At 72.9% G+C, this 54,147-nt stretch carries 49 protein-coding genes and 1 riboswitch; of the genes, 25 read left to right on the plus strand and 24 right to left on the minus strand.

Annotated features, from left to right (window positions below; translation table 11 throughout):
- Positions 1 to 136: 136 nt before the first annotated feature.
- From ACUY4T_RS13695 to ACUY4T_RS13710, 4 genes are read right to left on the minus strand one after another with little or no spacing between them, the layout of a single operon-like run.
- A complete protein-coding gene (locus tag ACUY4T_RS13695) occupies positions 137 to 1,144 on the minus strand; it encodes a DUF8320 family protein (protein ID WP_446019520.1) in 1,008 nt (335 codons plus the stop codon).
- Positions 1,141 to 2,376 (minus strand): sensor histidine kinase, encoded by a 1,236-nt coding sequence (locus ACUY4T_RS13700; RefSeq protein WP_446019521.1) that lies wholly within the window; start codon positions 2,374 to 2,376, stop codon positions 1,141 to 1,143. The genes ACUY4T_RS13695 and ACUY4T_RS13700 overlap by 4 nt, the downstream gene beginning before the upstream one ends.
- Positions 2,363 to 3,055, minus strand: a complete 693-nt coding sequence (locus ACUY4T_RS13705) for a response regulator transcription factor (protein ID WP_446019568.1) — start codon at positions 3,053 to 3,055, stop codon at positions 2,363 to 2,365. Before ACUY4T_RS13705 ends, ACUY4T_RS13700 begins: the two co-directional genes overlap by 14 nt.
- 35 nt (positions 3,056 to 3,090) lie before the next feature.
- Complete coding sequence (locus ACUY4T_RS13710; protein WP_446019522.1) at positions 3,091 to 4,470, minus strand: class I SAM-dependent RNA methyltransferase; 1,380 nt, start codon at positions 4,468 to 4,470, stop codon at positions 3,091 to 3,093.
- A 38-nt stretch (positions 4,471 to 4,508) separates the two neighbouring features.
- Here ACUY4T_RS13710 and ACUY4T_RS13715 point away from each other — a divergent pair, with 38 nt between their 5' ends.
- Together ACUY4T_RS13715 and ACUY4T_RS13720 are read left to right on the plus strand one after the other, a co-directional pair.
- Positions 4,509 to 5,147 (plus strand): Maf family protein, encoded by a 639-nt coding sequence (locus ACUY4T_RS13715; protein ID WP_446019523.1) that lies wholly within the window; start codon positions 4,509 to 4,511, stop codon positions 5,145 to 5,147.
- Positions 5,148 to 5,304: 157 nt separating this feature from the next.
- Positions 5,305 to 7,077 carry an acetyl/propionyl/methylcrotonyl-CoA carboxylase subunit alpha gene (locus ACUY4T_RS13720; protein WP_446019524.1) on the plus strand — a complete coding sequence of 591 codons (1,773 nt, stop codon included), beginning with the start codon at positions 5,305 to 5,307 and terminating at the stop codon, positions 7,075 to 7,077.
- A gap of 308 nt (positions 7,078 to 7,385) precedes the next feature.
- Here the strand turns inward: ACUY4T_RS13720 and ACUY4T_RS13725 are convergent, their stop codons facing one another.
- Positions 7,386 to 8,273: a PDDEXK-like endonuclease domain-containing protein gene (locus ACUY4T_RS13725; RefSeq protein WP_446019525.1), complete on the minus strand. Its 888-nt coding sequence runs from the start codon at positions 8,271 to 8,273 to the stop codon at positions 7,386 to 7,388.
- Positions 8,274 to 8,522: 249 nt separating this feature from the next.
- Positions 8,523 to 9,953, minus strand: a complete 1,431-nt coding sequence (locus ACUY4T_RS13730; protein WP_446019526.1) for an NAD(P)H-quinone dehydrogenase — start codon at positions 9,951 to 9,953, stop codon at positions 8,523 to 8,525.
- Between the two features lie 125 nt (positions 9,954 to 10,078).
- Between ACUY4T_RS13730 and ACUY4T_RS13735 the strand changes: the two genes are divergently transcribed.
- Positions 10,079 to 10,906: a purine-nucleoside phosphorylase gene (locus ACUY4T_RS13735; protein WP_446019527.1), complete on the plus strand. Its 828-nt coding sequence runs from the start codon at positions 10,079 to 10,081 to the stop codon at positions 10,904 to 10,906.
- Between the two features lie 63 nt (positions 10,907 to 10,969).
- Complete coding sequence (locus ACUY4T_RS13740; RefSeq protein WP_446019528.1) at positions 10,970 to 12,658, plus strand: phospho-sugar mutase; 1,689 nt, start codon at positions 10,970 to 10,972, stop codon at positions 12,656 to 12,658.
- A gap of 60 nt (positions 12,659 to 12,718) precedes the next feature.
- Here the strand turns inward: ACUY4T_RS13740 and ACUY4T_RS13745 are convergent, their stop codons facing one another.
- The 11 genes from ACUY4T_RS13745 to ACUY4T_RS13795 form a co-directional block, all read right to left on the minus strand.
- A complete protein-coding gene (locus ACUY4T_RS13745) occupies positions 12,719 to 13,003 on the minus strand; it encodes a PTS sugar transporter subunit IIB (protein ID WP_446019529.1) in 285 nt (94 codons plus the stop codon).
- Positions 13,000 to 13,488 carry a PTS sugar transporter subunit IIA gene (locus ACUY4T_RS13750; protein WP_446019530.1) on the minus strand — a complete coding sequence of 163 codons (489 nt, stop codon included), beginning with the start codon at positions 13,486 to 13,488 and terminating at the stop codon, positions 13,000 to 13,002. Before ACUY4T_RS13750 ends, ACUY4T_RS13745 begins: the two co-directional genes overlap by 4 nt.
- Positions 13,489 to 13,541: 53 nt before the next feature.
- A complete protein-coding gene (locus tag ACUY4T_RS13755) occupies positions 13,542 to 14,663 on the minus strand; it encodes an adenosine deaminase (protein WP_446019531.1) in 1,122 nt (373 codons plus the stop codon).
- Positions 14,664 to 14,717: 54 nt separating this feature from the next.
- A complete protein-coding gene (locus ACUY4T_RS13760) occupies positions 14,718 to 16,019 on the minus strand; it encodes a thymidine phosphorylase (protein ID WP_446019532.1) in 1,302 nt (433 codons plus the stop codon).
- A complete protein-coding gene (locus ACUY4T_RS13765) occupies positions 16,016 to 16,435 on the minus strand; it encodes a cytidine deaminase (protein WP_446019533.1) in 420 nt (139 codons plus the stop codon). The genes ACUY4T_RS13760 and ACUY4T_RS13765 overlap by 4 nt, the downstream gene beginning before the upstream one ends.
- A 13-nt stretch (positions 16,436 to 16,448) precedes the next feature.
- On the minus strand, positions 16,449 to 17,756 hold the full coding sequence (locus tag ACUY4T_RS13770; protein WP_446019534.1) for an ABC transporter permease: 1,308 nt from the start codon (positions 17,754 to 17,756) through the stop codon (positions 16,449 to 16,451).
- Entirely contained in the window at positions 17,753 to 19,066 is a 1,314-nt protein-coding gene (locus ACUY4T_RS13775) for an ABC transporter permease (protein ID WP_446019535.1), read from the minus strand. The genes ACUY4T_RS13770 and ACUY4T_RS13775 overlap by 4 nt, the downstream gene beginning before the upstream one ends.
- The gene (locus ACUY4T_RS13780) at positions 19,063 to 20,601 is read right to left on the minus strand and encodes an ABC transporter ATP-binding protein (RefSeq protein WP_446019536.1); all 1,539 of its coding nucleotides are present in this window, start codon (positions 20,599 to 20,601) and stop codon (positions 19,063 to 19,065) included. Before ACUY4T_RS13780 ends, ACUY4T_RS13775 begins: the two co-directional genes overlap by 4 nt.
- Positions 20,602 to 20,759: 158 nt before the next feature.
- Positions 20,760 to 21,869 (minus strand): BMP family lipoprotein, encoded by a 1,110-nt coding sequence (locus tag ACUY4T_RS13785; RefSeq protein WP_446019537.1) that lies wholly within the window; start codon positions 21,867 to 21,869, stop codon positions 20,760 to 20,762.
- Between the two features lie 179 nt (positions 21,870 to 22,048).
- Positions 22,049 to 23,110 (minus strand): BMP family lipoprotein, encoded by a 1,062-nt coding sequence (locus ACUY4T_RS13790; RefSeq protein WP_446019538.1) that lies wholly within the window; start codon positions 23,108 to 23,110, stop codon positions 22,049 to 22,051.
- 21 nt (positions 23,111 to 23,131) lie between these two features.
- Positions 23,132 to 24,250, minus strand: a complete 1,119-nt coding sequence (locus ACUY4T_RS13795) for a mannose-1-phosphate guanylyltransferase (RefSeq protein WP_446019539.1) — start codon at positions 24,248 to 24,250, stop codon at positions 23,132 to 23,134.
- A gap of 142 nt (positions 24,251 to 24,392) precedes the next feature.
- Between ACUY4T_RS13795 and sdhC the strand changes: the two genes are divergently transcribed.
- The 8 genes from sdhC (at position 24,393) to ACUY4T_RS13835 (ending at position 31,948) form a co-directional block, all read left to right on the plus strand.
- A complete protein-coding gene (gene sdhC / locus ACUY4T_RS13800; protein WP_446019540.1) occupies positions 24,393 to 24,815 on the plus strand; it encodes a succinate dehydrogenase, cytochrome b556 subunit in 423 nt (140 codons plus the stop codon).
- A gap of 10 nt (positions 24,816 to 24,825) precedes the next feature.
- A complete protein-coding gene (locus ACUY4T_RS13805) occupies positions 24,826 to 25,272 on the plus strand; it encodes a succinate dehydrogenase hydrophobic membrane anchor subunit (protein ID WP_446019541.1) in 447 nt (148 codons plus the stop codon).
- Positions 25,273 to 25,279: 7 nt separating this feature from the next.
- Positions 25,280 to 27,091: a succinate dehydrogenase flavoprotein subunit gene (gene sdhA / locus ACUY4T_RS13810; RefSeq protein WP_446019542.1), complete on the plus strand. Its 1,812-nt coding sequence runs from the start codon at positions 25,280 to 25,282 to the stop codon at positions 27,089 to 27,091.
- A 1-nt stretch (position 27,092) separates the two neighbouring features.
- Entirely contained in the window at positions 27,093 to 27,857 is a 765-nt protein-coding gene (locus ACUY4T_RS13815; RefSeq protein ID WP_446019543.1) for a succinate dehydrogenase iron-sulfur subunit, read from the plus strand.
- Between the two features lie 90 nt (positions 27,858 to 27,947).
- Positions 27,948 to 29,246, plus strand: coding sequence for a YihY/virulence factor BrkB family protein (locus tag ACUY4T_RS13820; protein ID WP_446019544.1), 1,299 nt, complete (start codon positions 27,948 to 27,950; stop codon positions 29,244 to 29,246).
- Between the two features lie 10 nt (positions 29,247 to 29,256).
- Positions 29,257 to 30,093, plus strand: a complete 837-nt coding sequence (locus tag ACUY4T_RS13825) for an exodeoxyribonuclease III (protein ID WP_446019545.1) — start codon at positions 29,257 to 29,259, stop codon at positions 30,091 to 30,093.
- Positions 30,094 to 30,116: 23 nt separating this feature from the next.
- Positions 30,117 to 31,127, plus strand: a complete 1,011-nt coding sequence (gene trpS / locus ACUY4T_RS13830) for a tryptophan--tRNA ligase (RefSeq protein WP_446019546.1) — start codon at positions 30,117 to 30,119, stop codon at positions 31,125 to 31,127.
- A complete protein-coding gene (locus tag ACUY4T_RS13835) occupies positions 31,124 to 31,948 on the plus strand; it encodes an HAD family hydrolase (RefSeq protein WP_446019547.1) in 825 nt (274 codons plus the stop codon). The genes trpS and ACUY4T_RS13835 overlap by 4 nt, the downstream gene beginning before the upstream one ends.
- A 7-nt stretch (positions 31,949 to 31,955) precedes the next feature.
- Here the strand turns inward: ACUY4T_RS13835 and ACUY4T_RS13840 are convergent, their stop codons facing one another.
- Complete coding sequence (locus ACUY4T_RS13840; RefSeq protein WP_446019548.1) at positions 31,956 to 33,698, minus strand: glycerol-3-phosphate dehydrogenase/oxidase; 1,743 nt, start codon at positions 33,696 to 33,698, stop codon at positions 31,956 to 31,958.
- Positions 33,699 to 33,818: 120 nt separating this feature from the next.
- Here ACUY4T_RS13840 and ACUY4T_RS13845 point away from each other — a divergent pair, with 120 nt between their 5' ends.
- The 6 genes from ACUY4T_RS13845 (at position 33,819) to ribH (ending at position 39,971) form a co-directional block, all read left to right on the plus strand.
- Entirely contained in the window at positions 33,819 to 34,844 is a 1,026-nt protein-coding gene (locus ACUY4T_RS13845; RefSeq protein ID WP_446019549.1) for a sugar-binding transcriptional regulator, read from the plus strand.
- Between the two features lie 94 nt (positions 34,845 to 34,938).
- Positions 34,939 to 36,204, plus strand: coding sequence for a hypothetical protein (locus tag ACUY4T_RS13850; protein WP_446019550.1), 1,266 nt, complete (start codon positions 34,939 to 34,941; stop codon positions 36,202 to 36,204).
- Positions 36,205 to 36,270: 66 nt separating this feature from the next.
- A riboswitch (FMN riboswitch) is annotated at positions 36,271 to 36,414 on the plus strand.
- 70 nt (positions 36,415 to 36,484) lie between these two features.
- Positions 36,485 to 37,549 carry a bifunctional diaminohydroxyphosphoribosylaminopyrimidine deaminase/5-amino-6-(5-phosphoribosylamino)uracil reductase RibD gene (ribD, locus tag ACUY4T_RS13855; protein WP_446019551.1) on the plus strand — a complete coding sequence of 355 codons (1,065 nt, stop codon included), beginning with the start codon at positions 36,485 to 36,487 and terminating at the stop codon, positions 37,547 to 37,549.
- A complete protein-coding gene (locus ACUY4T_RS13860; protein ID WP_446019552.1) occupies positions 37,550 to 38,203 on the plus strand; it encodes a riboflavin synthase in 654 nt (217 codons plus the stop codon).
- Positions 38,200 to 39,504: a GTP cyclohydrolase II gene (gene ribA / locus ACUY4T_RS13865; RefSeq protein ID WP_446019553.1), complete on the plus strand. Its 1,305-nt coding sequence runs from the start codon at positions 38,200 to 38,202 to the stop codon at positions 39,502 to 39,504. Before ACUY4T_RS13860 ends, ribA begins: the two co-directional genes overlap by 4 nt.
- A complete protein-coding gene (ribH, locus tag ACUY4T_RS13870; protein ID WP_446019554.1) occupies positions 39,501 to 39,971 on the plus strand; it encodes a 6,7-dimethyl-8-ribityllumazine synthase in 471 nt (156 codons plus the stop codon). The genes ribA and ribH overlap by 4 nt, the downstream gene beginning before the upstream one ends.
- On the opposite strand, the gene ACUY4T_RS13875 is transcribed toward ribH, so the two are convergent.
- Positions 39,937 to 42,636, minus strand: a complete 2,700-nt coding sequence (locus tag ACUY4T_RS13875) for an AMP-binding protein (protein ID WP_446019555.1) — start codon at positions 42,634 to 42,636, stop codon at positions 39,937 to 39,939. The two genes, ribH and ACUY4T_RS13875, sit on opposite strands and share 35 nt — an antisense overlap.
- 257 nt (positions 42,637 to 42,893) lie before the next feature.
- On the opposite strand from ACUY4T_RS13875, the gene ACUY4T_RS13880 reads away from it, so the two are divergent.
- Both ACUY4T_RS13880 and ACUY4T_RS13885 read left to right on the plus strand, forming a co-directional pair.
- On the plus strand, positions 42,894 to 44,402 hold the full coding sequence (locus ACUY4T_RS13880; protein ID WP_446019556.1) for an MFS transporter: 1,509 nt from the start codon (positions 42,894 to 42,896) through the stop codon (positions 44,400 to 44,402).
- Positions 44,403 to 44,601: 199 nt separating this feature from the next.
- Positions 44,602 to 45,021 carry a four-helix bundle copper-binding protein gene (locus ACUY4T_RS13885; RefSeq protein ID WP_511261473.1) on the plus strand — a complete coding sequence of 140 codons (420 nt, stop codon included), beginning with the start codon at positions 44,602 to 44,604 and terminating at the stop codon, positions 45,019 to 45,021.
- 16 nt (positions 45,022 to 45,037) lie between these two features.
- On the opposite strand, the gene ACUY4T_RS13890 is transcribed toward ACUY4T_RS13885, so the two are convergent.
- From ACUY4T_RS13890 to ACUY4T_RS13905, 4 genes are all read right to left on the minus strand, one after another.
- Complete coding sequence (locus ACUY4T_RS13890) at positions 45,038 to 45,388, minus strand: hypothetical protein (protein ID WP_446019558.1); 351 nt, start codon at positions 45,386 to 45,388, stop codon at positions 45,038 to 45,040.
- 101 nt (positions 45,389 to 45,489) lie between these two features.
- Positions 45,490 to 46,317 (minus strand): ABC transporter permease, encoded by an 828-nt coding sequence (locus ACUY4T_RS13895; RefSeq protein ID WP_446019559.1) that lies wholly within the window; start codon positions 46,315 to 46,317, stop codon positions 45,490 to 45,492.
- Positions 46,314 to 47,207, minus strand: coding sequence for an ABC transporter permease (locus ACUY4T_RS13900; RefSeq protein ID WP_446019560.1), 894 nt, complete (start codon positions 47,205 to 47,207; stop codon positions 46,314 to 46,316). The genes ACUY4T_RS13895 and ACUY4T_RS13900 overlap by 4 nt, the downstream gene beginning before the upstream one ends.
- Positions 47,204 to 48,130 (minus strand): ABC transporter ATP-binding protein, encoded by a 927-nt coding sequence (locus ACUY4T_RS13905; protein WP_446019561.1) that lies wholly within the window; start codon positions 48,128 to 48,130, stop codon positions 47,204 to 47,206. The genes ACUY4T_RS13900 and ACUY4T_RS13905 overlap by 4 nt, the downstream gene beginning before the upstream one ends.
- A gap of 43 nt (positions 48,131 to 48,173) precedes the next feature.
- Between ACUY4T_RS13905 and ACUY4T_RS13910 the strand changes: the two genes are divergently transcribed.
- The 5 genes from ACUY4T_RS13910 to ACUY4T_RS13930 all read left to right on the plus strand — a co-directional run bounded on the left by ACUY4T_RS13910 (position 48,174) and on the right by ACUY4T_RS13930 (position 53,606).
- On the plus strand, positions 48,174 to 49,094 hold the full coding sequence (locus tag ACUY4T_RS13910) for a pseudouridine-5'-phosphate glycosidase (RefSeq protein ID WP_446019562.1): 921 nt from the start codon (positions 48,174 to 48,176) through the stop codon (positions 49,092 to 49,094).
- Positions 49,078 to 49,983, plus strand: a complete 906-nt coding sequence (locus tag ACUY4T_RS13915; RefSeq protein ID WP_446019563.1) for a carbohydrate kinase family protein — start codon at positions 49,078 to 49,080, stop codon at positions 49,981 to 49,983. Before ACUY4T_RS13910 ends, ACUY4T_RS13915 begins: the two co-directional genes overlap by 17 nt.
- A 132-nt stretch (positions 49,984 to 50,115) precedes the next feature.
- Positions 50,116 to 52,158 carry an ABC transporter ATP-binding protein gene (locus ACUY4T_RS13920; RefSeq protein ID WP_446019564.1) on the plus strand — a complete coding sequence of 681 codons (2,043 nt, stop codon included), beginning with the start codon at positions 50,116 to 50,118 and terminating at the stop codon, positions 52,156 to 52,158.
- 151 nt (positions 52,159 to 52,309) lie between these two features.
- Positions 52,310 to 53,098 (plus strand): hypothetical protein, encoded by a 789-nt coding sequence (locus ACUY4T_RS13925; protein ID WP_446019565.1) that lies wholly within the window; start codon positions 52,310 to 52,312, stop codon positions 53,096 to 53,098.
- Positions 53,099 to 53,138: 40 nt separating this feature from the next.
- Positions 53,139 to 53,606 (plus strand): 2'-5' RNA ligase family protein, encoded by a 468-nt coding sequence (locus ACUY4T_RS13930; RefSeq protein ID WP_446019566.1) that lies wholly within the window; start codon positions 53,139 to 53,141, stop codon positions 53,604 to 53,606.
- Between the two features lie 5 nt (positions 53,607 to 53,611).
- Here ACUY4T_RS13930 and ACUY4T_RS13935 read toward each other — a convergent pair whose 3' ends face one another.
- Positions 53,612 to 54,007 carry a DUF1622 domain-containing protein gene (locus ACUY4T_RS13935; RefSeq protein WP_446019567.1) on the minus strand — a complete coding sequence of 132 codons (396 nt, stop codon included), beginning with the start codon at positions 54,005 to 54,007 and terminating at the stop codon, positions 53,612 to 53,614.
- Between the last annotated feature and the right edge of the window lie 140 nt (positions 54,008 to 54,147).

Raw genomic sequence — 54,147 nt, forward strand, 5'->3', positions numbered from 1 at the left:
GGGGGGGGGGGGGGGGGGGGGGGGGGGGGGGGGGGGGGGGGGGGGGGGGGGGGGGGAGGGTGGGGGGGGGGGGGGGGGGGGGGGGGGGGGGGCCCCCCCCCCCGCTTCCCTGTCCGGCGCGTCCGTCGCCGCGGGATCACCCGGCTCTCGGGATCTCCAGCCAGAGCTCGACCTCCGCGTCGTCGGACTCCATCGCCTCGCCCTCCCCGCCGCCGCGCAGGCCGACCACGGTCACCGCCACCGGCGAGCCGGCGGCGGCGGTGCGCGCGATGACCCGATCGGCCCGCGAGGCGGCGATCGCCTCGGCCAGGCGCGACAGCACGCGGTCCCGGGCGTCCTCGTCGAGGTCGTCGATGCCGCCCTCGTCGAGCAGCGTGATCGTGGTGCCGCGGTCGCGCGCCTCCTTCACGGACCGTCGGACGGCGTCCGTCAGCAGCATCCGCCCTCGGATCTCGTCGCGGATCGCCGCCTCCATCGTCCGGCACTCGCGCCGCTCGGCATCCGTCAGCCGGTGCTCCGGGTCGGCGATGCGGCGGAGCATTGGCGCCGCGATGCGCTCGGTCTGCGCGAGTCGCATGCGCCCCTCGAACAGGTGGGCGTCCTGCGCCGCCTGCCACGCCGCGGCCTCGCGCTCCGCCTGCACGTAGCGGCGGGTCGACCGGGCCGCCCCGGCGAGCGCCGCCGAGAGCATGTGGGCGATGGCGACCCACACGACCGAGCCGACGACCCCCAGCGCACCGAGCGCGAGCGGGCCGGCCCACACGAGCGTCTGGATCGCCAGGGCGATGACGCCGAGCCACGCCGCGAGGAGCTGCCGCCGGGCCGCCGTGATCGTCATCAGCGTGCCCACCGCCGCCACGTACCAGGTGGCGTAGCCGTTGTCGGCGGCGGCGTCCAGCTGGCTGGAGACCAGCAGCGGGAGGACGATCGCGACCGCGAGGTTCAGCGCCGCGAGCCAATCGGGCATGCGGGCCCGCCGCGCCGGCCAGAGGCTCAGCGCCGTCGCGACGGAGTACATCACGAGGGCGGTCACCGTCGGCCACGGAGAGTCGGGCACGTCGAGCGAGTAGATCCCGAGCACCACGTGGTAGCCCGAGAACAGGGCGCCGAGCAGGAGCAGCAGGCTCCGCGGGACGGAGATCACGACGCGCCCCCCTCGGCCCCCGCCGGCCAGGCGAGGGCGACCTCCGTGCCCCTGCCCGGAGCGGAGGCGATGTTCGCGACGCCTCCCGCGTTCGCCATCCGCTCGGAGATCGACACCCGCAGCCCGATCCGGGTCGTGGGCACCTCCGACGGATCGAACCCCCGACCGTCGTCGACCACCCGGATGACGCATCCCGCGGGGGCGACGCCGCGGAGTTCGACCGACCTCGTGCACGCCCTGCCGGTCACGTCGCCGTGCTGCACGCTGTTCACCATGGCCTGCACGGCCGCGGCGGCGAGCGCGTCGACCGCCTCGACCGGCAGCTCGATGCCCGCGACATCGCCGGTGCGGACCTCGATCGGCGCCGAGAACCCGGCCGCCGCGACGCGCAGCCGCCGCGCGAGCACCTCGAGCGGCACGGGCCCGTCGGATCCGGAGGTCTCCTCCCCCGCCTCGTCGAGACGACGGACCGCATCGCCGGCCATGCGCGCCGCGAGGGCTCGCTCCGCCGGGGTCCGGGCCGAGGCGGCGGACAGGAGCGTGGTGAGCACGCTGTCGTGCACCAGCGCGTCGACCTTCACCCGCTCGATCTCGTTCGCGTGCTGCCGGGCGACGACGTCGTAGCGCTGCAGCGCCGCGTCCTGGGCGGCGTCGACGGCCTCCGCCGCCTGCCGGAGCATCGTGATGATCACGAGCACCACGACGCCGAGGATCATCGCGTACATCGCGTCGAGCACCGCCAGGAACGCCCCCGCGTCGCCGCCCGCCGGCGTCGCGCGGATCACCCCGTACAGGGCGGGGACCGACAGGGTGTAGACGGCGGCCGGGAGCGGAGGGAGGGCGATCACGGCCGCGGTGGTCGCCACCGTGGCGAGGTAGTAGAGCCAGGGCGTCTGGCCCGCCATCCGCTCGGGCTCGACCACGAGCGCCGGCCACGCGAGCAGGGCGAGGGCGTAGAGCACGGCGAAGGTCGTGGCGGTCGCGCGGACGGCCGTGCGGGCGAAGGTCGCGACCGCGAGCGCGCCGAGTGCGCCGTAGAGCACCGCCATCAGCGCCGTGCCGGCGCCGCCCACGAGCGCAGGCTCCTGCGCGATCGCGCTCGGCACCGTCTGGGCGCCGAACACCACGCCGAACACGCCCAGGGCGCGACCGGCGACGGTCTCGACCTGCGCCCGGCTCACCGCCGCGCGCCGCGGGGTCAGTCGAACGCCCGGGCGGTCAGCGCCGGCCATCCCCGCCTTCCGACTCCAGCCCCGGGAGGATGCCGTCCTCCACCGCGCGCCGCAGGAGGTCGACCTTCGTCGGCGCGGGGCGCCCGACCTCGACGTACTTCCCGCGGATGCGGTCCAGGTACTCGCGCGCCGTGGAATGCGCGATCCCGAGCCGCTCCGCGACGAGCTTGAGGGGCAGGCCCGAGGCGTACAGGTGCAGGACGTCGCGCTCGCGATTGCCCAGCTGCGCCTTCGCGAACTCCTGGTCGGCCTCGATCGCGCTCGCCCACTCGACGTTGTTGAGCATGTCGCCGCGAGCGACGGTCGCGATCGCCGCGATCACGGCTGCCGTGGGCGACGACTTCGGGATGACGCCGGCGGCCCCCGCGGCGAGCGCCTCCCGGACCGCGGCGACGCGATCGGCGATGCTGTGCACCAGCACCTGGCTGCCGATCGCGAGGACGGCCCGGACGTTGTCGGTCACGCTCGAGCCGTCGCCGAGCGAGAGGTCGAGCAGCACCACCCTCGGCGGCGGGGCGGCGGGGTCGCGGAACCGGGCGAGCAGCTGCGGCACGTCGGGCGTCTCGGCGAGCACCTCGTAGCCGGCGTCGCGGCACGCCGCGCGGAGCCCGAGGCGCACCGCCTCGTGGTCGTCGACGATCGCGACCGTCGTGCGCGGGGTGATCGGCTCGGACTCCATGGTCACCGCGTCCCCTCGCTCGGCTGCTCGTCGATTCACACCCTAGCGGCCAGTCGGGCCACCGCCTCGACGTGGTGCGTGTTCGGGAACAGGTCGAACGCGCGCACCAGCTCGAGCTCGTATCCGCGCTCGCGGAACAAGCCCACGTCGCGCGCGAGCGCGACCGGGTCGCACGCCACGTAGACGACCTGTGCCGGGGCGAGCCCGGCCAGTCGGTCGACGACCTCGCGGCCGGCACCCGACCGCGGCGGATCGAGGACGACCGTGGCGCCGGCGAGCCCCCGGCGCGCGGCATCCGTCGACGCGGCGAACCCGTGGAGGTACCGGTCGACCCGGGCGGTCACGGCACGAGCGCCCACCCAGTCGGCGAGGTTCTCGCCCGCATGCAGCGTCGCGCGGGCGTCGGCCTCGACGGTGGTGATGCGCACGGCCGCGCCGAAGCGATCGCCGACGGCCGCCGCGAGCAGCCCCACGCCGCCGTACAGGTCGTGGTTGTCGGCCGACGGATCGAACCGCTCCGGGTCGATCGCCTGCTGGACGGCGAGAGTCAGCGTCGCCGCCGCGCCGCGATGGACCTGCCAGAAGCCGTCCCGGTCGACGACGAAGCGACGCGCTCCGACGACTTCGGCGACCACCGGCCGGTCGGCGGCCCGCGGGTCGTCCGGGTCCGCGCTCCTCGGCGTCGACCGGGATCCGCCGCGCTCGCGCGGGTGCGCCTCGCGCACGACGAACTCGGCGCCGCCGTCCGACGGGGCGATCAGGTCGATGCGGCTCGCGCCCGGGAACCGGCGGTCCAGCGGGGCGATCTCCGCGAGTTCCGGCACGGCCAGCGGGAGGGCGGCGACCGGCACGACGGTGTGGCTCCGGGACGCGTACGGACCGACCGTGCCGTCCGGCGCGACGTGCAGGCGCACGCGGGTCCGCCAGCCCGTGCCGGCCTCCGCGTCGACACCCGGGGCGAGTGCGCCGTCGACCGGCTCGACGACCGGCTCGGCCGGCACGCCGCCGAAGCGGGCCAGCGCATCGCGGAGCACCTCGGCCTTCAGCTCGCGCTGCCGCGCCATCCGGATGTGCCCGAACTCGGCACCGCCCGCGCGGCGCTCGGGCGCACGGTCGACGGATGCCTCGGGCCAGACGTGCTCCCGTCGGTCGCTCGACGCGCGGAGCACCTCGACCGTCTCGGCGCGCCAGAAGCGCTCGCGACCGGCGTCGACGACCTGCGCCCGGACGAGCTCGCCCGGGATCGCGTCGGCGACGAAGACGACCCGGCCCTCGTGGTGGGCCACGGCGACGCCGCCGTGCGCGATGCGCTCCACCTCGAGGTCGAGGACCGGACCGGGCTCCGCCGGCCGCGGAGCGGATCGCGTGGGCCGTGCGGGCCGCTGGGGACGTCGACGACGGGGAGCTGGCACCATCCGAGCATCCCACACCGCCCTGACGGCAGGATGGACGCATGCGCCTCTACCTCGCCTCGACCTCGCCCGCCCGGCTCCAGCTGCTGCGCCAGGCGGGGGTCGAACCGGCCCTGCTGGCCCCCGGCGTCGACGAGGAGGCCGCAGTCGCCGAGCACGAGGCCGCGCACGGCCCGCTCGCACCCGAGGAGCTGGTGCAGCTGCTCGCCCGGCGCAAGGCCGAGGCGATCGTCGGGCGGACGCACGACGGGCACCCCATCGACGGGCTCATCCTCGGAGGCGACTCGGCCTTCCTCGTCGACGGCGAGCTCTACGGCAAGCCGCATCGCCCCGAGGTCGCCCGCGAGCGCTGGCGGCGCCAGAACGGCGGGCGCGGCGTGCTGTGGTCCGGGCACTGGCTCATCGACCACCGCGGCGGCGCCCCGCGGGCCGCGGTGGGGCGCGCGGCATCCGCCGTGGTCGAGTTCGCGCGGCTCGACGACGACGAGATCGACGCCTACATCGCCAGCGGCGAGCCGCTCTCGGTCGCGGGCGCGTTCACGGTGGACAGCCTCGGCGGCCCGTTCATCCGCTCGGTGACCGGCGACCCGTCGACCGTGGTCGGCCTGTCGCTGTCGACGCTGCGCGAACTCGTGCGCGAGCTGGGCGCCGGGTGGACGGACCTCTGGGACCTGCGCTGACGCGACGCCGCGGCGCAGAGTCGGCCCGGCGCGGGCCGGACGGCCCCGCCCCGTCGCCGTCGCCGGAGCGATCTTGTCGCCCACCGAAACACCTCAGCGGCTTTTTTGTGGACCGCACCCAAAGGCGGGCACGCGTCGGCCAATAGGCTTGGGAGTCATGCGCCGCATCACCAAGGTCCTCATCGCCAACCGTGGAGAGATCGCCGTCCGCGTCATCCGCGCCGCCCGCGACGCCGGGATCGGCTCGGTCGCGGTGTACGCGGACCAGGACCGCGACGCCCGCCACGTGAAGCTCGCCGACGAGGCGTACGCCCTCGACGGCACGACCAGCGCGGAGACCTACCTCGTCATCGACAAGCTGCTGTCGGTGGCGCGGCGCTCCGGCGCCGACGCGGTGCACCCCGGGTACGGCTTCCTCGCCGAGAACCCCGACTTCGCCCGCGCCGTCATCGCCGCCGGGCTGATCTGGATCGGACCGTCCCCCGAGGCCATCGAGCGCCTCGGCGACAAGGTCTCGGCCCGCCACGTGGCGGAGAAGGTCGGCGCGCCGCTCGCGCCCGGCACCCTGAACCCGGTGGCGGATGCCGCCGAGGTGCTCGAGTTCGTCGACGAGCACGGCCTGCCCGTCGCCATCAAGGCCGCGTTCGGCGGCGGAGGCCGCGGCCTCAAGGTCGCGCGCGAGCGCGAGGAGGTCGCCGAGCTGTTCGACTCCGCCACGCGCGAGGCCGTCGCCGCGTTCGGTCGCGGCGAGTGCTTCGTCGAGAAGTACCTCGACCAGCCGCGCCACGTCGAGACGCAGTGCCTCGCCGACGAGCACGGCAACGTCGTCGTCGTGTCGACGCGCGACTGCTCGCTGCAGCGCCGGCACCAGAAGCTCGTCGAGGAGGCGCCCGCGCCGTTCCTCACCGAGGACCAGAACCGCCTGCTCTACGAGGCGTCGAAGGCCATCCTGAAGGAGGTCGGCTACGTCGGCGCCGGCACGTGCGAGTTCCTCATCGGCCAGGACGGCACGGTCTCGTTCCTCGAGGTGAACACGCGCCTGCAGGTCGAGCACCCGGTCTCGGAGGAGGTCACGGGCCTCGACCTCGTGCGCGAGCAGTTCCGCCTCGCCGAGGGCGGCGTGCTCGACTACCCCGACCCCGAGACCACCGGGCACTCGATCGAGTTCCGCATCAACGGCGAGGACCCGGGCCGCAACTTCCTGCCGGCCCCGGGCCCCATCCACCAGCTCCGGTTCCCCGGCGGCCCCGGCGTGCGCGTCGACTCGGGCGTGACCAGCGGCGACGAGATCTCGGGCGCGTTCGACTCCCTGCTGGCGAAGCTGATCGTCACCGGCCCGACCCGCAAGGATGCGCTGGAGCGCGCCCGGCGTGCCCTCGACGAGTTCGAGGTCGCCGGCCTGCCGACGGTGCTGCCGTTCCACCGCGACATCGTCCGCAACGAGGCGTTCGCCCCCGCCGGCGACGAGCCGTTCTCGGTCTACACCCGATGGATCGAGACCGAGTACGACAACACCCTCGAGCCGTGGACCGGCGAGCTCGAGCAGACGAAGGGCCCGGCCGCGCGCACCAGCGTGGTCGTCGAGGTCGACGGCCGCCGTGTCGAGGTCTCGCTGCCGAAGCGCCTCGCGGGTGCGCCCGCGTCCGGGGCCGCGACGGCCGGCCCGGCGCCCCGCCGGCGCGCCGTGCACCACTCCGTCGACACCTCGACCGGCGACGCCGTCAAGGCGCCGATGCAGGCGACGGTCGTGAAGATCGCCGTCGCCGAGGGCGACAAGGTCGTCAAGGGCGACCTGGTGCTCGTGCTCGAGGCCATGAAGATGGAGCAGCCGATCGTCGCCCACAAGGACGGCGTGATCGGCCTGGTCAACGCCGAGCCCGGCGTGACGGTCGCGAGCGGCCACCTGCTCCTCGCCATCAACGACGCCTGACCTCCCTCCCCTCCCCTCCCCCTCCCGTTCTCAGGAGTTATCCGGCGGGTCGCGGCATCGCTCGGCGTGTCGTCCTGAGATACGGGCGGTTCCGGTCCGCGGGTCCTGAGAAACGAGCCTTCGGGGGCTCGGGAGGAGCGGGTGCCGCGCGCGCGGCGTGCGCCGGGCGGGCGCAGCGTGCGCGGGCGGCGTGCGCGGGCGGCGCGCGTGCGCAGGCGGCGCGCGTGCGCAGGCGGCGCGCGTGCGCAGGCGGCGCGCGTGCGCAAGTGATCGGCCAGGGCGCGTGCGCCGAACAGCGGGCGGCGGCGTCAGCCGATCGCGCAGAGCGCCTCGACGACCCGCAGCGCGGCCGCCTTCGGATCGGCGATCACGTCGGCGGCGGTGAGCCGGAGCGTCGGGATGCCGCGGCGCAGCAGCGCCTCGTCTCGGCGACGATCACGGGCGAACGCCGCGCGGTCGGAGTGGTGGGCGTAGCCGTCGGTCTCCACGGCGAGGCGCCCGTCGACGAGGAAGTCGACGAATCCGACTCCGTCGAACGGGACCTGTTGGACGAACGGGACGCCGAGCGCGCGCAGTTCGATCGCGAGCAGCGTCTCGACGCCCGAGCCGTCCCGTCCCCCGAGCGCGATGGGCGGCATCCGCTCGGGAACGCTCGCCCCGACCAGCCGCCGTGCGGATTCGAGCGTCAGCAGACCGAGCTGCACCGCCGACTCGAACGCGGCGGCCACCTCGCCGTGGGGACGGCAGCGGGCGATCCCGGCGAGCGCTCGCTCCACCGGCACCCGCCATGCCAACTCGCCCATGCGAGCGCAGAACGGGATGTCCGTCCAGTGCAGCTCCACCTCGAGCCGCGCACGGTCGGAGGTCAGCGGCTCATCGGCCGCGACGAGCGCGCGGTTCGTGCGCAGCCGGGCGGCATTCGCGGGGAGCGTCACGTGCACCGCGGAGGCGGCCATGGTCCAGACCCCGTAGCTCCCCAGCGCACTGACGCATCCCAGCCGGCCGCCGACGCGCACGGCAGTGAGCGCGTCGCGTCGCGCATCGGGCAGGGCGTAGTGGGCTCGGCGCACGCGGACGAGTTCGCCTGCGCGCACCGCCCGGGAGACCTCGACGCCGCGCACGCCCTCTCCGAGGATCTGGTCTCGGGTCGCCACGCCGCCGAGCGCGGCGACGACAGCGGGCGGGGAGACTCTCACGTCGACGAGTCTCGCCGCGGGGCGCCCGCTCCAGGCTCGCGGCCGCGCCCCGGTCGGGCGACGACACGTCGGGCCGGCCTGTGGAGGACGGCATGGCGTCGGCGGCTGCTGGTCGCGGCATCCGCTCGCCTCGCCGCCGGGACGGCGACGTTCTCAGGACCCGCCCGCCCATGCCGACCGTTTCTCAGGACGACACGCCGACGGATGCAGCGACCCGCCGGATAACTCCTGAGAAGGGCCCGGGGGGGGTCAGCGGACGACGTGCATGGCGCGCGCGGCGTCGGTGAGCGAGCCGGTCAGCGACGGGTACACGGGGAAGGCCTCGGCGAACTGATCGACCGTCAGCCGATGCTCCACCGCGAGCGCGAGCGGGAAGATCAGCTCCGACGCCTTCGGGGCGACGATGACCCCGCCGATGATGGCGCCCGACCCCGCCGAGGCGAAGAGCTTCACGAACCCGTCGCGGATGCCCATCATCTTCGCCCGCGGGTTCGACGACAGCGGGAGCTTGTAGACCGTGCCGGGCACGACGCCCTCCTCGATCTCCTTCTCGGTCCATCCGACCGTGGCGATCTCGGGCTGGGTGAAGATGTTCGAGGTGATGTTGCGGTTCTCGGGCGGGTTCACGACGTCGCCCATGGCGTGGAAGACCGCGGTGCGGCCCTGCATCGAGGCGACCGACGCCAGCGGCAGGAACGTCGTGCAGTCGCCGGCCGCGTAGATGTTCGGCATCGACGTGCGCGCCACCCGGTTGACCCGGATGTGGCCGCTCTCGGCGAGCTGCACGCCCGCCTCCTCGAGTCCGAGGTCGGCCGTGTTCGGCACCGATCCGACCGCCATGAGGCAGTGCGTGCCGCGCACCTCGCGCCCGTCGGAGAGCGTCGCGACCACGCCGTCGCCGTCGACGACCACCGACTCCGCGCGCGACTTCGACAGCACCTTCATGCCGTTGCGCTTGAAGACCTTCTCGATGACGGATGCCGCGTCGGCATCCTCTCCGGGCAGCACGTGCTCGCGGCTGGAGACGAGCGTCACCTTCGCGCCGAGTGCACGGTACGCCGACGCGAACTCCGCGCCGGTCACGCCGGACCCGACGACGATGAGGTGCTCGGGCACCTGCTTCAGGTGGTAGAGCTGCGTCCAGGTGAGGATGCGCTCGCCGTCGGGCACCGCCGAGGGCAGCACGCGCGGGGTCGCGCCCGTCGAGATCACGAGCGTGTCGGCCTCGATCCGGTCGAAGTCGGTGCCGCCCTTGGCCGTCGCGACGATGATCGCGTTCGGCCCGTCGAGGCGTCCCTCGCCCTGCACGAGGTTGACCCCCGCCTCGAGGAGGTTGGAGCGCATGTCCTCGGACTGCTGCGCGGCGAGGCCGAGCAGGCGCTTGTTGACGGCCTGGAGGTTGATCGCGACGTCGGGCTTCACGGCCTTGTCGTTCGCGCCCTTGGCGAAGAACTGCACGCCGAGGTCGGCCGCCTCCTTCACCGCGTTGGACGCCTCGGCGGTCGCGATGAGCGACTTCGACGGGACCACGTCGGTGAGCACGGCGGAGCCGCCGACGCCGGCGCGCTCGACGAGGGTGACCTCGGCGCCGAGCTGCGCGGCGGCGAGCGCCGCCTCGTAGCCGCCGGGACCTCCTCCGAGGACCGCGATCCGTTGCGTGCGCTCGAACGTGGTGTGCATGGCGTCCATCCTCCCACGCGTGCGGAGGCGCGCGAACGCGGGTGCCCCGGCGGATGGCGCGCGCAGGCGAGCGGGACGGCGCGCACGGCGTGCCGCGCCATCCGTCGCATGCGTACGATGAGGGGATGCAGCAGCAGAACCCGCTCGACGACCCCGCAGCCGACCCGTTCGACGTCGCACGCGACGCGGCCGCCCGCATCGCGGAGCTCACCGGCGTCGAGCGCCACGACCTCGCCCTGACCCTCGGGTCCGGCTGGGGCGCCGCCGCCGAGCTCATCGGCGAGACCACGCACACCATCGCCGCCGACGAGGTCCCCGGCTTCTCGAAGCCGGCGCTCGAGGGGCACGTGGGAACCCTCCGCTCGGTCGCGCTGCCGAACGGCCGTCGCGCGCTCGTCATCGGCGCCCGCACGCACTACTACGAGGGCCACGGCGTCCGCCGGGTCGTCCACTCGGTCCGCACCGCGGCGGCCACGGGCGCGACGACCATGATCCTCACCAACGGCGCCGGCGGCATCAGGGAGCACTGGACGCCCGGCACCCCGGTGCTGATCAGCGACCACATCAACCTCACCGCCGACTCGCCGCTCGAGGGCGCCACCTTCGTCGACCTCACCGACCTCTACTCCTCGCGCCTGCGCGCCCTCGCGCACGAGGTCGACCCGTCGCTCGACGAGGGCGTGTACGTCCAGTTCCGCGGACCGCACTACGAGACCCCCGCCGAGGTGCGCATGGCGCGCACGATCGGCGGCGACATCGTGGGCATGTCGACGGCGCTCGAGGCCATCGCCGCGCGCCAGGCCGGCATGGAGGTGCTCGGCATGTCCCTCATCACCAACCTCGCCGCGGGCATCCAGACCACCCCGCTGAGCCATCAGGAGGTCATCGAGGCCGGCCGCGCCGCCGAGGCCCGGATCTCCGACCTGCTCGCGAAGATCGTCGCGGCGATCTAGGCGCCGCACCCACCGTCATCCGCGGCGCGTGCCCGCGTCGCCTCACGAGAGAGAAGGCAACGGATGCCGCAGCTCACCGACGACGACCGCGTCGCGCTCGCCGAGGCGTGGATCGCGCAGGACCCCGACCCCGAGACCCGCGAGGAGCTCGCCGCGATCGTCGCGCGCGTGCGCGACGGCGACGCCCGGGCATCCGCCGACCTCGCCGACCGGTTCGACGCCCGTCTCGCGTTCGGCACCGCCGGCCTGCGGGGCGAGATCGCCGCGGGCCCCAACCGCATGAACCGGGTGCTCGTGTCCCAGGGCGCGGCGGGCCTGGCCGCGCACCTGCTCGAGCGGGCTGCGGACGGCGCGACGCCGTCGGTCGTGGTCGGCTACGACGGACGACGCAACTCGGCGGTCTTCGCGCGTGACGTCGCCGAGGTGATGGCCGGCGCCGGCGTGCGCGCGGTGCTCCTGCCGCGCATGCTCCCGACGCCCGTGCTCGCCTTCGCCGTGCGGCACCTCGGCACGTCCGCGGGCGTGATGGTGACGGCCTCGCACAATCCCCCGAACGACAACGGCATGAAGGTCTACCTCGGCGGCGACGACCGCGGCACGCAGATCGTCGCGCCCGCCGACGCCGAGATCGCCGCGCACATCACGCGCGTCGCCGAGACCGTGCGCGTGCCGGACCTGCCGCGCGGTGCCGTCGAGACCGCACCGGAGTCGGTCGTCGAGGCGTACGTGTCGGCCACCGCGGCCGTGGCCGCCGCTCCGTCGGCGCAGCCGCGCACGGTGTACACCGCGATGCACGGCGTCGGCTGGGAGACCCTGCGCCGCGTGCTCGAGACGGCCGGGTTCGCGGCGCCGACGCTCGTCGCCGCGCAGATCGAGCCGGACGGCCGGTTCCCGACCGTGGCGTTCCCGAATCCCGAGGAACCCGGCGCGATGGACCTCTCGTTCGAGGCGGCCCGCGAGGCGGGCGCCGACCTGGTGATCGCGAACGACCCCGACGCGGACCGGCTCGCCGTCGCGATCCCCGACCCCGCCGAGGCGAGCGGATGGCGCCGGCTCACCGGCAACGAGGTCGGGCTGCTGCTCGGCTGGCAGGTGGCCGAGCAGGTCGCGGCGCGTGGCGAGAGCGGCACGCTCGCGTGCTCCATCGTCTCCTCCCCCGGCCTCGAGGCGGTCGCCCGCGCCCACGGGCTCGACTTCTCCGCCACCCTCACCGGCTTCAAGTGGATCTCGCGCGCGCCGGGCCTGGTGTTCGGGTACGAGGAGGCGCTGGGATACCTCGTCAACCCCGACACCGTCCGCGACAAGGACGGCATCTCCGCCGCGGTCGCCTTCCTCTCGCTCGCCGCACGGCTCGCGGCCGAGGGCCGGACGATCGCCGACCACCTCGACGACTTCGTCGCACGCTTCGGCTGCTTCGCCTCGGCGCAGGTGTCGATCCGGGTCACCGACCTGTCGCGGATCGCCGAGGTCATGGCCCGGCTCCGCGCGCAGCCGCCGGCCGAGGTGGGCGGCGTCCGCGTCGCGGCGGTCGAGGACCTCGCACTCGGGCTCGACGGGCTCCCGCCCGCCGACGTGCTGCGGCTGCACCTCGACGGCGACGCGCGCATCATGGTGCGACCGAGCGGCACGGAGCCGAAGCTCAAGGTGTACATCGACGCGGCGTCGACCGAGGGCACCGTCGCCGAGCGTCGCGCCGCCGCGTCGGAGCTCGTCGCGGGCCTCGAGACGGGCATGCGCGAACTCGTCGCCTGACCCGCGGCTCGGACGTCGGCCCGGCGCCGGGCGTCAGCCCGGCCGCGCACACGATCCCGCTCAGCCGAGGGAGGCGTCGAGCTTGCCGCCGATCTCGTCGACGTCGAAGTAGTTGCCGACCTCGATGATCTCGGCCCACGTGCCGTCGAGCGCAGCGCGCACCTGCGCGGCGAGCTCGGTCGAGGTGAGCACGACCTGCGCGTCGGCCGCCGCGGCGCGGATGCCGGCGAGGTCGCTCGCGTCGACGTCGGCCGTCAGCCCGAGCCGCTCGAGCGCCCGTTCGGCGTTGGCCTTGAGGATGGCCGACGTGCCGACGCCGACCCCGCACACCGCGACGATCCTCATCGTGGCTCCTCGGCGGCATCCGTCGGGGACGGCCCCGCATGGCCGCCGTCGTCGAAGACCCGGCGCACCTCGTCGATCGTCGTCGCCCCGGCGAGCCGTTCGATGGCGGTGCGCTCGTTGAAGACGTTCGCGAGGCCCGCGACGCTCGCCACGTGCTCGTCGGCGCCGGTCACGGCGAGGCCCACGACGACGCGCACGGGGTCGTTGTGCGGGTGCCCGAACGGCACGGCCTCGGCGAGGGTGACGACCGCCAGCCCGTTGCGGATCACGTCGGGCCCCGGCCGGGCGTGGGCGAGCGCGAGCCCGGGGGCGATGACGATGTACGCGCCGAACTCCTCGAGCACGCCGACCATCCGCTCCGTGTACGCCTCGGCCGTCGCACCCGACCGGACCAGGGCGCGACCGGCGGCGCGCACCGCGGCGCGCCACTCGGATGCGTCGTCGCGTAGGACGATCGCGGAGTCGGGAAGCGGCGGGAGGCTCATCGGGGTCCGTTCGGAGTGGTGCGTCGGTGCGGGGTCGAGCGACGGGGGTCCCGTCAGGCTTCGTCGAATCCGTCCTGGATCTGCTCGGCCAGGTCCTCGCGCTCGTCGAGCGGGAGGAACGCGGCGGCGGCGGCGTTGAGCTGGAAGATCTCGAAGTCGTCGACGTCGTACCCGAAGGCGTCGGAGAGGAGCGCGAGCTCGCGAGTGAGGGAGGTGCCCGACTGGAGCCGGTTGTCGGTGTTGACCGTCACGCGGAACCCGAGCTGGTAGAGCAGGTCGAACGGGTGGTCGACGAGCTCGTCGCCCCACGCGGCGATCGCTCCGGTCTGGAGGTTGGAGGACGGGCTGGTCTCGAGCGCGATCTCGCGGTCGCGGATCCACTGCGCCACCGGTCCGAGCGAGACGTAGGTGTTCTCGTCGTCCTGCCGTTCGATGGTGAGGTCCTCGGCGAGGCGGACGCCGTGGCCGAGGCGGAGGGCGCGACCGTCGAAGAGCGCGCTCCGGATCGATTCGAGGCCGTCTGCCTCGCCCGCGTGCACCGTGACCGGCATGAAGCGGGTGGCCAGGTAGTCGAAGGCGGTGCGGTGGCGGCTGGGCGGGAAGCCCGCCTCGGCGCCGGCGATGTCGAAGCCGACGACTCCGCGATCGCGGTGCCGGACGGCGAGCTCCGCGATCTCGAGCCCGCGATCGGCGTGGCGCATGGCGGTGACGAGCTGGCCGACGCGGATGCGGCGGCCCTGGCGCCGCACGTCGTCGACGCCCTCGTCGAGGCCGGCCTGCACGGCCTCGACCGTCTCGTCGAGGGTGAGCCCGCGAGTGAGGTGCTGCTCGGGCGCCCAGCGCACCTCGCCGTAGATCACGCCGTCGGCGGCGAGGTCGTGGACGAACTCGCGTGCGACCCGCGTGAGGCCGGAACGCGTCTGCATGACCGCGGTCGTGAGGTCGAAGGTCTTCAGGTACTCGACGAGCGAGCCCGAGTTGGACTGGTCGGAGAACCAGGTCCCGAGCGACTCGGCGTCGCTCGCGGGCAGTTCGAGCCCGATCTCCTCGGCGAGCTCGATCAGCGTCTGCGGCCGGAGACCGCCGTCGAGGTGATCGTGCAGTGAGATCTTCGGCAGCGAGCGGATGTCGGTGCCGTCGCCCTCGAGGCGGTAGTCGGTCGCATGCGTGTCCACCCCATCACGATACCGGCGGAAGGCGTCGGCGATGCGAGGGATTTGCGGATGGGCTCAGCGCCCGATGCGGTCGGCGATGAGCGGGCCGCCGTCCTCGACGGGGTCGCCGTCGTCGCCGATCGACCAGGCACCCTCGACCGCCTCCAGCGCGCGGGCGAATCGCGCGGGCTCGTCGGCGTGGAGGGTGAACAGCGGCTCGCCCCGGCGCACGGCGTCGCCGGGCTTCGCGTGCAGGTCGATCCCCGCGGCGTGCTGCACCGGGTCCTCCTTGCGGGCACGACCCGCGCCCAGGCGCCACGCGGCGATGCCGAACGGCAGGGCCTCCTGCCGCACGAGCACCCCGTCGCGGTCGGCGGTCACCACGTGCTGCTCCCGAGCGACCGGAAGCTCCGCATCGGGGTCGCCGCCCTGCGCGCGGATCGCGGCGCGCCAGGTGTCCATCGCCCGCCCGTCGTCGAGGGCCGCCTCCACGTCCTCGTCGGGCCGGCCCGCGAGGGCGAGCATCTCGCGTGCGAGGGCGACGGTGAGCTCGCGGACGTCCGCGGGTCCGCCGCCGGCGAGCACGTCGACCGACTCGCGCACCTCGTTGGCGTTGCCGATCGTCAGGCCGAGCGGCACGTTCATGTTGGTCAGCAGGGCCGAGGTCGCCACGCCCGCGTCCTCGCCGAGCTCGACCATCGTGCGGGCGAGCTCGCGCGAGCGCTCGATGTCCTTCAGGAACGCGCCGGAGCCGAACTTCACGTCGAGCACCAGCGCGCCGGTGCCCTCGGCGATCTTCTTCGACATGATCGACGAGGCGATGAGCGGGATCGCCTCGACGGTGCCGGTGATGTCGCGCAGGGCGTAGAGCTTCTTGTCGGCCGGGGCGAGTCCGGCGCCGGCCGCGCAGATGACCCCGCCGACGTCGCGCAGCTGCGCGAACATCTCGTCGTTGGTCAGCTCCGCGCGCCAGCCGGGGATGGACTCGAGCTTGTCGAGCGTGCCGCCGGTGTGCCCGAGGCCGCGGCCGGAGAGCTGCGGCACCGCCACGCCGAAGGTCGCGACGAGGGGCATGAGCGGCAGCGTGATCTTGTCGCCCACGCCGCCGGTCGAGTGCTTGTCGCTCGTCGGCTTGCCGAGCCCGGCGAAGTTCATCCGCTCGCCCGACGCGATCATCGCCATCGTCATGTCGCGGATCTCGCGGCGGGACATGCCGTTCAGGAAGATCGCCATGGTCATCGCCGACATCTGCTCGTCGGCGACGTAGCCCCGCGTGTACGCGTCGACCAGCCAGTCGATCTGCGCGGTCGACAGCTCGCCCCGATCGCGCTTGGTTCGGATCAGGTCGACGGCATCGAAGGCCTCGACGGCGTTCATTCGGTGACTCCTCGGAATTCGGCGAGCTGGCGCGGCCCGAACGCGTCGGGCAGCACCTGGTCGATGGTCTTGAGGCCCGAGACGGTCTCGAGCAGCATGCCGTCGGCCGAGTGCTCGTAGAGCAACTGGCGGCAGCGCCCGCACGGCATCAGGACGTTGCCGTGCCCGTCGACGCAGGTGAACGCGGTGAGCTTGCCGCCGCCCGACATCACGAGCGCGGAGACGAGCGAGCACTCGGCGCAGAGGGTCACGCCGTAGGAGGCGTTCTCCACGTTGCATCCGCTCACGACGCGCCCGTCGTCGGCGATCGCGGCAGCCCCGACGGGGAACTCGGAGTACGGGACGTAGGCCTTCGCCATCGCCTCGCGGGCGATCTCGCGCAGGTGGTCCCAGTCGACGTCGTGCTGGGCGGTCATGGTGCTCCCGTCGTCAGGACTTGATGTACGGCTTGCCCGCGGCGGCGGGACCCCGCACCTTGCCGACGAAGCCGGCGACGGCGAGGATCGTGACCACGTACGGCAGCATGAGCATGAACTCGCTGGGCACGGGCGAGCCCATGACCGAGAGCGTGTTCTGCAGGTTCGAGGCGAACCCGAACAGCAGCGCCGCGAGCGTGGCCCGGATCGGGTCCCACTGGCCGAAGATCACGGCGGCGAGGGCGATGAAGCCCGCACCCGCGGTCATCTCCTTGTTGAACGCGCCGACCGCGCCGAGGGTGAAGAAGGCGCCGCCGAGGCCCGCGATGGAGCCGGCGAGGGCGACGTTCCAGAACCGCGTGCGGGTCACGTTGATGCCGACCGTGTCGGCCGCGGTCGGGTGCTCGCCGACCGAGCGCAGGCGCAGGCCCCACTTCGTGTGGAACAGGCCGAAGTAGACCAGCGCCACGATGACGTACATCAGGTACACGATGATCGTCTGGCGGAAGAACATCGGCCCGATCAGCGGGATCTCCGACAGCAGCGGGATCGGCAGGCGCGGCAGGCGCGGCGGGGAGTTCAGCACGCTCGCGTTCGGCGCGAGCACCTGCGAGAACAGGAAGCTCGTCAGGCCGATCACGAGCACGTTCAGCACCACGCCGACGATGACCTGGTCGACGAAGTACTTGATCGCGAAGGCCGCGAGGACGAAGGCGACGAGCACGCCCGCGATGGCGGCGGCCACCAGGCCGACCAGCGGGCCGAGCAGCTCCTGGCCGATGACCGAGGCCACGACCGCCGAGGTGAAGGCGCCGGCGAGCAGCTGGCCCTCGATGGCGATGTTGATCACGCCGACCCGCTCGGAGATGACCCCGCAGAGCGCGCCGAAGATCAGCGGGACGGACAGGCTCAGCGCGCCGGCCAGCAGACCGGGCATGGGCACGATCGGGGTGCGCGCGCCGGCCGCGGCCCAGGTCAGGAACGCCATGAGCGCGATCAGGGCGAACACGACCACGAGCCAGAGCGGCACGCGGCGCCGCGCCCGCACGAGCAGGGCCGACACGACGGTGACGGCGCTGAGCAGGACGATGCTGATCCAGCCGAAGACCACGCCGTTCAGGACGAGTTCGGGCAACTGGATCACGTCGCTGCCGGTCGACAGGCGGAACGTGGCGTCCCCGTCGTGCGGCGAGGCGAGGAAGAGGATCGCGAGGAGGACCGTGACGACGGCGAAGGCGATCGGCGCCTTCCAGCTCACGACCACCGTCGTGTCGAGCCCCGGTGCCGAGGTCGTGGCGTGGTGCTGCGTGGGAGCGGTCACTTCGCCGCCACCTCCTCCTTGCGGTTGCTCCGCGTTCGCTTGGGCTTGGGCTTGGCGCCGGGCTGGGGCAGGCGGAAGATCGCCCGCACGAGCGGGGGCGCCGCGATGAACAGCACGATGAGCGACTGCACGACGAGGACGATGTCGATCGGCACGCCCTCGGCCGCCTGCATCGCGAACCCGCCCGCCTTGAACGCGCCGAACAGCACGCCGGCGGCGAGGATGCCGAACGGGGTCGAGCGACCCAGCAGGGCGACGGTGATCGCGTCGAACCCGATGCCGGCGTCGATGCCCGACGAGAAGCCGGTGGTGACGGTGCCGAGCACCTGGTGCACGCCGGCGAGGCCGACGAGGGCGCCCGAGATGAGCATCGCGTACACGTACATCGCCTTGACGTTGATGCCCGCCACGCGCGCTGCGTTGGGATTGTGCCCGACCGCGCGGAACTTGAAGCCCAGCGCGGAGCGGTCGAGGATCCACCACACGAGGAAGACCGCCGCGATCGAGAGCAGGAACCCGAAGTGCAGGTTCAGCTGCGGGCCCGGCAGCAGGTCGGGGAAGACGGCCGTGTCCTTCATGGGCGGCGTCTTCGGGTTGTTCGACCCGGGCGCCTGGAGGAGACCGGGCGTGCGCAGCATCCACGACACGAGGTACAGCGCCACGTAGTTCAGCATGATCGTCACGATGACCTCGTGCGCACCCGTCCGCGCCTTCAGGAGGCCCGCGATGCCGGCCCAGAGCGCGCCGGCGAGGATGCCGACGATCAGGGCGACGACCATGTGGAGGCCCCACGGCAGGTCGAACGAGAACGCGACCCACCCGGCTCCGGCGGCGGCCAGGAGCATCTGCCCGCGACCACCGATGTTGAACATGCCGACGCGGAACGCCAGGCCGACGCCGAGGCCGGCCGTGATGAGCGGGGCCGCGAACTTCAGCGTCTCGGTCAGCGGGCGGATGCCGGAGATGAAGTCGTCGCGACGGAAGTTGTAGATCGAGCCCTGGAAGAAGGCGGCGTAGGCGCCGCCGACCGAGTCCCAGATCGCCGCGAAGGTGTCGCCGGGCCGCGCGAAGAAGTACCCGGATGCCGCCTGGACGCGCTCGTCGGTGAACGCGATCATGATCGCGCCGACGATGAGGGCCAGCAGCACGGCGAGGACCGAGATGATCGCGTTGCCGGTCACGATGCGCTGGAACGCCTCATGCCAGCGCGAGGGCGGCTCGACCTCGGGCTCGGGGTCGCGGACGGGCTCGGAGGGCGGGACGCCGTCGTCGGTCTCGAGCGCCACGTCGGGGTCGTTGGCGTTGGTCATGCGACCGCTCCTTCGGGGTTCGGGGCGGACGCCGACGGCGGCGCCTCGCCGGCCATCATCAGGCCGAGCACCTCGCGGGGCGTGTCGCCGGGCACGATGCCGACGACCTTGCCGCGGTACATGACCATGATCCGGTCGGCGAGGGCGGTGACCTCGTCGAGCTCGGTCGACACCACGACGACCGGGACGCCGGCGTCGCGCGTCTCGATGATGCGCTTGTGGATGAACTCGATCGACCCGACGTCGACGCCTCGGGTCGGCTGCGCGGCCACCAGCAGCCGGAGGTCGCGGCTCAGCTCGCGGGCGAGCACGACCTTCTGCTGGTTGCCGCCGGAGAGGTTCCGGGCCTTCGTCTCGGCGCTCGGGGTCCGGATGTCGTACTCGTCGACCTTCTCCTTCGCGAACTCCGCGAGGAAGCCGCGCTGGACGTTGCCGGCCTTCACGAAGGGCGCCCCCTCCGCCCGGTCGAGCATGAGGTTCTCGGCGACGGAGAAGTCGCCGACCAGCCCGTCCTCCGTGCGGTCCTCGGGAACGAAGCCCACTCCGGCGTCGAGGATGCGGCGCACGGAGGCGCGCGTGATCTCCTCGCCGTCGAGCCGCACGCTGCCCTGCACCCTGGGCTGGAGCCCCACGAGCGCCTCGGTGAGCTCGGTCTGGCCGTTGCCCTGGACGCCGGCCACGGCGAGCACCTCGCCGCGACGCACGCTGAAGCCGACGTCGTTCACCACGAGCTGGCCGATGTGGTCGACGACGCTGAGGTGCTCGACCGTGAGCGCCTCGTCGCCGAGGTCGGGCGCCTCCTTCTGCACGGTCAGCTCGACCGCGCGGCCGACCATGAGCGACGCGAGCTCGGCGTTCGACGCCGTCGGCTCGGCCTCGCCCACGACCTTGCCGAGGCGGATGACGGTGATGCGGTCCGCGACCTCGCGGACCTCGCGCAGCTTGTGCGTGATGAAGACGATGGCCGCGCCCGACTCCTTGAGCTGGCGCATGATGCCCATGAGCTCGTCGGTCTCCTGCGGCGTGAGCACCGCCGTCGGCTCGTCGAAGACGAGCACGCGGGCGTCGCGCGAGAGCGCCTTGATGATCTCGACGCGCTGCTGCACCCCGACGGGCAGGTCGTCCACCAGCGCGTCGGGATCGACGTCGAACCCGAACCGCTCGCTGATCTCGCGCACCTTCGCGCGTGCGGCCGGAAGGTCGAGCATGCCCGCGCCCTTGGTCTGCTCGTGCCCCAGCATGACGTTCTCGGCGACCGTGAACACCGGGATCAGCATGAAGTGCTGGTGCACCATGCCGATGCCGGCCCGCATCGCGTCACCCGGTCCGGAGAAGTGCTGGACCTGGTCGTCGAGGAGGATCTCGCCCTCGTCTGCCTGGTAGAGCCCGTAGAGCACGTTCATCAGCGTCGACTTGCCAGCGCCGTTCTCCCCGAGGAGGCAGTGGATCTCCCCCGCCTCGACAGTGAGGTCGATGTGGTCGTTCGCCACCAGGGAACCGAACTTCTTCGTGATTCCTCGGAGTTCGAGTTTCATGCCACCGATCCTAGTTCTCAGACCGCAGATCGCAGCGGTCGTGCGCCGAAGTGCGCCGATGCGCGCTCGGGGTTGCTCAGATGTTGCGGATGTCGCGCACCCGCCGGGAACGCCGAAGGGAGGCCGGCGAGCCGCCGACCTCCCTGCGTGCGTGGTACCTACTCCTGCGAGGCGAGGTACGACTCGACGACGATGTCGCCGGCGATGATCTGCGCCTGCAGGTCCTCGACCTCGGTCTTCAGCTCGTCGGAGACGGCGTCCTCGAAGTCGTGGAACGGCGCCAGGCCGACGCCCTCGTTCTCGAGCGTGCCGATGAACGGCTCGGCCGAGAACTCGCCGTTGCCCGCGGCGACGAGCGCCTCGTACGTGCCCACGTCGATGCCCTTGCGGATCGAGGTGAGCAGCAGGTCGCCGACCGACGGGTCGGTCTCGTAGACGTCGGCGTCGACGCCGATGAGCTTGATGTCGCGGCCCGCGTCGCGGATCGCGGCAGCGGCGCTCTGGTAGATCGGGCCGCCGACGGGCAGCAGCACGTCGACGTTCTGGTCGATGAGGCCCTGGGCGACCTGGCGAGCGGTGTCGTTCGCCTCGAAGCCGCCGGTGAAGGAGCCGTCCTGCGCGGCGCGGTCCCAGCCGATGACCTTGACGTCGGTGCCCTTCTCCTGGTTGTGGTACTCCACGCCCTGGGCGAAGCCGTCCATGAAGATCGAGACGGTCGGGATGTTGATGCCGCCGAACGTGCCGACCGCGCCGGTCTCGGACATGCCCGCCGAGAGGTAGCCGGCGAGGAACGCCGCCTGGGCGGTGTCGAAGATGATCGGCTTGATGTTCTCGGCGTCGGTCACGCCGTCGAAGTCGGTGTCGACCGTGTCGTCGATCGAGACGTACTCGAGGTCGGGGTTCGCGGTGGCCGACTCGAGGGCGGCGGGCGCGAGCAGGAAGCCGACGGTCACGATGGTGTTGCAGCCCTGGTCGACGAGGTTCTGCAGGTTCGACGGGTAGTCGGTCTCAGCGGCCGACTCCACCTCGATGTACTCGGTGCCGAGCTCCTCGGCCGCACGCTGCATGCCCTCGAGGCCGAGCTGGTTGAACGACTTGTCGTCGAAGCCGCCGGCGTCGGAGACCATGCAGGGCAGGTAGTCGAGCGCCTCGCCGCCGCCGTCGCCGCCGTCGGTCTCCTCCGGGGCCGACGCACAGCCGGCGAGCAGCGCGAGCGCGCCGAGCGTGGCGACGCCACCGAGCGCGGCCTTCTTGAACGTGAACGTCACAGTGTCCTCCAAAAGACTGCACCCCGAACCGGATCGGGGACCGTGGAGTCACGTTACCCAATGTTTCGCCGGCGTCCACGGGTCCCCGGGCCGCCGTGGGCCAATGGTTATGAACCCGCGACATTGTGCTCATGTGAGCAGGGAGAACTCACCCCCGAGCGAGGGCCAGCCCGGTGCGCTCAGGGCGCGGACGGCGACTCGACGACCAGCTCGCCCGCGATGATCGCCTGGCGGATCCCCTCGAGTTCGCCCTGCAGCTCGGGCGGCACGAGCGACTCGAGGTCGTGGTACGGCGCGAGGTCGACCCCGCCGTTCTCGAGCGTGCCCACGTACGGCTCGTTCGCGAACTCGCCGGCCTGCACGTCGGCCACGATCTCGAGCATGGCCTGCTGGGTGTTCTTCAGCACGCTCGTCAGCAGGACCGGACGGAACTCGGCCGGCAGCGTCTCATAGCCGTCGCTGTCGACCCAGACGATCGAGACCCCGTCGCGCTCGACCGCGGCGGCCGCCGCGCCCTCGCCGACCTGGCCCGCGACCGGCAGGATCACGTCGGCGCCCTGGTCGATGAATCCCTCGGTGAGGACCTTGCCCTTGTTGATGTCCTCGAAGTCGCCCGTGAAGGATCCGTCCTGGGTCGCCTTGTCCCAGCCGAGCACGCGCACCGCCGTGCCGTGCACCTCGTTGTAGCGGGCGACGCCGTCCACGAAGCCGTCCATGAACAGGGTCACCGGCGGCTGGTTGCCGCCGCCGAAGGTCGCCACCACGCCGGTCTGCGAGACGCCCGCGGCGAGGTACCCGGCGAGGTAGGACGCCTGGGCGGTGTCGAAGACCACCGGCTTGACGTTGTCGGCCTCGACCGACTCGTCGACGATGGCGAAGGCCAGGTCGGGGTTGCGCTCCGCCTGCTCCAGGGTCGCCTCGGCGAGCTCGTAGCCCACCGTGACGATGAGCTCGCACCCGGAGTCGACGGCCTGCTGCACGTTCGGCGCCAGGTCGGTCTCGCTCGTCGAGACGATCGCCTCGGCCTCGACCCCGTACTCATCCTCGGCCTGCTGCAGCCCCTGCCAGCTCGACTGGTTGAAGGAGCGGTCCTCCAGGCCGCCGGAGTTCGTGACCATCCGGACGCAGCCGTCGGCCGCGGCTCCGCCGCCCTCGGCGTCGGGCGCGGGCGCGCAGCCCGCCAGCGAGACGGATGCCGCGAGGAGCACCACTCCGAACCAGGCAGACTTGCGCACCGGCATCCGTCGACCGCCTTCCCGTGCCTACAGCACGTCGTTCGAGCCGCCGAGCCGCAGCGCGTCGACGACCGCCTTCACCCGCTGCGCGTGCTCGCTCGTCGTGACGAGCAGCGCGTCGGGCGTGTCCACCACGACGATATCGCGCACCCCGATCAGGCTGATGACCCGATCGGCGCGGCTCACGACGATCCCGCTCGAGGCGTCCGCGAGCACGCGCGCGTTCTCGCCGAGGATGGCCAGCTCGCCCGCGCCGCCCGGCGAGTTGAGCTTGGCGAGCGACGCGAAGTCGCCCACGTCGTCCCACTGGAAGTGCCCCCGGATGACGGCCATGCGGCCGGCCGCGGCCGCGGGCTCGGCGACCGAGTAGTCGATGGCGATCTTCTCGAGCGTGGGCCAGATGCGATCGACCGCGGGTCCGCGCGTCGCCGGGTCGTCCCAGGCCTCGGCGAGCTCGACGAGCCCGGCATGCAGCTCGGGCTTCGTCCGGGCGATCTCGGCGAGCAGCAGGTCGGCGCGCGCGATGAACATCCCCGCGTTCCAGAGGTGGCGCCCGCCCTCGAGGTACGACCTGGCCGTCTCGAGGTCGGGCTTCTCCACGAAGCTCGACACGGCGGAGACGTGCTCGTGCCCGCCCAGCTCGAGCGGCTCGCCGCACTCGATGTAGCCGAATCCCACCGCGGGCTCGGTCGGCGTGATGCCGATGGTCGCGATGTACCCGGCCTCGGCGACCGCCACGGCGGCGGTGACGGCCTCGCGGAACAGCGCGCCGCCGGAGATGACGTGATCGGCGGCGAACGAGCCGATGACCACGCCCGGCTCGCGTCGCTCGAGGATCGCCGCCGCCAGCCCGATCGCCGCGGTCGAGTCGCGCGGCTCGCTCTCGAGGACGATGTTGGCGTCGGCCAGCTCGGGCAGCTGCGACTCGACCGCCGCCCGGTGCGCGCGGCCGGTGACGACCATGATCCGCTGCTCGCCCGAGAGCGGCGCGAGCCGTTCCCACGTGTCGCGCAGCAGGGTCTGGCCGGACCCGGTGAGGTCGTGGAGGAACTTGGGCGCATCGGCGCGCGACAGCGGCCAGAGCCTGGAGCCGACCCCGCCCGCGGGGATGACGCTGTAGAAGCGGTCGAGGGGAGCCTGTTGCATCCGTTCAGGATAGCCACGCGGCGCCGGATGGACGCGGTGGCGACCGGAGCACCCGTCGGACGGGATTAGACTCGGATCCGGGCCATCGGTCCCGTCGCGCCCGCAGTGGGGCGAGCGACGCACACCGCCAGGAGGGTTGTCCATGTCAACAACGACGACACGGACCCCGACCGCACCCGAGAAGCCGGCGAGCGAGAAGCCGGGCGGCACGCTCTACCGCGGCCGCGAGGGAATGTGGTCGTGGGTGCTGCACCGCATCACGGGAGTCGCGATCTTCTTCTTCCTCTTGGTGCACATCCTCGACACGTCGCTCGTGCGCGTGAGCCCCGAGGCGTACAACGCGGTCATCGCCGCGTACCAGACGCCGATCATGGGCCTCGGCGAGGTCGCGCTCGTCGGCGCGATCGTGTTCCACGCGTTCAACGGGCTGCGCGTCATCCTGGTCGACTTCTGGTCGTGGGCCATGCGGAACCAGAGGGTCCTCTTCTACGTCGTCATCGCGCTGTGGGTGCTCACGATGCTCGCCTTCACCCCGCGCCACCTGATCAACGTCTTCAGCCACTAGGAGCGCCGAGATGACCGTCATCGAATCCCCGCGCACCCCCGCTCGACCCGCACCCCGCCGCGGCGTGAACCTCGAGAAGTGGGGCTGGATCTACATGCGCGCCTCCGGCGTGATCCTGCTCGTGCTGATCTTCGGCCACCTCTTCGCCAACCTCATGGTCGGCGAGGGCGTGAAGGCCATCGACTTCGGCTTCGTCGCCGGCAAGTGGGCCTCGCCGTTCTGGCAGTGGTGGGATGTCCTGATGCTGTGGCTGGCCCTCATCCACGGCGCCAACGGCATGCGCACGCTGATCAACGACTACACGAACCCGGGCATGGTGCAGGAGCTGCTGAAGCTCGCGCTCGTGGCATCCGCCGCCGTGCTCATCGTGCTCGGCACCCTGGTCGTGTTCACCTTCGACCCGTGCCCCGCCGGTTCGCCCGCCGACCTGCTCCCCTCGTTCTGCCCCGCCGCATAGGAGTCACGTGAACCCCCAGACCGCGAGCGCCGAGTCGACGATCGTCGACGGCGTGCACCACCACCAGTTCGACATCGTCATCGTGGGCGCCGGCGGCGCCGGCATGCGGGCCGCCATCGAGGCGGGCCCCGGAGCGCGCACCGCCGTCATCTCCAAGCTCTACCCGACGCGCTCGCACACGGGCGCCGCCCAGGGCGGCATGGCCGCCGCGCTGGCGAACGTCGAGGAGGACAGCTGGGAGTGGCACACCTTCGACACGGTCAAGGGCGGCGACTACCTCGTCGACCAGGACGCGGCCGAGATCCTCGCCAAGGAGGCCATCGACGCGGTCATCGACCTCGAGAACATGGGCCTGCCCTTCAACCGCACGCCCGACGGCAAGATCGACCAGCGCCGATTCGGCGGGCACACCCGCGACCACGGCAAGGCGCCGGTCCGCCGCTCCTGCTACGCGGCCGACCGCACCGGCCACATGATCCTGCAGACGCTCTTCCAGAACTGCGTGAAGCTCGGCATCGAGTTCTACAACGAGTTCTACGCGCTCGACCTCGTCATGACCGAGGTCGACGGCGTGCCCCAGCCGTCGGGCGTCGTCGCCTACGAGCTCGCCACCGGTGAGCTGCACGTGTTCCAGGCCAAGGCCGTGATCTTCGCGACCGGCGGATTCGGCAAGATCTACAAGACCACCTCGAACGCGCACACCCTCACCGGCGACGGCGTGGGCATCATCTGGCGCAAGGGCCTCCCCCTCGAGGACATGGAGTTCTTCCAGTTCCACCCGACCGGGCTCGCCGGGCTCGGCATCCTCCTCACCGAGGGTGCCCGCGGCGAGGGCGCGATCCTCCGCAACGCCTCCGGCGAGCGGTTCATGGAGCGCTACGCCCCCACCATCAAGGACCTCGCACCGCGCGACATCGTCGCCCGCTGCATGGTGCAGGAGGTCGCGGAGGGACGCGGCGCCGGCCCCGACAAGGACTACGTGCTCCTGGACTGCACGCACCTCGGCGCCGAGGTCCTCGAGACCAAGCTCCCCGACATCACCGAGTTCGCGCGCACCTACCTCGGGGTCGACCCGGTCTACGAGCCCGTGCCGGTCATGCCGACCGCGCACTACGCGATGGGCGGCATCCCCACCAACGTCGAGGCCGAGGTGCTGCGCGACAACACCACGGTGGTCCCGGGGCTCTACGCCGCCGGCGAGTGCGCGTGCGTCTCGGTCCACGGCTCGAACCGCCTGGGCACGAACTCGCTGCTCGACATCAACGTCTTCGGCAAGCGCGCGGGCCGCAACGCGGTCGAGTACGTGAACTCGGGCGTCGACTTCACCCCGCTGCCCGACGATCCGGCGGGCGACGTGCGCCGCATGCTCGAGATGCTCCGCGACTCGAACGGCACCGAGCGGATCGCCGCGATCCGCAAGGAGCTGCAGGACGAGATGGACAAGGGCGCGCAGGTGTTCCGCACGGCGGAGTCGCTGGCGCACGTGGCATCCGTGATCGCGGGGCTGCGCGAGCGGTACCGCAACATCGCCGTGCAAGACAAGGGGAAGCGGTTCAACACCGACCTCCTCGAGGCGGTCGAGCTCGGGTTCCTGCTCGACCTCGCCGAGGTCGTCGTCGCCTCGGCCGCGAACCGCGACGAGAGCCGCGGCGGCCACATGCGCGACGACTTCCCGGACCGCGACGACGAGAAGTTCATGCAGCACACGATGGCCTACCTGTCGGGCGACGCCCACTCGTCGGTCGCCACCGATCACATCCGGCTCGACTGGAAGCCGGTGACGATCACCCGATACCAGCCCATGGAGAGGAAGTACTGACGTGACGACCGCCACGCTCGAGAACACGTCGACCGGCAGGGATGCCGGGACGCAGTCGTTCACCGTCACCTTCCTGATCCGGCGGTTCGACCCCGAGGTCGACTCGGAGCCGCGCTGGCAGGACTTCGACGTCGAGATGTACGCGACCGATCGCGTGCTCGACGCGCTGCACAAGATCAAGTGGGAGCAGGACGGCTCGCTGACCTTCCGACGCTCGTGCGCGCACGGGATCTGCGGCTCCGACGCCATGCGGATCAACGGCCGCAACCGGCTCGCGTGCAAGACGCTGATCAAGGACCTCGACATCACGAAGCCGATCTACGTCGAGGCCATCAAGGGCCTGCCGCTCGAGAAGGACCTCGTGGTCGACATGGAGCCCTTCTTCGCCAGCTACCGCGAGGTGCAGCCGTTCCTCCAGGCCCGCACCGAGCCGGAGCCCGGCAAGGAGCGGATCCAGAACGTCGCCGAGCGGGCGCGCTTCGACGACACGACCAAGTGCATCCTGTGCGCGGCGTGCACCTCGTCGTGCCCGGTGTTCTGGACCGACGGGCAGTACTTCGGCCCCGCGGCGATCGTGAATGCGCACCGCTTCATCTTCGACTCGCGCGACGATGAGGCGAAGGTGCGCCTCGACATCCTGAACGACAAGGAGGGCGTGTGGCGCTGCCGCACGACCTTCAACTGCACCGACGCGTGCCCCCGCGGCATCGAGGTGACCAAGGCCATCGCCGAGGTCAAGCAGGCCATCATGCGCGGCAAGCCCTAGCGGCTCCCGACGCCTCGCACGGGGCCGGCGTCCTCGGACGCCGGCCCCGTCCTCGTCTCCGGACCGCCGGGCACTGGCTAGGGTGATCGCGTGGGACGGAACGGGCGGACGCGACGCGACCCGGATGCGGGCGCGGGCGGCTCGACCGCGTCCTCCGGGCGTGCCGGCCCCGACCCTCGCGACCTGCGCATGCGCTTCGACGAGCCGATCGCGCGGATGACGGATCTGACCCGGCGAACCATGCAGTTCTTCCCGGTCAGGGTGTGGCGGCACTTCCTGCAGCGCAACGGCTTCCTGCTGTCGGCGGGGATGAGCTACCAGGCGCTGTTCGCCACGTTCGCCGCCGTCTACGTGGCGTTCGCCATCGCGGGCCTGTGGCTCACGTCGAGCCCGGCCACGCTCCAGGCGCTCGTCACGCTCATCAACACGTACGCGCCCGGCCTGATCGGGCCGAAGGGCCTCATCACCGACGAGGACCTCGTCGACGTCACCGAGGCGAGCACCAGCCTCTTCGGGCTCACCGGCGCGGTCGCGCTCGCGGGCCTGATCTGGACCGCGATCAGCTGGATCACGTACACGCGCCTGGCGGTCCGGAGCACGTTCGGCCTGCCCCGCGACGAGCGCTCGTACGTCATCCTGAAGTTCCGCGACTTCCTCGCCTCGCTGGGGTTCGGGCTCGCGCTCGTCGTGGCCGCCCTGCTCTCGATCGTCGCGACCACGTTGCTGGACGCGCTCCTCGACCTGTTCGGCCTGCCGGCGGATGCCGCGTCGCCCGTCATGTCGAACGGCCTGCGCATCGGGTCGCTCATCGTCGTCTTCGTGATCGACACGGCCGCGCTCGCGGTGCTCTTCCGCTTCATGTCCGGGGCGGCCGTCCCGTGGCGGCGCATGTGGACCGGCTCGCTGCTCGGCTCGGGTGCGCTGAGCATCCTGCACGTGCTCGGCGGCGTGCTCGTCAGCGCCACGACGAGCAACCCCCTGCTCGCGACGTTCACGGTGTTCATCGGGCTCCTGCTGTGGTTCCGGCTCGCCAGCGTCGTGATCCTCGTCGCCGCCGCGTGGATCGCGATCGAGACCGCAGACGCCGACGACACCCTCCGCCCGGTGACGCCCGACCAGCGCGCGGCGGAGGCCGTCCTCGCCGAGCGACGGGCGGAGGCGGCCGAGCGGCGGCGCGCGGTGCGAGCGGTGCGCGACGAGATGGAGGAGGCGGGGTGGTTCGGCTGGCTCCGCGGCCGGCGCCGCCTGGTCCGGGCCGAGGCCGACCTGGCGGACGCCGAGCTCGCCGTCGCCGATGCCGAGCACGCCGTCGAGGACGCCGCGGCGGCCGCGCGTGAGCGGCGCCGGCGTCGCCGTCGCCGCGACGGCGACGTCGGCCGCCTCGCCTAGGATCGAAGGCATGCCCTCCGCCGCCCCGCTCCGCGTCGCCACCGCCAACGTGAACGGGGTCCGAGCGGCCTTCCGCCGCGGCATGGGGGCGTGGCTGGCCGCCCGCGACGTCGACATCCTCGCCCTCCAGGAGGTGCGGGCCTCGACCGACGACCTCGCCTCGCTGCTCGGCGACGAGTGGAGCATCCTGCACGACCCCGCGACGGCGAAGGGCCGCGCGGGCGTCGCGATCGCCAGTCGCTCGGGCGCGCGCATCCACCGCGTCGAGCTGGGCGCCGAGGACCACGACACGGCCGGGCGCTGGCTCGAAGCCGACTACGAGGTGAACGACCGCATCGTCACGGTCGTCAGCTGCTACGTCCCGTCCGGCGAGGCCGAGACGCCGAAGCAGGTCGACAAGTACCGGTTCCTCGATGCGATGGGCGAGCGGATGTCGGAGCTCGCGTCGCACGAGCTGGCCGTGGTGGTGGGCGACCTGAACGTCGGCCATCGCACCCTCGACATCAAGAACTGGAAGGGCAACGTCAAGCGCGCGGGTTTCCTGCCCGAGGAGCGCGCGTACTTCGACCGCTTCATGGGGGCCGAGGGCGACGAGCGCTACAACGCCGGCGCCGGGTTCGGCTGGGTCGACCTCGGCCGCCGCTCCGCCGGCGAGGTCCCCGGCCCGTACACGTGGTGGTCGTGGCGCGGCAAGGCGTTCGACAACGACAGCGGCTGGCGCATCGACTACCAGCTCGCCACCCCGGCGCTCGCCGACGCGATGGTCTCCTACGCCGTCGACCGGGCCGACGCGTACGACGAGCGATGGTCCGACCACGCGCCCGTCGTCGTCGACTACGCCATCTGAGACCGAAGGACCCCCACACCACGATGAACACCGCACGCCCCGTCGTCTTCTCCGGCATGCAGCCGTCCGGCGACTCGCTCCACCTCGGCAACTACCTCGGCGCCCTGGTGAACTGGGTCGCCCTGCAGGAGGACCACGACCCGATCTACTGCGTCGTCGACCTGCACGCCATCACCGTCACGCAGGAGCCGGCGACGCTGCGCGAGGCGACCCGCCGCACCGCGGCGCAGTACCTCGCAGCGGGCGTCGACCCCGACCGGTCGACCCTGTTCGTGCAGTCGCACGTGCCCGCGCACGCCGAGCTCGCCTGGGTGCTCGGCACCCTCACGGGGTTCGGCGAGGCGAGCCGCATGACCCAGTTCAAGGACAAGTCGGCGCGCTACGGCTCCGAGTCGACCACGGTCGGCCTCTTCACCTACCCGGTGCTGATGGCCGCCGACATCCTGCTCTACGGCACGCACCTCGTGCCGGTCGGCGACGACCAGCGCCAGCACCTCGAGCTCACGCGCGACCTCGCGGGCCGCTTCAACTCGCGCTACGGCGACACGTTCGTGGTGCCCGAGGCGATGATCCCGAAGGAGTCGGCCCGCATCTACGACCTGCAGGAGCCCACGTCCAAGATGTCGAAGTCGGCGGCGAGCCCGAACGGCCTGATCAACCTGATGGACGACCCGAAGGTCATCGCCAAGCGCATCCGCAGTGCCGTGACCGACACCGAGCGCGAGATCCGGTACGACCCGCAGGCCAAGCCGGGCATCGCGAACCTGCTCGACATCTACGCGACGGTGACGGGCCGCTCGGTCCCCGAACTCGAGGCCGAGTACGACGGCAAGGGCTACGGCGACCTGAAGAAGGACCTCGCCGACGTGGTCGTCGAGCGCGTCGCCCCGATCCGCGAGCGCACGCTCGAGCTCATGGAGGACCCGGCCGAGCTCGACCGGCTGCTCGCGATCGGGGCCGAGAAGGCGTCGGAGCGCGCGGAGCGGACGCTCGCGACGGTCTACGACCGGGTCGGGTTCCTGCGCCGCCCGTGACGAGCGCCGACGGCCGTGTGCCGGGCGCGGGCGACCGCCGCGGCCACGGCCGCGGACGCCCGCTGGTGCTGTTCGACCTCGACGACACCCTGATGGCGCACCGCGAGGCGGTCGCGGCGGGCATCGCGATGCACGTCCGCGAGCGTGGGTACGCGGCCGACGAGGCCGCCGCGCAGGCGCTGTGGCACGAGCTCGAGGAGCGGCACTACCATGCCTACCTCGCCGGCGAGCTGACGTTCGAGGAGCAGCGCCGCGCGAGGGCGGCGGACTTCGCGCACGCCCACGGCGACACGCTCGACGACGAGTCGGCGGGCGCGTGGTTCGCGACCTACTTCGAGCGGTACCGCGAGTCGTGGGCGCTGCACGGCGACGTCCTGCCCGCCCTCGACGGGCTCGGGCAGGCGCTGCCCGGCGTGCGCTTCGGCATCATCACGAACGGCGAGCACGACTTCCAGCTCGCCAAGCTCGTGCGCCTCGGTCTCGAGGTCGGGCATCCGGGGCGCATCGAGCACCTCGTGGCATCCGGCGCCGAGGGCGTGACGAAGCCGGACCGCCGGATCTTCGAGCGCGCCGTCGCGCGGTTCGCGACGGACGAGCCGGTCGCAGCGGCCGCGTACGTCGGCGACCGCCTGCGCACCGACGCGATCGGCGCCGCGCAGGCCGGCCTCGTCGGGGTCTGGCTCAACCGGGCCGGCGCCCGGCCGACCGCGGCCGACGCAGCGGATGCCGCCGCGGCGGGCGTGCACGAGATCCGCACGCTCGCCGAGCTTCCGGGGCTCCTCGGCGACCGCCTGGGCCGGGGCGGCGAGCCGCCCCGCTGAGCAGCGGTCAGAGCGACGCGGGCTCGGCCAGGGCGACGCCGTGCCGCTCCGCGAGCACCCGGCGGACGGCCTCCGCCTCGGCCCGCCGAGCGGGCCCGTCCCAGCCCAGCTCGTCGCCGACGATGTCGGCGAGCTCGTCGAGCAGGGCCGCGGTGACGGCGCCGGTGAACGCCAGGCTCGTCCGGCGGAGCACGAGGTCGGACAGGTGCACCACGCGCTCGGTGCGGGCGATCCACGCGATCTCCTCGCGCGAGTAGTCGGCGGCGCCGCGCAGCGGCGACTCCGGCCGGTCCTCGATCGCGCGGACCAGCGCCTCCGCGCGCGTGCCGTACCGGTCGAGCAGGACCTCCGCGCGCTCACGCCCCACGCCGTCGCCGTGGCCCACGATCCACACCAGCCGAGCGTCGTCGGTCGTGGGGTACCCGACGCCGCCGCCGATGGCCAGGCCCTCGGTCGAGCGGATGCGGGAACGGCCGATGAGCCCGAGGACCTCGTCCGACAGGTGCTCCGCGAGCGCACGGAACGTGGTCCACTTGCCGCCGACGAGGCTGAGGAGGGTGGTGCCGGGGCGCTCCGCGACATCCGCCCGCTCGATGCGGTAGTCGCGGCTCACGAAGCCGGGCTGGGTGTCGTCGTGGCGCGGCAGCGGCCGCACGCCGGAGAACCGGAACACGATCTGCGATCGGTCGACCCGGATGCCGGGGAAGACGTGCGCGACGAGGTCGAAGAAGTAGTCGACCTCCTCCTCGGTGCACACGGCCGGCGTCCGCATATCGTGCTCGAGGTCGGTGGTTCCGACCATGACCCGGCCCTTGAGCGGGTAGATCAGGACGATGCGGCCGTCCTCGTGCTCGAAGAAGATCTCGCGCCCGCCGGTGGCGGCCAGGAGCTCGTCGTTGTCGAGCACGATGTGCGAGCCCTTGGTGCCGCCCATGAACATCGTCTCCCGGCCCAGCCGGGCGTTGGTGAGGTCGGTCCACGGGCCGGTCGTGTTCACGACGACGTCGGCGGCGAGGTCGAACTCCTCCCCCGTCACGCCGTCCCGGACGCGGACCCCGCCCGCTCCGAGGCCGACCGCCTCCAGGTGGTTGGCGGCGCGGGCGTGCGCGCCGGCGGCGAGGCCGTCGTGCAGCACGTCGAGCGCGAGGCGCTCCGGGTCGTGCATGCTCGCGTCGTAGTAGGTCGCGGTGTACTTCAGGTCGGGGTTCAGGGCGGGCAGCTCGGCGAGCGAGCGCCGGCGGCCGAGGAAGCGGTGGCGCGGCACGTTCCCCCCGTCGCGCGAGAACGCGTCGTAGATGGTGAGCCCTGCCTTGATGAGCGCCGCGCCGCGCTCGGTGGGCCGGCCCTGCCGGTGGGTGAGGAAGCGCAGCGGCGCGGACAGGATGCCGGAGAAGGTGGAGAAGATCGGCACCGTCGTGCGCAGCGGCTTGACGTAGTGCGGGGCGATGCGCAGGAGCGCGTTGCGCTCGCGCACCGACTCGTGCACCAGCCGGAACTCGCCGTTCTCGAGGTAGCGGATGCCGCCGTGGATCATGTGGCTGGACGCGGACGAAGCCCCGGAGACGAAGTCGTCGCGCTCGACGAGCACGACGTCGACGCCCTGCAGGGCCAGGTCGCGGAAGGTCGCGATGCCGTTGATCCCGCCGCCGACGATGACGACCTCGGCCGTCGGCCGGTCACGGAGCGCTGCGACCTCGGCGCGGGTGCGCGCGGAGGGAGACGGGTGCTTCATCGACGTGGTGGGCGACATCGCTGTCCTTTCGAGCTGATCACGACGGCTTGCGTGCGCGTCGCGGCTGTGGATGAATACATCGTGAGCAGGTGCGCACATACTTGCAAGCCGAATGAACGAACGTGCAGGAGATCCGGGATGGCGAAGTCTGACGCCCAGGGACCGACGACGGACGGCCGGATGCCGTCGGGGAAGACGAGGGACGCCCTCCGGGCGGCGCAGCTGTACTACCTGCAGGACCTCACGATGGAGGCGATCGCCTCGGAGTTCCACACCTCGCGATCCTCGGTCTCGCGCCTGCTGAGCCATGCCCGCGCGACGGGGCTGGTCGAGATCACCATCCACTCGCCGCTGGAACTGCCGAGCCGGCTGGAGCAGGAGATCCTCGAGCGGCACGAGGTCTCGGCCCACGTCGTCCCCGTGCCCGACCACGCCAGCGACGTCGATCGCCTCGAGCGGGTCGCCCTCACCGCTGCACGGATTCTCAACCGGTTCATCGACTCGAACCAGACCATCGGCGTCGCGTGGGGATCGACCATGAGCGCCATGAGCCGCCACCTCGCCCCGAAGCCGACCCACAACTCCGAGGTCGTCCAGCTGAACGGCGCCGGGAACCTCCGCACCACCGGCATCCTGTACGCATCGGAGCTGCTGCGCCGGTTCGGCGACGCCTTCGGGGCGCGCGTGCAGCAGTTCCCGGTCCCGGCGTTCTTCGACGACCCGGCGACGAAGGAGGCGTTCTGGCGGGAACGCAGCACGCGCCGCCTGCTCGACCTGCAGGCGGCGATGGACGTGGCGATCTTCGGCATCGGCTCGCCCTTCGCCGAGGTGCCGAGCCACGTCTACCAGGGCGGATACCTCGAGCCGGCCGACTACCGGGCGCTCAGCCGCGACGGCGTCGTCGGCGACGTCGCCACCGTCTTCTACCGCGCGGACGGCTCGACCGACGGGATCCCGCTGAACTCCCGCGCCACGGGCCCCGACTTCAGCGTGCTGCGCCGGGCACCGCGCCGGATCTGCGTCGTGTCCGGACAGGCCAAGCTCCCCGGCCTGACGGGTGCGCTCGCGGCGGGGCTCATCACCGATCTCATCGTCGACGAGGGCACGGCGCGACGCCTGGTCGAGGGAACCGCCGGCGAGTCCGGCGGTGCACCGGCCGGCTGACCGGATCCGCGACGGAATCGTGATGCTCGGACGTGGCTCGACACGGTAGGTTGGCGCTCGCGCTCGTCTGATCGTCGACGCGCGAGAGGACCGCATGCACCACCCCGACAGCCCCGAGACCGCGGAGCGAGCGCCGGCGCCGCGGGACGGGCGCGCGCGTGCCGTCTCCCCGCCCGCGGCCGGGGAACCGGTCGAGGTCGTCGGCGTTCCGCCCCAGCCCCGCGACCCGGTCGTACCCCGGCGCATGGGCGGGTTCGCCGCGGCCGGCGTGATCGCCGCCGTCGTCGCGGCGTGGGCGGTCGGCCACCACGTCATCGCGAGCGCGGTGCACGCCGAGCTGTGGCCCGCGTGGGCCGCCGCCGACGCCGCGTACGACGCGGCCGCCGCCGGCTACCGCGAGACCGCCGAACGCGCCGAGAGCGCGATCGACCGCGGCGATGCCCTCATCGGGATCGCCCTGGGCGACCTCGTCGACGAGGAGGATCGCGCGAGGCTGCAGGCGAGCATCGACGAGGCGCGCGCCGTCCTCGCCGAACCGCCCGCGAGCCCAGGGATCGCCGCGCTCGGGGATCCGAAGGCGTTCGCCCCCGCGTGGGAGCGGTACGCCGACGTGGCCGGCATGCTCGACCTCATCCCCTCCCGCGAGGCTGCCGCGGCCCGATACGACGCCGCGCGCGACGCGGTCGCCGGCGGCAGCCTGTCGATCGCCGAGGCCACGGAGGCGCTCATCGCCGGGACCGAGGCGCGAGCCGTCGCCGCGCTCGAGCAGAGCCCGTCGGCCACCGTCTCGTCGCGCGTCGCCGTGGACGACGCCCTCGCCGGCCTGCGGCACTCGCCCACGACCTCGTCCGGCGACTCGACCCGGTTCGCCGACCTCGGCGAGGCCGTCGCCGAGGTGCGCGCCTCGCACGCCGCCGAGGCGGCACGACTGGCCGAGTTCCCCCTCCGCGCCGAGATCGAGGCGTTCGCGCGGTCGATCTCGTTCGACGTCCCGTTCGACGTCACCTGGGCCCACGACGTGGGCGGCTTCTCGAGCGACGGCTTCTACTCCGGCACCGCCGAGTTCTTCCACGACGAGGCCGGCGACGGCTGGGGACTCATCTCCCTCAGCCACAGCATCGAGGGGGCGTGGTGGTCCGACGAGAACGCCAAGGCCGTCGTCGTGCACGAGGTCGGGCACGTCCAGGTGCTGCGGGAGGCGTGCGCGACCATCTTCCAGGGTCCCGAGTTCTCGGGCGACCACGAGACATGGGCGACGGCCTGGGCGATCGGCATGGGCTACGACCTCCCCGGCGCGGGCATCGAGGCGTACGGCCGGCCGAGCGCGGCGCAGATCGCCGCGGCCGCCGAGTGCCGCTGAGCCCGCCGCGCGGCCCGAACCCGGGAATAGCCTGCACCCGTCGGCGTTGACCTAGAATCGAAGAGCAACGTGCTCCGGGGTCGGTGCAAGTCCGAACCGGCGGTGACAGTCCGCGAACCGCGAGCGCGCGTCCATCCGGTCGCGCGCGACCGGCCGATCCGGTGGAATTCCGGGACCGACGGTGAAAGTCCGGATGGGAGGCGGCACGTGCCGGCGGCGCCGTGCGTCGTCGGCGTGTCCGGTGCCGCCGGGACCCCCGGAGTCTGGAAGGCAGGCACCGATGTCCACGGGCGCGCGAGCCTCGATCGAGGCGGCGGCGATGCGCCGGGCGCTCGAACTCGCCGAGCGCGGACCGGCCCGCGGGGTGAATCCGCGCGTCGGGTGCGTCCTGCTCGACTCCGATGGGCGCACGATCGCCGAGGGATGGCACCGCGGTGCCGGCACCCCGCACGCCGAGGTCGACGCGCTCGAGCGACTCGCGAACGGCGCGGCGCGCGGCGCCACCGCGGTCGTGACCCTCGAACCCTGCAACCACACGGGCCGGACCGGTCCGTGCGCGCTCGCGCTCATCGATGCGGGCGTCGCGCGCGTCGTGTACGCCGTCGACGACCCGGGAGACCATTCGTCGGGCGGCGCGGGAACGCTGCGCGCCGCGGGCGTCGACGTCGAGGGCGGGCTGCTCGCCGACGAGGTCGAGGCGTTCCTCGGCGACTGGCTCTTCGCCGCGCGCACCCGGCGGCCTCGGGTGACCGTGAAGTGGGCGTCGACCCTCGACGGGCGGGCCGCTGCGGCCGACGGGTCGAGCCGGTGGATCACCGGCCCCGAGGCGCGCGCCGACGTGCACCTGCGCCGCTCGGCCGCCGACGCGATCGCGGTCGGCACCGGCACGGTGCTCACCGACGATCCGTCGCTGACGGCCCGGGACGCGGACGGCGAGCTGCTGGACGCCCAGCCGGTCCCGGTCGTGTTCGGACGGCGCGAGGTGCCCGCGGGCGCTGCGATCGAGCGGCACCCCCACGCGGCGCTCCGGTTCCCGGGCACCGACCTCGCCGCCGAGCTCGGGGAACTGCAGCGCCGCGGCATCCGCTCGCTGTTCGTCGAGGGCGGCCCCACCCTCGCGAGCGCCTTCCTGGCGGCCGGGCTCGCCGACGAGCTGCTGGTGTACCTCGCCCCGGCCGTCATCGGAGGCCCGCGCACCGCCGTCGGCGACGTGGGCGTCGCGACCATCGCCGACGCCCTCCGCTACGACTTCGCCGATCTCGTGCGCCTCGGCGAGGACCTCCTCGTCATCGCCCGCCCGAGGTCCGGCGCGACACCCGAACCCACCATCCGAGAGAAGGACTGAATGTTCACCGGAATCATCGAGGAGCTCGGCGCCGTGGCGCGGGTCGAGCCGCACGCCGACGTCGTGCGGCTCACCGTGCGCGGACCCAGGGTCGTCGACGGCGTGCGGCACGGCGACTCGATCGCAGTGTCGGGCGTGTGCCTGACCGTCGTCGACTCCGACGCCGAGTCGTTCACCGCCGACGTCATGGCGCAGACCCTGCGCATGTCCACGCTCGACGACGTCGCGGAGGGGCGACCGGTGAACCTCGAACGTGCGGCGCTCGTCGGCGATCGGCTCGGCGGCCACATCGTGCAGGGACACGTCGACGGCACCGCCGAGGTGCTCGAGATCCGCCCGGGCGACGAATGGCGCGTCATCCGCTTCGCGCTGCCCGACGCGCTCGCCGCCCTCGTGGTCGACAAGGGCTCCATCGCAGTGGACGGCGTATCGCTCACCGTCAGCGCGCTCGGCGACGAACCCGCCGGCTCGTGGTTCGAGGTCTCGCTGATCCCGGAGACGCTCGCCGCCACGACCCTCGGCGGCCTCGCGGTCGGCGACCGCGTCAACCTCGAGACCGACGTCCTCGCGCGGCACGTGCAACGGATGCTGCGCCTCGACGCCCACCACGCGATGCCCTCGTCGCTCGCCGAACCGATCGGAGACCGCCGATGAGCCTCGCGACCATGCCGGAGGTGCTCGCAGCACTGCGCGCCGGCAAGCCGGTGATCGTGGCCGACGACGAGGCGCGCGAGAACGAGGGCGACGCGATCATGGCCGCGGAGTTCGCCACCCAGGAGTGGATCGCCTGGATGGTGCGCCACACGAGCGGCTTCCTCTGCGCGCCGATGCCCAACGCGGTCGCCGACCGGCTGGGCCTGCCCCTCATGGTCGAGCGCAACGAGGACGCCCGCGGCACCGCGTACACGGTGTCGGTCGATGCCGCCGAGCGGATGTCGACCGGGATCTCCGCGGGCGAGCGCGCGCACACGCTGCGCGTCCTCGCCGACCCCGAGGCGACGCCGGACCGCCTGATCCGCCCGGGCCACATCATCCCGCTCCGCGCGGTCGACGGCGGCGTCCGGGAGCGGGCCGGCCACACCGAGGCCGCGGTCGACCTCATGCGGCTGGCCGGCCTCGCCCCCGTCGGCGTGATCGGCGAGCTCGTTGCGGACGACGGCGAGATGATGCGGCTGCCCGGGCTGATCGAGCTCGGCGAGCGCGAGGGGCTCCCGGTCACGACGGTCGCCGCGCTGATCGAGTGGCTGGAGGAGCACCACGAGGGGCGGGACCTCGCCGCGGGCGAGGCCCCCCAGCCGGTCGACGAGACCTCGCGGGTCGTGTTCGAGGTCGAGACGATGCTGCCCACGGTGCACGGCGACTTCCGCGTCCGCGCCTACCGCGACCGCGGCACGGGCGCCGACCACGTCGCGATCATCGCGGGCGACCCGGCCGCCGACCCCGAGGGCGCGGTCGTGCGCGTGCACTCGGAATGCCTGACCGGCGAGGCGCTCGGCTCGCTGAAGTGCGAGTGCGGGCCGCAGCTCGACGCGGCGCTCGCCGCGATCCGCGAGCACGGCGGCGTGGTGGTCTACCTCCGCGGTCATGAGGGCCGCGGCATCGGGCTGATCAACAAGCTGCGCGCGTACCGGCTCCAGGAGGAGGGCCTCGACACGCTCGACGCGAACCTCGCGCTCGGCCTGCCGATCGACGCCCGCGACTACTCGGCGGCGAGCGCGATCCTCGAGGACCTCGGCGTGCGTCACGTGCGCCTGCTGACCAACAATCCCGAGAAGGTGCGTCAGCTCGAGCGCCACGGCATCGGCGTCACCGCCCGGGTGCCGCTGGTCGTCGGGGTCGGCGCCGCCAACGCGCAGTACCTCGAGACCAAGCGCACGCGCATGGGACACTCGATCGACGACGGCCAGCTCACCGACGCGGCCGCGGAAGAACTGCTGAGAGGACACGCATCATGAGCGGAGCCGGATCCCCCGAACTCGACGTCGACGGCCGCGGCCTCCGCGTGGTCATCGTCGCCGGGAGCTGGCACGACGAGATCACCGACGGGCTCATCGCCGGCGCGACCCGCACCCTCGAGGCGGCCGGCGCCGAGATCTCGCTCGTGCGCGTCCCCGGCAGCTTCGAACTCCCGGTCGTCTCGAAGGCCGCGCTCGAGGCCGGGGCCGACGCGGTCGTGGCGCTCGGCGTGATCATCCGCGGCGGGACCCCGCACTTCGAGTACGTGTCGTCCGCGGCGACCGACGGCCTCACCCGGGTGGCGCTCGACACGGGCAAACCGGTCGGCTTCGGCGTGCTCACGCTCGACGACGAGCAGCAGGGGCTCGACCGCGCGGGCCTGCCCGGGTCCAAGGAGGACAAGGGTCGCGAGGCCGCCGAGGCGGCGGTCGTCACCGCGCGGGCACTGCGCGCGCTCCGCGGCTGAGCGGCCGCGCGGCGATCCGAGCGGCCGCGCGGTTCCAGAGCCACCAGGCCGAGATCCCGACCGCGAACGACGCGACGATCGCCAGCGGCGGCGACACCTCCTCGATCGGCGGGTAGACCTGCCAGTGCGTGAGGTAGACGAACAGCGAGGCCGTGGCGACGGTCCCGATCGCCCGGACGGCGAAGGCCGGGACCGGGAGGCTCCCGGCCCACACCAGCAGGCCGAGGCCGACGATCACGATCGCCTCGCGGGCGGGATCGCCGAAGAACCCGGGCACGGTGACGAGCACCGCGCCGGTCGCGACGAGCCGGGTCCGCGTCGTGCTCGAGCGGGCGATGAGCCAGCCGAGCGCGATCAGCCACGCGACGCCGGGCAGGGCGTAGTGGAGCGGCGAACCGGCGGTCACCCCGCCCGAGACGAGGTAGCGCAGCGCCAGGGCGGCCCCGAGGACGACGGCCGCGAAGCCGAACGGTCGCCGACGTTCGAACGAGTCGAGCGGCGGCACCGCGATGACGGCCGCCACGACGACGATCGCCCAGACGAGCGCCTCCAGGAACCAGAGGTGCCACTGGTCGCTCCACCCGTCGTCGTACGGCGCGACGAGCCAGTTCGACAGGGCCACGGTGGCCGGGTCGTAGGTCCCGGCGACGAGGGCCACGCCGCCGACCCAGAGCACCGCCGGCACGGCCACGGTACGGGCGCTGCGGAGCAGGCCGCGGACGCGTCGCATCCGGTCCGCCCGCCCGTCTGCGCGCTCCGGCCCGGCACCGGCGAGGCGGAACCGCGCCAGGTTGAAGCCGGCGACGGCGAGCAGCAGGTGGGCGCCGCCCTGGAGCTGCACGACGTCGGCGTGCGTGGCCACGATGAGGAGGATCGCGAGGGCGCGGAGCACGACGGAGGTCTCGACCCGTGCGAACCGGCGGCGCCGGGACCGTCCGTCCGGAGCGGCCGAGCGTGCGTCGTCCGCCGGCTCGGCGGCGGCGCGGCGCGGAGGCTCGTCAGGCCCGCCGGCGAGGTCGCGGATCGACCGGCCCGGCCAGTCGGCCGGGACGGCCCCGAGGCGCGATTCGAGTCGCAGGACGAGCTCGACGTAATTCAGGGAGTCGCCGCCGAGGCTCGTGAAGCTGTCCTCGGGCGTCGCGTCGGGGCGACCCAGCAGTTCGGCGTAGACGTCGCGGAGCTCGCGCGGCGTGACCCGCGTCGCATCCGATCGCGACGACCCCCCGCCGGCACGCGGTTCGGCCCCACCCACGGCGGCATCGGCGGCCCGCAGGAGCGTCGCGTGCGCGCGGAGCGCCGCGTGGTCCGGCTTGCCGTTGGACGTCCGCGGGAACTCGGCGATCGCGTGCACGTCGAAGGCGTGCACCGGCAGGCCGGTGGCCGCGGCGACCGCGTCCGCCGTGCGTGCGACGGAGCGCTCCTCGCGGACGAAGACCGCGAGGCGGTCGTCCACGCCGACCGCGCGCGCCTCGACGCCCTCGCCGGCGAGCATCCGCTCCAGTCGGTCGAGGTCGATCCGCAGGCCGAACGCCTTGACGAACCGGCTCAGGCGTCCGGTGATCTCGTAGAACCCGTCAGCGCGCCGCCGCGCGAGGTCTCCCGTGCGGAGCTCGGCGAGCTCGGGACCCCGCGCCAGGTCGGCGGGCGCCTCGGCGTAGCCCATCATCACGTTCGGACCGGAGTAGACGAGCTCGCCCTCCCCCGGTTCGCCGCCGCCGACCGTCTCGTCGATGCGGAACCGGCCTCCCGGCACGGGCCGGCCGATCGATCCAGCCGCGGACTCGGCGTGCTCGGGGGGCAGGTACGCCATGCGCGCGGTCGCCTCGGTCTGCCCGTACATCACGACGAACTCGAAGCCGCGCTCGCGGCCGAGCCGGGCCAGTCGTCGCACCCGTTCCGGTTCGAGTCGCCCGCCGGCCTGGGTGACCGCGCGCAGCGTGGGGTGGGGGCGCGCGAGCAGGCCCGTCGATTCGAGCAGTTCGTACGTGTAGGGCACGCCGGCGATCGATGTCGCCCGGCCCGCGTCGAACTCGGCCCAGAACTCCGGCTCGACCACCGAGCGGTCGGACAGCAGCAGGCTCCCTCCGGCGACCAGGTGGCTGTTCACGACGGAGAGCCCGTAGCAGTAATGCGGGGGCAGGGTCGTGGCCGCCCGGTCGTCCTGGCCGAGGCGGAGGTACTCGGCGATGCTGCGCGCGTTGGCGAGCACGTTGCCCCGCGAGAGGCGGACGAGCTTCGGCGAGCCCGTCGAACCCGACGTGCTCGCGAGCAGTGCGAGCTCGGGGTGGAACCGGTGGTGGCTGCCCTCGCCTCGGTCCTCGATCTCCGCGCCCTCGCCGGCGCGCGCGCGGACGATCACGTCGGGTGCGTATCGCGCGACGAGGTCGTCGAGGTCGGCCGCGCCGCCGTCCGGAGCGACGAAGAGCAGGGGGTGCCCCGCGGAGAGCGCCGCGAGGTACGTCACGACGGTGTCGACGGTGTTCGATCCGGCGAGGAAGACGAGTCGTCGCCCGGCCCCGAGCTCGGCGCGCCGCGCGCCGATCCGGTCGGCGAGCTCCCCGTAGTCGACGGAGCCCGCGGGCGTCACGAGCGCGGGGGCCGAGGGGTCGCCGCCGAGCAGGTCGAGCGCCATGGGCTCGCTCCGGGTCGGGGTGATCGTTCGCACTGGGGCCGTTTCGACGGGGGCGCCGCGCGAGCGCGGCTCGGTCAGGTAAGGCTTACCTTACGTGACATCCGCCACCGCTCGAAATCGTCCGGCCCTCCGCTCGTCGCATCGCCCCCGCCGCTCGTCGTGCCCCGCTCGCCGGCGATCGACGGAGGTCGTATCGTGTCAGGGTTGCCACAAGCAGCGATTCCCACCCGCTCGACGCGCCCCACCACGGCCACGCGACGGCCCCCTCACGACCGGAGTCCTGCCCTGCCATGACCGCGACCACCTCCCCCGCCGACCCGAGGACCGCCCCGACGGCCCCGGCCGCGCCCGCCAACTCCCGCGGCCGCGTGATCCTCGCCAGCCTCGTCGGGACGACCATCGAGTTCTACGACTTCTACGCGTACGCCACCGCCGCCGTGCTCGTGTTCCCGATCCTCTTCTTCCCGACCGGCGACGACACCACCGCGCTGCTCGCCTCGTTCGCGGTCTTCGGCGCGGCGATGGTCGCCCGCCCGGTCGGCGCGATCGTCTTCGGCCACTTCGGCGACCGGCACGGCCGCAAGGCCACGCTCGTCGCGTCGCTGCTCACCATGGGGATCGCGACCTTCCTGATCGGCCTGCTGCCGACGTACGACCAGGTCGGATGGTGGGCGGCGCTGCTGCTGCTCGTCATGCGCCTGGCGCAGGGCTTCGCGCTCGGCGGCGAATGGTCGGGCGCCGCGCTCGTCGCCACCGAGAACGCGCCGAAGGGCAAGCGCGCCTGGTACGGCACGTTCCCGCAGCTGGGAGCGCCCATCGGCTTCATCATCGCCAACGGGGTCTTCCTCGCGATCAACCTGCTCGCCCCGTCGCGCGAGTGGTTCTTCGAATGGGGATGGCGCGTGCCGTTCCTGTTCTCCGCCGTCATGGTCGTCGTCGGCCTCTGGGTGCGACTGCGGCTCGTCGAGTCGAAGGCCTTCACGACGGCGGCGCAGCAGGGCGCGATCCGCAAGCTGCCCCTCGGAGCGGCCTTCCGGCACCACTGGCGGGAGCTGATCCTCGGCACCTTCATCATGCTGGCGACCTACGTGCTCTTCTACCTGATGACGAACTTCACGCTCTCGTACGGCACCAAGGCGGCCGACCTCGAGACCGCCTCGGCGGCCGCGGAGGCCGCCGCCGCGGCATCCGGCGCCGACTTCGACGCGAACGCCTTCGCGGCGCAGTTCTACCCCGGCCTCGGGTTCGCCTACGCCGACTTCGTGACGATGCAGATCATCGGCGTGGTGTTCTTCGGCGTCTTCACGCTGCTGTCGGGCCCGATCGCCGACGCGATCGGCCGTCGGCGCCTGCTCATCTGGGTCACCGGCGCGATCATCGCGTTCGGCCTGACGTTCAACCTGTTCCTCCTGCCGCAGCTCGACCCGAAGTTCACCGGCGCGCTCACCCAGGCGTTCCTGGTGTTCGGGTTCGTGCTGATGGGGGCGACGTTCGGCCCCATGGGGGCGCTGCTGCCCGAGCTGTTCCCGACGAACGTCCGGTATACCGGGTCGGCCGTCGCGTACAACGTGTCGTCGATCCTCGGCGCCGCCGTCGCACCGCTCATCGCGGTCGCCCTGTGGGCCGCCGCCGACGGCCAGCCGTGGCCGGTCGGCATCTACCTGTCGACCATGGGCGTGCTCACGCTCGTCGCGCTGCTCATCTCGAAGGAGACCAGGGACGTCGACTACGACGACGCGGCCGCCGACCTCGCGACCGGACGCGTCGCCGAGGGCGAGGCCGAGGCCGCATCGCTCTAGCGCCGGCCGTCGCGACGGCGGGGCGGATGCCCGCGGACCACGAGCCGCGGCATCCGCCCCCATCGCATGCCTGCGGCCGTCCCGCGACCCCCTTCTGGCACCTCCGACCCCGGCGTACCATGGCCGCCGACAGGGTCGCCGGGTCCGCAGCCGGCAACGTCGACGCCCGGCCCCGGAGACGGCGGGTGCGCGAGTGGACATGACGATGGACATGATGAAGGGCGCGATGTCGGCATCGGGCATGCCGATGAAGGACCTGGACCTGTCGATGATGCAGGAGGCCGTGGAGGCCCTCACGGCGTGCTCGCAGGCCTGCGTGATGTGCGCGGACGCCGATGCGGGCGAGGGCATGGGTCGGTGCGCCGCGACGTGCTCCAACTGCGCCGACGTGTGCGACGTGACGATGCGCATGATGCTCCGCACCACCGGCTACGACATGCAGGTCATGATGTCGATGATGCAGACGTGCCTCGCGATGTGCCGCGCCTGCTCGGAGGAGTGCTCGGCGCACGCCTCGATGAGCGAGCACTGCCGCATGTGCGCGATGGCCTGCGACCAGGCCGCGATGGCCATGGAGAAGCTGATGGGCTCGATGCAGGCGATGATGCCCGCGAGCTGAGCCGACCGATCGTGGGTCAGGCGGCGGCGACGCTGAACCGGTCGTCGCCGCGCGCGAGCACGTCGTAGACCTCGTGCAGCGCGACCGGGTCGCCGACGGCGAGCCGCCCCTGCAGGGCCTCGTGGTGCCAGACCCGGTGCGCACCGCCGTCGAGGTCGACGAGTTCGACGAACCCGTCGACGTGCGTCGCGGTCACGACCGCGTCGAGCCAGCGGCTCGCGGCGATGCGCGACAGCCGCTCCTGCATGGGATGCAGCTCGTGGCCCGGCCGGAGGCTGGAGCAGTCGGCCCCCTCGAGGCAACCGCGCATGCCCGTCGCGAGGCCCGGGCGGGACTCGGCGGCGGCGTGCGGCTGATGGGTCGACATGGCTGCTCCTCGCGGATCGTGACGTGCAGGCGAGGCTACGCGCGCGGCGAGCGGATGTCGCGGCCGGCCGTCACACGCGGAAACACTCGCCGATCCGCGCGTCAGTCGAGGAACAGCGCCCGCAGCCGCTTCGTCGTGAAGACCATGCCGACGACGATCATGACGACGTAGTAGGCGACGTGCACGAGCATCGCCGGGCCGACGACGCCCGTGGTGAGCCCCCGGACGAGTTCGACGCCGTGCCAGAGCGGGAGCGCCTGGATCATCCACTGGATCGGCTCGGGGTAGACGGTGAGCGGGTAGAACGTCGCCGAGAAGAGGAACATCGGCAGCATGACGAAGTTGATCCAGTCCATCTGCTGGAACGTCGTCAGGTAGCTCGTGACGGCCATGCCGATGCTCGCGAAGCCGAACGCGATGAGCAGCACCGCCGGGATCGCGAGCACCGCCCACCACGACAGGTTGAGGCCCAGCACCTGCATGACGAGCATGAAGCCGCCCGCGTAGAGCGCACCTCGGAGGAGGGCCAGCGAGATCTCGCCGAGGGCCACGTCGAGCGGCCCGAGGGAGGTCGCGAGCATGCCCTCGTAGAGCTTCGCGAAGCGGATCTTGAAGAACACGTTCCACGTGGAGTCGTAGATCGCGCCGTTCATCGCGGCGACCGCGAGCAGTGCGGGGGCGATGAACGCCGCGTACGGCACCTCACGGCCGTCGACGGCGACCGTGCCGACGAGCGCACCGAGGCCGATGCCGAGCGAGAGCAGGTAGAAGATCGGCTCGAACAGCCCGCTCACCATCACGAGCCAGTTCGTGGAGCGCGTGGCGCGCCATCCGCGGTACATCACCGCCCGGGAGTTGCCCGCGTACAGTGCGCCGACGCCGCGGCGGCCGCCGCCGCGGTGCTCGAGGGCGTGGTCGACCATGATCATGCGGCGAGCCTCCGGACCGCGATGCGACGCGCCCATATCCAGCCGACGGCGGTCATCGCCACGAGGACGACGACGTGCAGCACGCTGAGCCAGATCGGCTCGGAGTAGCCGAACGTCGCGACGCGCGACAGCTCGGTGCCGTGCCAGAGCGGCGAGACCCACCCGATCCACTGCAGGAACCACGGAAGCTGGCCGAGCGGGAAGAACGTGCCCGAGAACAGCGTGAGCGGCAGCACGACGAGGCGCTGCACCATGGCCAGCTGCCCGGTGTCCTCACGGATCGACGACGCGTACGCCATGAGCAGCGTGCCGAACGCCATGCCCGTGAGCGTGGCGATCGGGACGGCGAGCCAGCCCGCCGGCGAGGGCACCGCGCCGAACAGCACCATGAAGCCGTAGTAGATCGCGACCGTCGCGGCGAGGCGCACCACCACCGAGATCACGAGCCCGTCGACGATCTGCCCCGGGCTGATCGGCCCCGAGTGCATGCCCGTGAACGTCGGGTTCCACTTGTAGCCGAGGAGCACCGGGTACGAGAACTCGATCATCGCGGTGGTGAGCGCCGCGCTGCACAGCAGGGCGGGCGCGACGAACACGAGGTAGCCGACTCCGCCCGCCTCGAGCGAGAGGTTCCGGTCGACGAGCGTCGCGAGCCCGACGCCCATCGCGTAGAGGTAGACGATCGGCTCGCCGAACCCCGTCACGAGGATCGTCTGCGCGTACGACCACATGACCCGGAACCGGTGCTCGGCGACGTACCAGGCGCCGAACCGGCGGGGGCGCGCGCCGCCCGCGATCGCCCGGCGGGCGTCATCCGGCTGGGGCTCGTCGGTCGCCGACGGGCCCCGGTGCGGGGCGTCGCTCCGACGCGACCACCGGGAATCGCTCATTCGATCAGGGTCCGTCCGGTGAGGCGGAGGAAGACGTCCTCCAGGCTCGACCGGCGCACGAGGCTCGTGATCGGATGCAGGCCCGCGGCCGAGATGCGCTCGAGCTCGGCCTCGCCGTCGGCCGTGTAGACGAGGACGCGGTCGGGCAGCACCTCGATGCGGTCGCCCGAGCCCTCGAGCGCACGGGCGACCTCCTCGTTGCGGTCGGAGCCGAACCGCAGCTCGAGCACCTCGCGCGACGAGTACTGCCGGATGAGCGCGGCGGGCGAGCCCTCGGCCATGATGCGCCCGTGGTCGACCACCACGAGCCGGTCGCAGAGCTGCTCGGCCTCGTCCATGTAGTGCGTCGTGAGCACGAGCGTCTTGCCCTGCTCCTTGAGGCGGAACAGCCGGTCCCACAGGATGTGCCGCGCCTGCGGGTCGAGCCCGGTGGTCGGCTCGTCGAGCAGGATGATGCGCGGGTCGTTGATGAGCCCCCGCGCGATCGTGAGACGCCGCTTCATGCCGCCGGAGAGCGCGTCGACCTTCGCCTGCCCGCGGTCGGCGAGCTGCGCGAACTCGAGCAGCTCGTCGGCCCGCTCGGCGACGACCCGGCGCGGCAGGCCGAAGTACCGGCCGTACACCAGCAGGTTCTCGCGCACGCGGAGTTCGGTGTCGAGGTTGTCGGCCTGCGGCACGACGCCGAGCTGCGAGCGGATGTCGGGTCCGTGCCGGTCGGGATCGAGCCCCAGGATCGACAGCTCGCCCTCTGTGCGCGTCGACACCGCGCCGATCATCCGCATGGTCGTGGACTTGCCGGCGCCGTTGGGACCGAGCAGCCCGAAGGATTCGCCCGGCGCGACCTCGAAGGAGAGTCCGTCGACGGCGGCGAAGTCGCCATACCGCTTGACGAGGTCTCGGGCGACGATCACGGGCTGCGGCACGGTTCCCCACCCTAGACCTGCGGGCCGACATAGCATGAGGCGCATGCAGACCGCCCCCACCGCCGGCATCCGCATCGCCGATCGCGTGCGCGACGCGGTCGCCGCCGGACGCCCCGTGCTCGCCCTGGAGTCGACGATCCTCACGCATGGTCTGCCGAGGCCGCGCAACCTCGAGGTCGGGCTCGAGACCGAGTCGCTCGTGCGCGACCTGGGGGTCGAGCCGGCGACCATCGGCGTCGTCGGCGGCGTGCCCACCGTCGGCCTCGACCCCGGCGAGATCGAACGGCTCTGCGCGTCGGACGCCGTCGTCAAGGCGAGCACGCGCGACCTGCCCGTCGCCGGCGCCCGTCGCCTCGACGCGGGCACGACCGTGGCGGCGACCGCCTGGCTCGCGCACCGCGCCGGGATCCGCGTGTTCTCGACGGGCGGGCTCGGCGGCGTGCACCGCGGCGCGGACGAGACGTTCGACGAATCGGCCGACCTGCCGTCGCTCGCGGTCACGCCCGTCACGGTCGTCAGCGCCGGCGTGAAGTCGATCCTCGACATCGGCGCGACGCTCGAACGACTCGAGACCCTCGGCATCACCGTGGTCGGCTATCGCACCGACCGGTACCCGGGGTTCTACGTGGCGGACTCCGGTTTCCCGGTGCCGGCCCGCGTCGACTCGGCGACGGAGGCCGCCGCGGTCGCCGGCGCCCGCGACGAGCTGGGCCTCGCCTCGGCCGTCCTCGTCGCCAATCCCGTCTCCGAGGACGAGCAGCTCGACCCCGCCGTGCACGATCGGGTGCTCGCGGAGGCGCTCCGGGCCGCGGATGCCGCGGGCGTCACCGGCCACGACACGACGCCGTTCCTCCTCGACTTCGTGCAGCGCGCCACCGACGGGCGCAGCCTCGAGGTGAACCTCGCCGTGTACCGCGGCAACGCACGCCTCGGGGCGGAGATCGCGCGTGAGCTCGCCGGCTGAGCCCGCGCCCGCGGTCGCACCGGGCGCGCTCGTCGTGGTGGGCGACCTGCTCGAGGACATCGTGGTGTGGGCGACCGAGCCGATCCGCGCCGCGACCGACTCGGCCGCCCAGGTGTTCCGGGCCCGAGGCGGCAGCGCCGCGAACGTCGCGGCGCACGCCGCCGCCCTGACGCCGACCCGGTTCGTCGGTCGCGTCGGCGACGACGCCGCGGGGCGCACGCTCGAGGCGGCGCTCGCGGCGTCCGGCGTCGAGGTGCGCGTCCAACGCGACGGGCGCACGGGCGCGGTCGTGCTGATCGTCGCGCCCGACGGCGAGCGCACCATGTTCCCCGACCGGGCCGCGGCGGCCGAGCTCCACGGCGTCGATCCCGGCTGGCTCGACGGCATGGCATGGCTGCACGTGCCGAGCTACGGCCTCGAGCACGAGCCGATGCGCGGGGAGGTGCACCGCCTGGTCGGCTTCGCGCGCGAGCGAGGCGCGTCGGTCTCGATCGACGCCTCGTCGACGGGGCTGCTCGACGGCCTCGGCGTCGAGCGCGTGCTCGGCTGGTACGCGCGCCTGCGCCCGGACGTGCTCTTCGCGAACGAGACCGAGGCGGTCCTGCTCGGCGTGGCCGGCGGCGGGCCGGTCGCGGCATCCGTCGCCGGACGCCTGGTGGTGAAGCACGGGCCCCGGCCGACCGAGGTGTTCGACGAGGGCGTGCTCGCGACCCGCGTGCCCGTCGCGCCGGTGGAGGGCGTCCGCGACCTCACGGGGGCGGGCGACGCGTTCGCCGCCGGCTACCTCGCCGCGGCCCTGGGCGGGGCGGACGCCGCAGGAGCCTGCCTGGCGGGGCACCGCGCCGCGGCAGCCGTCATCGTCGCGCCGGGCGGGGACGTCGGCCGCTGAGCCCCGCGCCCGGCCATCCACAGGCGCGGCGGCCGCGAGGCGACGCTCACAGCCTCGCGACGTATGCTGCAATGCGGCCCGCGACCGCCGTGAAACCGATCCGCAGTCGTGCGCCCGCGACAGGAAGACGACATGAGCGAGATCGAGATGCGCCCCGGCACGCGAGCCGAGGCCCGGGCAGCCGAGCGAGCGGCCGCCCGTTCCGCCCGCACGGGCGGGATCCCCCTGCCGGGCCAGCGCCCGACCCAGTCCGCGGCCGACCGGGCATCCACCCCGAAGCCCGGTGCGAGCCGCCCCGAGCGCCCCGCGCGACGGAGCCCGTTCGGGCGGCGCGGCGAGACGCCGCCGGGACCGCGCGCGACGTTCCGCCAGTTGCTGCCCTTCCTCTTCGAGCATCGCCCGGTCCTCGCGTGGGTGGCCGTGCTCTCGATCGTGGGTGCCGTCGCGAGCCTCGCGCAGCCCCTCCTCGTCGCTCGCGTGATCGACATCGTCGAGGCCGGCGACCCGTTGGACGGTCTCGTCTGGGCCCTGGTCGCGCTGGTCGTGCTGAGCGCCGTCATCACCGGATACCAGCACTACCTGCTGCAGCGCACCGGCGAGGGCGTCGTGCTCTCGAGCCGCCGGCAGCTGATCGCCAAGATCCTCCACCTGCCCATCGCCGAGTTCGACACCCGACGCACGGGCGACCTCGTCTCGCGCGTCGGCAGCGACACCACGATGCTGCGGGCCGTGCTCACGCAGGGCCTCGTCGAGGCGATCGGCGGGACGGTCACGTTCGTCGGCGCCATCATCGCCATGCTCATCATCGATCCCGTGCTGCTCGGGCTCACCGTGCTGGTCGTCGCGATCGCCGTCACGACCGTCACCCTGCTCTCCGCGCGCGTGCGGGAGGCCTCGCGCGCCGCGCAGGAGAAGGTCGGCGACGTCGCGGCGTCGGTGGAACGGGCGATCACCTCGGTGCGCACCATCCGCGCCGCCGGGGCGACCGAGCGCGAGGTCGCCGACGTCGGCGTCCAGGCCGAGGGCGCCTGGCGGATGGGCGTGCAGGTCGCGAAGGTCTCCGCGCTCATCGTGCCGATCGCCGGCATCGCGATGCAGGTCTCGTTCCTCGTCGTGCTCGGCGTCGGCGGGTTCCGCGTCGCCTCCGGCGCGATCGCGATCGCCGACCTCGTCGCCTTCATCCTGTTCCTGTTCATGATGATCCTGCCGCTCGGCCAGGCGTTCGGCGCGATCACCTCGGTGAACCAGGCGCTCGGGGCGCTCGGACGCATCCAGGAGATCCTCGACCTGCCCGACGAGGACGCGCACGACCGTCGCATCGCCGCTCGCGCCGTCATGGTCGGACCGGCCAACGAGGGCCTGCTCCCCGACGCACCGGCCGTCGAGTTCGACGACGTGCACTTCGCCTACGCCGCGACCACGCCGAACGACCCGGCCGACCCCGCGAACGACTCGCCCGACGAGCACCTGCCGGAGCCCGATGTGACCGACCGCCAGCCCGTGCTCCGCGGCGTCACGTTCCGCGTGCCGCGCGGGCAGCGCATCGCGCTCGTCGGGCCCTCCGGCGCGGGCAAGTCCACGATCCTCGCCCTGATCGAGCGGTTCTACGACCCCAGCGTGGGGGCGGTGCGCATGGGCGGCCTCGACCTCCGCTCCATCGATCGGGTCGAGCTGCGGGCGCAGATCGGCTACGTCGAGCAGGACGCGCCGGTGCTGGCCGGCACCATCCGCGACAACCTTCGGCTCGGCAGCCCCGACGCCACCGACGAGGAGTGCGTGCACGTGCTGCGCGCCGTGAACCTCGGCGGGGTGCTCGAACGCGACCCGGCCGGGCTCGACGCGCAGGTGGGCGAGAACGGCATCATGCTCTCCGGCGGCGAGCGCCAGCGGCTCGCGATCGCGCGAGCACTGCTCGCCGCGCCGCCGATCCTGCTCCTCGACGAATCGACGTCGTCCCTCGACGGCGTCAACGAGCGCATGATGCGCGAGGCGATCGACGCCGTCGCCGCCGGCCGCACGCTCATCGTGATCGCGCACCGGCTGTCGACGGTGGTCGACTCCGACCGCATCATCGTCCTGGACGAGGGTCGCGTGATCGGCGAGGGCAGGCACGAGCAGCTCGTCGAGACCGTTCCCCTGTACCGCGAGCTCGCCGAGCACCAACTGCTCGTCTGAGCGGCCCCACGGCACGGCCTCGCCGGCCCGGGGATTCAGGGTTGTCCCCCACCCCGCCCCGGGGCTCACGCCGATGCCGCCCGACGGGGCCGCTCGTAGCGTGACCTCCATCGACCCCGGCGCGCTCGCGCCGCCCCGACGGAGGATCACCATGACCATGCTCGACGTACCCCGCACCGCCGACCGCGCGCTGCCCCACCGCGACCTCGGGGCCGTGCTCGACGCCGCCCAGGGCGACGCGCCGGCCGAGACCGGCCCCTCGTTCGACGCCCTCCGCGCTCGGCTGCAGACGTGGCTGCGCGAATGGGACACCCAGCGACTGCCCTCCTTCGAATCCGCCCGGTCCGTCGGCCCCGAGGGCGAGCGGCACAGTTCCCTGCGGTCGGCCCCGACCCGCACCGATGGCGCGGTCCGCCTCACTGCGAGCCTGTACGACCCGCCGAACCGGCGGGGCGACGCGCTCGCATGGTCGCGTCACTGGGCGAGCGTCGTGGTCCTGCCCGCCGCCCCGGTCGACGGTCGGGTCTTCTACCGGTTCCGCGCCGGAAGCCGCCTCGTGCTCGACGGCCGCGCCGAGACGGCCCTCGTCTCGACCAGCGTGCACGTCGGCGCGGTGGCGGATGCGACGACCTCCAGCCCGTTCGACGCACCGGGCTTCGCGACCCCGGCGCTCCGTCCGCTGGTGGGCGTCGAGGCCCGCGACGACGTGGACGCGCGTGCCGAGCACGACCTCGAGGGATCGATCGCCGTGCGGGCCGGCCAGTCGCCCGTGATCGGCGTGGCGCTCGGCGCCGACGTCGTGTTCCGCGATGGCTGGATGCGCCTGCACGAGGGCTCCGGCCTGTGGATCGGCACCGCCGGTGGCGGCCCGACCGGATCGATCGAGATCCGCTTCGCGCCCGACGCGCTGCTCGACCTCTTCGGCGACGCCGGCATCTGACCCACCGGAGCGGCCCGTGGCTCCCGCGTACGCTGGAGGCATGGGCCGCTTCGCCGTCGTGCTGCCGCTCGACCCGCTCGACGCGGGCGCCGCGTTCCCGGTCTCGGCATGGCCGTTGCACGTGACCGTGGTCGAGCCGTTCGAGACCCATCGCGACGCCGCGTGGGTGATCGGCCTCCTCGACCCGCACGTCCGCGGACGACGCACGGTCGTGGCGGAGGCCTACGACCGTGCCATGTTCGGCCCGAAGCACGACGTGCCCGTCACGCTGGTCCGCGATCCGGGTCCGCTCGGCGCGCTGCGGGTGCGCCTGCTCGGCGCGCTGCGCGAGGCCGACGTCGACGTCGCTCGGGCGCGTCCGGACTATCGACCGCACGTGACCGACGGTGCGGCGGGCGCGATCGCCCCGGGCCGCACCGTGCGCCTGCGGCAGGTCGCGCTCGTCGACCTCAGGCCCCCCGAGGGACGCGCGATGCGGACGGTGTCGGCCGTCTGGCCGCTCGACTGAGCGCCTCAGGCGTGACCCGCGGGCTCCGGCGTCGCGCGCCCGCCCTCGGGGGCGGGTTCATCGGCGTCCGCCTTCTGCCAGGGCCACCGGCCCGAGATCTCGACCTCGAGCGACCAGCTGAGGAACGTGCGGATCAGCACGATGAGCGCCAGCACGCTCACGGACTCGAGCGTCGGGGTCACCGCGACCGTGCGGATGATGTCCGCGGCCACGAGCAGTTCCAACCCGATCAGGATGCCGCGGCCGAGCACGCGACGGAAGCGCGCGTACACGGGCCCCGTGCGCCGGATCCGGCGCACCGCGGCGTCGAGCATCGCGTAGAGGACGCCCACGACGATCGCGATCACGCCGATGAAGTCGATGACCTCGCCGGCGCTCGTGATGATCGTCCCGAACTCCATGCGCCCTCCTCGGGCTCACCGTATCCCCGCCCCCTCGTCGGGGCGGGGATACGGCGGGCGTGGCGCGAACCGGGCGCCTGCCGCAGACGGCGGTCAGTCCCGTCCGGCCTGCTGCTGCAGGTGGTACCGCAGGCTGGACA

It is taken from the genome of Agromyces arachidis, from assembly GCF_052805135.1.

Excerpts from the sequence above, each read along its gene's own strand:
- ACUY4T_RS13840 (WP_446019548.1), bottom strand. The coding sequence starts at position 33,698 with ATGTCGCCCACCACGTCGATGAAGCACCCGTCTCCCTCCGCGCGCACC.
- trpS (WP_446019546.1), top strand. The coding sequence starts at position 30,117 with ATGAACACCGCACGCCCCGTCGTCTTCTCCGGCATGCAGCCGTCCGGC.
- ACUY4T_RS13775 (WP_446019535.1), bottom strand. The coding sequence starts at position 19,066 with ATGACCAACGCCAACGACCCCGACGTGGCGCTCGAGACCGACGACGGC.
- ACUY4T_RS13930 (WP_446019566.1), top strand. The coding sequence starts at position 53,139 with ATGGGCCGCTTCGCCGTCGTGCTGCCGCTCGACCCGCTCGACGCGGGC.
- ACUY4T_RS13885 (WP_511261473.1), top strand. The coding sequence starts at position 44,602 with ATGACGATGGACATGATGAAGGGCGCGATGTCGGCATCGGGCATGCCG.
- ACUY4T_RS13715 (WP_446019523.1), top strand. The coding sequence starts at position 4,509 with ATGCGCCTCTACCTCGCCTCGACCTCGCCCGCCCGGCTCCAGCTGCTG.
- ACUY4T_RS13860 (WP_446019552.1), top strand. The coding sequence starts at position 37,550 with ATGTTCACCGGAATCATCGAGGAGCTCGGCGCCGTGGCGCGGGTCGAG.
- ACUY4T_RS13750 (WP_446019530.1), bottom strand. The coding sequence starts at position 13,488 with ATGAGCCTCCCGCCGCTTCCCGACTCCGCGATCGTCCTACGCGACGAC.
- ACUY4T_RS13920 (WP_446019564.1), top strand. The coding sequence starts at position 50,116 with ATGAGCGAGATCGAGATGCGCCCCGGCACGCGAGCCGAGGCCCGGGCA.
- ACUY4T_RS13720 (WP_446019524.1), top strand. The coding sequence starts at position 5,305 with ATGCGCCGCATCACCAAGGTCCTCATCGCCAACCGTGGAGAGATCGCC.
- ACUY4T_RS13900 (WP_446019560.1), bottom strand. The coding sequence starts at position 47,207 with ATGAGCGATTCCCGGTGGTCGCGTCGGAGCGACGCCCCGCACCGGGGC.
- ACUY4T_RS13705 (WP_446019568.1), bottom strand. The coding sequence starts at position 3,055 with ATGGAGTCCGAGCCGATCACCCCGCGCACGACGGTCGCGATCGTCGAC.
- ACUY4T_RS13795 (WP_446019539.1), bottom strand. The coding sequence starts at position 24,250 with ATGCAACAGGCTCCCCTCGACCGCTTCTACAGCGTCATCCCCGCGGGC.
- ACUY4T_RS13825 (WP_446019545.1), top strand. The coding sequence starts at position 29,257 with ATGCCCTCCGCCGCCCCGCTCCGCGTCGCCACCGCCAACGTGAACGGG.
- ACUY4T_RS13735 (WP_446019527.1), top strand. The coding sequence starts at position 10,079 with ATGCAGCAGCAGAACCCGCTCGACGACCCCGCAGCCGACCCGTTCGAC.
- ACUY4T_RS13780 (WP_446019536.1), bottom strand. The coding sequence starts at position 20,601 with ATGAAACTCGAACTCCGAGGAATCACGAAGAAGTTCGGTTCCCTGGTG.
- ACUY4T_RS13700 (WP_446019521.1), bottom strand. The coding sequence starts at position 2,376 with ATGGCCGGCGCTGACCGCCCGGGCGTTCGACTGACCCCGCGGCGCGCG.
- ACUY4T_RS13845 (WP_446019549.1), top strand. The coding sequence starts at position 33,819 with ATGGCGAAGTCTGACGCCCAGGGACCGACGACGGACGGCCGGATGCCG.
- ribH (WP_446019554.1), top strand. The coding sequence starts at position 39,501 with ATGAGCGGAGCCGGATCCCCCGAACTCGACGTCGACGGCCGCGGCCTC.
- ACUY4T_RS13765 (WP_446019533.1), bottom strand. The coding sequence starts at position 16,435 with ATGACCGCCCAGCACGACGTCGACTGGGACCACCTGCGCGAGATCGCC.
- ACUY4T_RS13805 (WP_446019541.1), top strand. The coding sequence starts at position 24,826 with ATGACCGTCATCGAATCCCCGCGCACCCCCGCTCGACCCGCACCCCGC.
- ACUY4T_RS13880 (WP_446019556.1), top strand. The coding sequence starts at position 42,894 with ATGACCGCGACCACCTCCCCCGCCGACCCGAGGACCGCCCCGACGGCC.
- ACUY4T_RS13925 (WP_446019565.1), top strand. The coding sequence starts at position 52,310 with ATGACCATGCTCGACGTACCCCGCACCGCCGACCGCGCGCTGCCCCAC.
- ACUY4T_RS13895 (WP_446019559.1), bottom strand. The coding sequence starts at position 46,317 with ATGATCATGGTCGACCACGCCCTCGAGCACCGCGGCGGCGGCCGCCGC.
- ACUY4T_RS13745 (WP_446019529.1), bottom strand. The coding sequence starts at position 13,003 with ATGAGGATCGTCGCGGTGTGCGGGGTCGGCGTCGGCACGTCGGCCATC.
- ACUY4T_RS13790 (WP_446019538.1), bottom strand. The coding sequence starts at position 23,110 with ATGCCGGTGCGCAAGTCTGCCTGGTTCGGAGTGGTGCTCCTCGCGGCA.
- sdhC (WP_446019540.1), top strand. The coding sequence starts at position 24,393 with ATGTCAACAACGACGACACGGACCCCGACCGCACCCGAGAAGCCGGCG.
- ACUY4T_RS13710 (WP_446019522.1), bottom strand. The coding sequence starts at position 4,470 with ATGGTGCCAGCTCCCCGTCGTCGACGTCCCCAGCGGCCCGCACGGCCC.
- ACUY4T_RS13850 (WP_446019550.1), top strand. The coding sequence starts at position 34,939 with ATGCACCACCCCGACAGCCCCGAGACCGCGGAGCGAGCGCCGGCGCCG.
- ACUY4T_RS13740 (WP_446019528.1), top strand. The coding sequence starts at position 10,970 with ATGCCGCAGCTCACCGACGACGACCGCGTCGCGCTCGCCGAGGCGTGG.
- ACUY4T_RS13760 (WP_446019532.1), bottom strand. The coding sequence starts at position 16,019 with ATGAACGCCGTCGAGGCCTTCGATGCCGTCGACCTGATCCGAACCAAG.
- ribD (WP_446019551.1), top strand. The coding sequence starts at position 36,485 with ATGTCCACGGGCGCGCGAGCCTCGATCGAGGCGGCGGCGATGCGCCGG.
- ACUY4T_RS13935 (WP_446019567.1), bottom strand. The coding sequence starts at position 54,007 with ATGGAGTTCGGGACGATCATCACGAGCGCCGGCGAGGTCATCGACTTC.
- ACUY4T_RS13730 (WP_446019526.1), bottom strand. The coding sequence starts at position 9,953 with ATGCACACCACGTTCGAGCGCACGCAACGGATCGCGGTCCTCGGAGGA.
- ribA (WP_446019553.1), top strand. The coding sequence starts at position 38,200 with ATGAGCCTCGCGACCATGCCGGAGGTGCTCGCAGCACTGCGCGCCGGC.
- ACUY4T_RS13910 (WP_446019562.1), top strand. The coding sequence starts at position 48,174 with ATGCAGACCGCCCCCACCGCCGGCATCCGCATCGCCGATCGCGTGCGC.
- ACUY4T_RS13890 (WP_446019558.1), bottom strand. The coding sequence starts at position 45,388 with ATGTCGACCCATCAGCCGCACGCCGCCGCCGAGTCCCGCCCGGGCCTC.